Source organism: Sphingomonas sp. 28-62-20 (genome assembly GCF_002281505.1).
Genome location: NZ_NCGH01000009.1, coordinates 1 through 57,671 on the forward strand (window position 1 = coordinate 1; position 57,671 = coordinate 57,671).

Genomic DNA, 57,671 nt, shown 5'->3' on the forward strand with positions numbered 1-57,671 from the left:
ATGATCTGCTCATCGCTGAACCTCGATCGCTTCACTGCCTGTCTCCCTCTTGAGGAACAGGATAACCTCAATCCGAGGACTCTTCAGGGGAGCAGGTCACTGCCCACGGCCATCGTGAAGGCCATGAACGATGCAGGCTTCGATCGCTTTACCATGGACAGCCATACGAGGTTGTGGAAGCGCCTCGGCGCGAAAGAACCCGCCAAGGGCTACGGGGCCATTGCTGTAGGTAATCAATGGTGCTGGTACGATACTTGGCTCAATCGCGTGCGTGAGGAATGCGAGCAGCAGCGCGAACTGTATGCTTAAGGGCGCGGGTAATGTTCGCTACCGCCGGATTGCCCGTCAGTTCAACTTCCGATTTGTTGGACGCCTCAGACCATTTTTACGATTGGAATTGGACGTTCGAGTAAAGCATCGTAGTCGTGCTCTTAGTAGGGTGGCCGAAACAACGCATGGGTAGTCAGCGCGAATTATTGACCAATCTACGTCAGCGATCATAGCGCTATAAGGTAGAAATTATGTCTGATTACGATTTCGGCCAACTCAGCCCGCACGATTTCGAAATCATGTGCCGCGATCTGCTCCAGGCAGAGTTCGGACTATTGCTCGAGTCATTCAAATCAGGAAAGGATGGTGGCATTGACTTCCGCTACGCCAATGCCGGCAAACAGATCATTGTTCAGTGCAAGCGGTTTGTAGCAACGGGGTACGACGGGTTGCTTCGCGAGCTCCGTAAGGAGGCCGAGAAGGTCAAGAAGCTGAAGCCGGGCCGCTATATTCTGATGACCGCAGCTTCTCTATCCGATGCTAACAAGACGCGGATCATCGAGGTGATCGGCGAGCAATATCTCAGCACGAGCGATATAATCGGGCGCGACGATCTCAACAATCTGCTCGGCACGCATCCGAAAGTCGAGCGGTCGCACTATAAGCTGTGGCTCGCCAGCACCAACGTGCTGGAAATGGTTTTGCACAACGACATCATCACCCAGAGTGACTTTCACGTCGAGAAGATCCACGGCGAGATTAAGCGCTACGTACAAGGAAATGCCTATCCGCGCGCGATTGCGGCACTAAAGGCCGACCATGTCGTGATACTGTCGGGGTTGCCGGGGGTGGGCAAAACGACCCTCGCCAATATGTTGCTCTACGAGCATCTAGCCAATGGGTTCGAACCGATAGTGCTCCGGCAGGATTTTGCCGAAGGCAAGGCAATGTACCGCAAGGGAAGGCCCCAGGTCTTCTACTTCGACGATTTCATGGGAACGACGTTCCTCGGCGACAAAGGTTCGAACGACCAGCAGCGCGAATATCGCGCTATCATCGAATTCGTAGAGATGGTCAGCGTTTCGAAGGACAAAAGATTGATCCTGACTACTCGAGAACAGATGCTGGGCCAAGCCTGGGGAGCCTCCGAGCAGATCCGTAACGCGGGACTTACCGACCGCAAGGTCGTCATCCAGATGGGTGATTACACATCGCGGCAGCGTGCCGAAATCCTCTATAACCACCTCTTCTTCAGCGACTTGCCTCCGGAGTATCGCGACGAGCTTCTGAAAGGCGAGTTTTACTTCAAAATCGTTAACCACGATAAGTTCAACCCACGGTTGATAGAGTGGCTTTCGACCTATCGGCGCCTGAAGACCGTCCAAGTCGAGGACTATCAGGCCTTTGTGACCAGACTGCTGCATGATCCTGCCGAAATCTGGCGACACGCTTATGAGCAGCAAATCAGCGATGCCGGGCGCAGCCTCTTACTCACGATGTTCAGCTTCGGCGGCAAGGTCGGTGACGAACTGCTTCGCGAGGGCTTCGCCGCGCTGCATGCGCACCGCGCGCAGAAATACCAGCTGCCACGTAAACCGAACGATTTCACGACTGCGCGCGCCGAGCTCCATGGCTCTTTTGTCCGCCCAAGTGGCACCAATGCGATCGAGTTCATCAACCCTTCGGTTCAGGATTGGCTGAACCGGGCCATGCGCACCGAACCAGATAATGCCATCGACATCATGGTCGGCGCGGTTCGATTTACTCAGATCGCCAAGGTCTGGAATTTCGTAGAGTCGGCAGTCGGCGGCACGACGCGTGATGTAATTCGCAGCAATTTCGAGCAGATCGCCCCGAGCATCACAGCGCTGGCGAAGGCAGAGCGCGCCGTTCCGCATCGCGAGGGTTTATTGTACAATGCCATGACCTATGAAGATCGGCTCACGGTACTGATCCGCATGGCCGACGCGCTCCGTGCACCGGCGCTCCTGCCGGCGGTCGAAGGCGTGATCGAGAAGGTGGAGCTGGAGCGGTCCGATCGGCCTGTCGATATCGACAATACAATCCGAGCCATCAAGGCGTACGAGAGTGCCGGATGGGAGGAATTGCAGGCGTTCGAGCCCTTCTTCGAGAACTGTGCCGTCGAGCTCATTGCGAGCGCCGAAAATAGCTGCGGGTCGAGCGAATTGCGCGCGCTCCTTTGGCAGTATGAAAATTCGTTGGCGATCAGCCATCCGCTCAAAGCTTCGTTGAAGAAGGCTTTTGACAAATTCCTGAACCGCTATCTTTCCGATGAGATCGGCAACTGCCAGTCGAACCTGGATTATCAAGAGCTGATCGACAGCCTCGAATATTTTGGTCAAACGTTTGGGGTCAGTACCGAGTCTGAAATCGGCACGGTGCGCGAAGCGCTTGACGAATACCTCAACTACGAGGAACAGCGCGCCGATCAGGCGATGGATGAGTATCGCGATAACAACTACATAGAGCGTGCCAACGACGACGGCATCCGAGAAATGTTCGGGTCGCTGCGTTCGGAAAGCTGATCTATATCAGTCCCATTGATTTCTCTGCCAACCCGCACGTCCGAAAATTCGAGTGAAAACTGTTGGTCGATTGGCGGTTCCGTCAGGCGAATAGCTGGCTAGCCAAGGCGTGGAGCGCACCGCTGTCGAGCCCGGCTGACGGGCCGTCCTCGGTCACGATCAAGCGGCCCAATGGATTCTCTGCGCTCCATATGGTGAGGCCTTCGGCGACATAGCCGGCTTTCTTGCGTTCCCAACGCTCGCAATAGGCTTGCTGGTCCAGCATGCCGCAGTGTTCCCAGTACCAAATGTTGGAACCGGCCTCGATCGTGAAGTCCGGCCAGCGGAGTGTGCCGCCGAGCATCTTGGGCTTCTCGTACGTGTAGCGCAGCAGCCCCTCCTGCTCTAGTTCGTGCAGGATGTCGGCGATCACGATTTCGGATTTGGAACTGACGAGATCGCCACGTCGCGTCGCGTGGATGAGTTTGTCTTCTAGGAAGGTGCGGCGGGCGGCAGCTGGCTCGCCAGGCGGCGGAGTAATCTCGACGAGTTTTGGGGTTACGAACAGGTTGGTGACCCGTCGAGCGGTCTCGGAATGGAAATCCGAGCGGAAGCGCAGGAAGGACGCGACCGGCCCCTGGTGCAAAATCCACAGGCGATCGCGCTGGCGGGTAAGCGCAGTGTAGAGAAGTTCGCGGGATAGCAGCCTGCTGCTCGCCGGAAGGACGAGGAAGGTCGTCGTAAACTCGGAGCCCTGGGCCTTGTGGATCGTTACGGCATAGCCGAGTTCGAGCGGCGGCGACGTGTGGTCAGAAAAGTCGCCCTTGCCGAACCCAAACGTCTCTCCGGGTTGGGTCGCGAACTCCACATTGGTGAAGACCGGCTTTTCGCCTGTCTGCCCGACCACGATCCCCACCTCGCCGTTCGCGAGATAGCCGGCGCGCTTCTTCTCTGCGTGGCTGTAGCGATAGCGCGGGTGATTGCGCAGGCAGATGACCTTGTCACCATAGGTGATTTCATCGGGACCGCGCGGTTCGATCATCCTCCAACCCCAGCCGCGCTTGCGCGCGGCGAGGAGGCGGTTCGCGCGCGCGACCCGTTTTACGTGGCGATTAAGGTCGGCCGAGCCACCGCGCATATCGCGATGGGGTGTGAGGATTTGCCAGTTCTCCGCGAATTTCCCGGCGCCGACGTTGAAGAACGGTCGGTCGTCCTGGGTGCTGCCCAACGACAGCTCGATACTGCGTTCGAGATCCTGCAGCGAGCAGTCAAACTCCGCGGCCAGCGTCTCGGCGAGCTTCTCCCGGAGGCGCTCGGTCGTGTCCCACTCAACAAGGCGAAGACGCCCTGAAGCATCGCCGTCTTGGGCAAGACCGGCTATTTCGTCTTCGCCGGGACCGGCGGAGGTACCGGCAAATAGCGAAGCGAGTTGGACGTCGGGGAGCGTGTCGGCGCTGACTTCTCCGCCGACAGTTTGGCGACGACTAATATGCAGGCGCGCGACGCTGCCGGTGTGCGCTTCGGCTTCCAGATGAGCGATGAGGTCAACGAACGGCCGCCCCGCACCGATCGGCGGGAGCTGCCGCGGGTCGCCGACTAGTACAAGACGCGCCGTCGCTGGAAGCGTGCTCAGGAGCGCGGCAAGTTGTTCCTCGGTGAGCATCGAGGCCTCATCGACGATGCATGTCGTGACCGGCGCTGTCGGTCCGGCGCGAGGAAAGCTATACGCGCCCGTCTCGGGGTCCCATTTTTCGTACTGCAGGAGGAATTGGGCGAGTGTACGCGCGCTCGATGTCCGACCGGTCTGCGCGCCCAAACGGACGCGCGCCTTTCCGGTTGGCGCGAGCAACGCGATGTCGTTGCCCACCACCTCGTCATGGTCGAGCAAGACCTTCAGGAGGGTCGTTTTGCCCGATCCGGCAGGGCCGAGCAGGACAGCAATGCGGCTAGACGCGAGTTGGGCCAGCGCAATCGCCTTTTCTTTCCGGGCCGCCTGCTCAAGCGGGTCAGCCGCGGCCCGCTGCTTGGCGGTCGCGTCGGCCTTGGCGTCGAGTTCCGCGTCGAGCGCGGAACGCCAGTCGATCAGATGATCTTGCGGGTCGACACCGAGCCGGGCCTTCATTGCGCGGCGGATGACTTCGCCGGTTTCGATGAACCGATCGAGCTGCCCGAACCAGCCGTTATCGTTTTCGGTCACATCGACTTCGGGATTAAAATCGTCGGCGACCAGTTCGAGCGTAATGGCGTCGATCGGAACCGGCGGCGCAAGCGGCAAATCGGCAGCGAGCGTGCTGACAGCATCCGCGCTGAGGAGCGTGTGGCCGTCGGCGGCGGCCTCCTCCAGAATTTGGATCGTGGCAGCGAGCAAGCGGCGAGTGTCGTCCGGCTCGTCCGTGTTGACGATGCAAATCATAGGCAACGGCCACGCTCCCTTGATTGATCCCCCATTGTAGAGACCGCGGTCGATTGTACCCAAACCGATAGGCTGCGCGGTGATCCGTGACTGCTGGAACATCTCGTAGGGGTTGCGGACGAAGGCTTTGGCCTGGTCGGTTTCGAACGCGGCCAGTGCCTGCTCCTTCGTTACTTCGAAGCGCGACAGCATCTGCATGAGCTCGAACTGGTCGGGCTGCTTGGTGCGCAGATGGTCAAAGCGCTTTCGCTGCAGGCCGGTCAGTTGCGGTGCACCGATCGGGACTGGTCGCGTGCCTGCAAAGATCTCGCTGACCTTAGGCCAGGGATTTTCATTGTCGCCAAGTGAAGGAGCGAGCGCATGCGCGAAGAGCGTGCCGTTGAAGGCTCCGGGCTGGAGGCAGCTGAGGGCGCTACCCAGTCCCGGCGCAGGACCGCGAAGGCGCCATAGTTCATTGATCCGCGCATCGATCCACTCGATGGCGTCTGCCCAGCGGCCAGGCACAAGCGTGCCGATCCGTTCTATTGACGTTCGAACGGCTTGCAGCGTGGCGATGGCGCTGCCGTGATCGACATGTTCGCTGCCATAAAGGAACTGGTCACGCGCTTCCTCGGGTGCAAATGCCAGATAATCGCCGGGCTCGATGGACAAGTCGGTTTCGGCGAGCGTGAGTATCTCCTGATAGGGAAGCACGACGCCCCCGGTCCAGCCTTCCTCGGTCCTGCGCAGGGAATGCTGAAATGGCCGTTCCCAGACCATTGACTGGACCCGGCCGCCGGACGCGCCGCCCTTGTAAGGATACTCGTCGACCTTACCCTTATGTTCGAGCAGAGCCACCGCAACAATCGGGTTGGCGGCACCGTCAGACAAGGGGGTACGACGGGCGTAGAAGAAGATGAGCGAGGTTCGCGGTTCGAGAGGCTTGGCAAAGGCCTCCAGCATTGCCCGCTGATTCTCGACCTCCTGAAGCCAAGCAGTATGGACCATGAAGTCCGGCAGGGGCGGTTGCGGTTCGCGCTCGAGATTAAGATCAATGTCGATGTCACGCGCGAGGAGCTGGGCCGGCTCGCGCAGCATCCACCGATACGGGACCATAACCCCGCCATAGGCGGGAAGCTGAACGGTGGTCGGAAGGATATGTTCGTGATGCTGGCTCCAGGTCGAATAAGGCATCACGACGGGAAGCGAAATCGGTCGTCCTGCAAGGAAGGCGCCGCGCTCTCGGACGCACGGGGGAAGCACACCCCCGGCAAGATCCTCCAGCTTCTGGCCGGCATGGTCTTGCTCGAACGGGTCATCGCGCAGCTCGGCGATCAGGCTGACCGCCAGGCAGGAGGTGTTGGTCTTTGGGTTCTGGCAGATCGTTCCGTCCCAGCCGTGGTCATGCCACGGGACTCGGATCGATAGATGTCGAGTTAATCCATTCGGCACGCCAACTCCCCCTTTACGAGCGATGCTAACGACTGGATCGCTCAGGGTCTATGTACTGCAAGTTCTTTAGCGCCGCATCGGTGGGGATCGGAATGATGCCGCCGTCCGGACGGAGAAGTCGGCCCGGATGGGCGAGGGCTTGAAATAGTTCGAGCCCTCGCTTCCTCGATCGAAAAGAGCCTCGCAAGGCCTAGACTAACACAATGCACCGATCGGACACCTGTCGGACCCGAGAAGGCGCGATCCAACCTGTCGTTCGCTAACCGATTGAAATGATGGTGGACGCACTTGGGCTCGAACCAAGGACCCGCTGATTAAGAGTACAAGTAAGCGGGTTTGCCATAGTATCCGGGGCTTTCCTTTTCCGCATTTTTATGCCATAACTCTTTCAGTTTAGCCATTTAATTGTAGTGTGGCGGGCCATAGCGTAGCACGGCTTTCTTACTCTCGATGTGGCATTCACCGGCCTAAAACCGGCCTAGAGAGATTGAGGGTAGTCATGGCGGACTTGCGCGTTTCACTCAATGAGAAGGCCGTTGCCCGACTGCCGCTCGCGACCGATGGGCAGTATAAGGTTCGGGATACCGACCTGAAGGGCTTTTATCTCCTGATCGGCAAGCGTCGTCGGACGTATATGATCCAGGGCGATTTGCGGCAGCAGGGTAAGCGCGCCGCTTCGATCAAGGTGTCGGTTGGCGATGCCGAGCAAATGTCAGCGCGCGATGCGAGAACAACCGCCAAGACTTATCTGGTTGAGATTAGCCGAGGCCGCCATCCAAAGGCGCCAGAAGAAGCGGCCCCACTGCCTCTTGGCGCCGAGGTCACGCTCCGTGTTGCATGGGCGCGCTACCTTGAAGGGCACATGATCCGAAAGGGGCGGAGCGAGAACACGATCCGCAACTACCGAACGCATGTCGAAAAGAATTTTGAAGAATGGCTGGATCTGCCCGTTGCCGAACTCGCCAACGATCCAGCGCGTGTCGCCGACATGCACGAAAAGATCAGCAAGGAGAACGGACCCTACCAGGCCAACACGAGCATGAGGACGCTGCGGGCCATCTACAACTACATCAGGAAGAAGCATCGTGCGCTGCCCGTCTACAATCCGGTCGATGGGGTGGACTGGAACAAGGAGGAGCGGCGTAACACCGGTATGGGCCTTGCCGATATCGTGGGCTGGCTTGAGCAGTTGGCCGCGTTCGAAAACCCGATCCGTCGAGAATTCCATTTACTGACGTTGCTCTCGGGCTGTCGCCCTGCGGCACTAAAGGAGGCAAAGCCCGAGCATATCGATTTCCGTCGGCGCGTTTTGCATATCGCGACGCCGAAAGGGGGCGCGAAGCGTGCTTTCGATATCCCCCTCTCGCGAGAGATGATGGGGTGCCTGGTGCGTGCACTGCGCTATTCGCGGGTGCTGTATCCACGTCTTTCCCGGGAATGGGTGTTTCCCGCTGAGAGCAGTTCCGGGCACATGAGTGAGCAGCGCGAAGAGCGGTCCGAACTTTCAAAATGGGGCAATGATTTACGGCAAAGCTACCGGACGTTGGCCACGGCCGCAGGTTTATCGGAAATCGACGCAAAATTGCTGATGAACCACGCGATCCCCGGCGTGAATTCCGGTTACATCACCCGACACAAGCTGTTGGAGAATCATTTGCGGGCTCAGCAGCAGGCCATTTCCAGTGTGATCTTCGCGACCGTCACTCCGCAAATCTCGAAGAGTGAGGTCCTTTCAGGCTGGTTGGGGGTAGGGGTCGCACGCCGCGTGACGGCAGCGCCGACACCTCAATCTCATGTGTAGGCCCAAGCCGGCATTGATGAAGGTTTCGGCATAGGTGTAGCAGCACGTCGCGACCCGCTTCGTATGCCGGAAGCATCACCCTTGAATTTTCTGATTCAATACCGTATCTGATGTCGGAATCGTCGTATTTTGGCAGAAGCAATGTTGACCTTGGCAGATCAGATTCTGGAGCGTTTCCCGGGAAGCGGGATTGTCGACCGCGCAAACCTCGCGCTCAGCGCCAACTATGATTCTGTTGGCCGCGCCCTCGGACAACTGGTCAAAGAGCGCAAGCTCGTGCGTGTCGGTCGCGGACAATACAAAAAGGCCAGCGGTCGCGCGCCCGTATCGGCAGGCTCGATCGCCGAGCTGATAGAGCGCAAGGTTGCGCGGTCGAGGCGCAACGTGTTCCTGCGCGGGGATTTCGTCGGCCTCGGCAGCTATGATGCGGTGGGCCGCGCCTTGCGGCAGATGATCCAGTCCGGACGCTTGGTGCAAATTGGCTATGGCCTCTATGCCAAGGCCGAACGCTCTCCCTTTTCCGGGAAGGCGACTCCGCTTGTCGGCATCAAGCGCCTTGCCACCGAGGCGCTGGCCCGGCTTGGCAAGACGGTCGTGTCATCGAGTTTCGATACCGCCTACAACAGCGGCCGCTCGACGCAAGTACCGACTGGACGGACGCTGGCCGTCCGGGACCGCGTGCGCCGCCGTATCGGTTATGACGGTAATTATGTCGTCCTCGAGCGCGCCTGACACGTTCACTCTCGGTCGTGTCGCTGGTGCGCTCGCGGTTGACGAATCCTTCGTGGAGAAGGATTGGTATGTCGTTCAGGCAATCAATGCGCTGATCGAACTGGCGACACCAGATATCACGCCGGTCTTTTCTGGCGGCACGTCCCTGCTCAAAGGGCATCAGCTGATCAAACGGTTTTCCGAGGATATCGACTTCAAGCTATCGCTGTCAGCCGATTTTCTGGCCAAGACGGGTGGTCAGCAACGATCGGCCCTCAGCGCTTTCAAGAAAAGTCTGGAGGCGGGATGGGAGGCTGCCGGTTTCGCAGTCACCAATGTTGAGGCGGGCAGCGGCAACGCGTTCATCAAGATCGAGATGGACTATCCCACCATCCTTGAAGGCCATGACGCGCTGCGGCCTCATATCCTGGCTGAACTATCCGCCAAACCGCCCCGCTTGCCGACGATAGGGCGTCCTCTGTCTTCGTTCATTGCGCAATACCGGCGAGGTGATCCAGAGATTCCGGTCATACAATGCGTGGATCCGGTGGAAACCGCAGCGGACAAATTAAGCGCGTTTGCCTGGCGCGCTATTGTTCGAGATCGCGGCAGCGACAAGGATGATCCGACGATCGTGCGCCATCTGCATGATCTCGCGATGCTCGAGCCGACAATCGGTGCGAGTAGCAATTTTGCCGCCTTGCTCACTGAGACATTGGTCGCAGATAGCGGTCGCGGCGGCGGTGGGGTAGCCTCGTTGCCTCCGGCCGAGCGATTGAGCACGATGCTCGCTATCCTCGATGCAGATGAACATTACGAGGCAGAATACACCCGGTTCGTGGAGGGCATGGCTTTCGCTGGCGATGCCGAAATACCGAATTTCAGGGCGGCAACCGAAGCTGTTCGCCGCCTGAGCGCCGCTGTCGGCCAGGGTACATAACTGGCTACGGCGCTGGTTAGGCGGGGCAAACCTTCCCCTGAATTGGAATCCGCTTCGCCGTTCCTGGCCGACCCTCCCGCAGAACTTCGCCCCGCAAAGCCTCCGCGCGCTCCCAACGATACGGCCGTTCCCGCATACATTCAGGATCAACTGACGCTGTTTCAGGGATAGATGGAGCAGGCTGATGTGTTCCCTTTTCCGCGTGCGCGTCAGCGATCCGGCGCCCTTCAAGGCGCAGCTCCATCGGATTGTGGAGACCGCCTATCGTGCGCGCGCTAAGCCTGTCTTGCATTCAAATTAAAATTGAATATATTCATTCACGTGTTGAATGAAGGATGATTCGCGTGGGCATTGAAACCGGAACGATCTTGGCTGAGCTGCGGAGTGCGTCTGGACTGACGCAACGCCAAGTTGCCGAACGGATGAGCGCAAACCAAACGCGCGTTTCTCGGATCGAGGCCGGTGATGGTGATGAAGTCGACGTCGCCGCTTATCTTGCGGCGGTGGGCACGCCCGAGGCGGACACATTTAGCGAGCTTTTGGAACAAAAATGGGCCCATCTGCCCAAGCCGTCGCTCCGCCATCCTGATCTTGAAGCGCTTGTGGCAGTAGAAAGCGGCTTGAGCCGGGTGCGCGCATTTCTGGACGATGGTCAGGTTCCTACCGTACTTGCAGGGCAAGCGCAGCTGCTTGATCGTCGGCTTGAGGATGCGGGCCGCTATCTGCTCTCGCTCGATCACGAAGTGGTTTATGTGGGCGAAATCGGCGTCGGCAAGACCACGGCCGCTTGTCGGCAGGCAGGATTGGTCATTGATGAAGCGACCGCCGCCGATCTCAAGGGTATGCTGCTCGATACCGGCGGTGGCCGCACCACTCTGTGCGATGTCCGCGTCGAGACGGGCGAGCGGTTTGCGCTGACAGTCGAGCCGGTCAACGACGAAGAAATATACAAGCTCGTCGCCGAGGTCTGCAAAGGCGTCTACGAAAGGTTGTCGGGTGATACCTCGCCAAGCGTGGTTGAGTTCAAACCGGCCGAGGAAGTCGAGCGTGCGCTGCGCAACATGGCGGGCCTGCCCCGACCGGCGCGCGCGCGTAAGGGGGCGACGGTCGCGCCCGATCCGGCGGCAGATTTGGCAAAGACCTTCGGGTCGCTGGATGCATTCACCGCAGAATTCGCGGCGCGCCTCAGCTTGTGGCGGCGCAGCCGAAGGACGATTGAGTTCGAGGGCATCGATGCAAAGGATGGCCGTCAATGGTTGCGCTCAACGTTCACTGGCATCAACAATGGCAGACACGAGGATTTCTCACTGCCCGGTCGCATCACCGTCATTGTGCCGTTTGCGCTGGTCCCGGATGCACGGCTTTCGATCGCTGTCATCGACACCCGTGGCGTCGATGGCAGTGCGGTGCGACCCGACATCCTGTCGCATTTGAAAGATCCGCGAGCGGTCACGTTGCTTTGCTCGAAATGGGGCAGTGCGCCGGACCCGAGCGCGCAGAGTCTTCTCACCCACATTAATGAGACCGATGCGGATCCGGCATTGCTCGACCGCGTCGCAATCGTGGCATTAGCGCGCCTCGGTGACGCCTTGTCGATGCGGCATGACTCAGGCGATGCAGCCGGTGATGTGATTGAAGGCTACGATATCAAACTCGGCCAAGTCGAGGATGCGTTGCAGAAAATTGGCCTCGCCGGAATCGAGACTTTCGCTTTCGATGCCAGCGCCGACGATCCTGGCAAACTCACCACCTTCGTAATCGAGCGGATCGCAGCCGTGCGCAAGGCACAGGCGGATGCTGCGCAAGCCACGATCGCCGCCATTGACCAAATGATTGGCAACCGCGCGCAGGCCGAAGCAATGGCAGCACTCGCGACGGTGAGCAGCAACCTTGACCGTTTCGCCGACCGACAGGCCGGTTTGCGGGGCGCACGTCGCCCGGCCTACGAGCGCCTTCTTGGCGCGGTCATGACCTTGCATGCGCGTACTGTCTGGGCCGCGACCCGTCGGGCCGGACGATTCTGGAACTTCGATGCCTTCCAACATCTCGGCGACGGCGCCGCAGCCGAAGCGAAAATCCGGTCTGGTGAAGTCGTTGCCGGGCTAACGGCAATCATCGAATCCGATCTGGACAATGGCGAGCTCGCCAGTGCCAAAGGATTCCTGATGCAGGTCCATGCCAATATCGCGCAGTGGGAGTCCGATTTCGTGAACGCAGCGCGGCATCATGCTACCGCCGTCTATCTGCAGCCACTCAGTCGTGCGCAGGGACTCTGGGACGCTTGCGAAAGCGAATATGGACTGGGCATGGGCGGCTACCGCGAGGGCGTCGTCGGCCGTCTACGGACATGGTTCGAGGATAATGTCGAATTGCGCGAGGAGCTGGAGCGGCGGGTCGCACGGGCGTGGGAGACGAGCTTCATCGCACCGCTTAAGCGGGCGGCGGGCCAAGGCGAGTCGCACCAGGTGATTGGTGATCCCGAACCGGACAGCGCTGCCCCGTCTCGGCTGGAGGCTTAGGTCATGCTCGGCTACAGCAACTTTCATCGGCTTGATCTGGCGGCGCGCGACGTCGCGCTTGAGCTGGAAGCGCAGGCTGACGGCCAGTCGAATCCTTTCATGTCATTCGTATTCCGTTGGATGGCATTCAATGGCTGGATGGCGGCGGTCACCGAAGAGGATAATGATCGGAAGATGATCGATGCGTTAGCGGAGGCACCGCGCGTCATCGCCGCGTTTGACGCGAAGCTGGCGGAGGACTTGGCGTTCCGCGAACTGGTGCAGACCTTCGCAGCGATGTGGCCGGTGCTCAGCGTGCATGATGTCCGCAAGAAGCTCGGCTTTGATGCCTTTCACCGATTAGAACGACCATTGCTCTTAGCCGAATGTGCAGCTGAAAACGTCAAGCAGCGACCGGCAGATTGGGTGCCGGGATCGGTGCCGGACTGGGCGCAAGTGCTACGCACCGTCTACCAGGTCCGTTGCAACCTGTTCCACGGCGAGAAATCGCCGCAGAATGGGCGGGACTATAATCTCGTTGTCACGTCCGACCGATTGCTGCGGGCGTTCGTCGTCGATAGCGGTTGTTTTGGTTGGTACGGCGAATGAGCGCCGTAATGCTCTGGACTATGGACAAGACGGTCGCACTGACCGGCGAACGCCGCCATCGGCACAAGGGCGGGGCGGTAGCGCCGCTGTTCATAGCTCCCGAGCTGGCACCACAGATCCAGTTCGGCCCAACCGCTCTCGCTGCCGCGATCGCGCGCACCGCGACCTTGCGTCACGCGCCGCCCGAGTTGTTGGCGCATCTGGCGGCGAGCGCACTCAGTGAAGCGCAGGTCCTGCTGGCCGATGGGCCGGGCTTTGCGCTTTCGTCACTAATCGGCGCGCTGGGAGACACCGAGCAAACGCACTTCGCATCGCGGATGGGCGCCGGAATTACCGATCTCTACATGAATGCGCTCGACTATAGCTGGCGCGACAATGCGGCCTGTCTTTCGGGCAAGCTCGATCCCCATGCAGACTTCCTCTACTCAGGCGGCAGTGCTCTCGGTCATGGCGTCGTTCTCGCCGAAGCACGCGGATCGTTCGCCGCAACGGTCAGCGACGCGAAGATGGCGCGGGAGGCTGAGCGCAAATATCTGCGCCAGGTGCGTCCCTATATCGGTGCCACTTCGCCCCACGGACAGGTGATCCACGGCTATTCGATCGCATTTGGCTCGCGGCCCGGCACCTCCGATGCTGTCCTGCGATTATCGCAGACCCGGCGCCCCCAGCCCAAGCCGAACAAGTCTGTCCCGTCTGTTCCATCCTCTCCGTCGTTCGACCAGGTGCCGACGACGATGGCGCTCGCCACCCATCGTTCGAACTTCATTTTGATGGACGCACTCCCTGTCGCTGACTGGATCGACTGGGTCCAAGGCACCCGCGACATCCCTGAAGATCACGCGCCGGTCTCGTTCCTCCAGTTCAACTATGCCGGGCGATCGTTTCTCGCTTCGGCCGACGCATTGATGCCCTACAGAATGCCGCATCTGTGGTTCGACGAGCTTCATGACTATCCGTTCTGGCGACATCGCTGGGAGCCGCGCTGGGCGAGCGGAGTGCCCTCACTCCATTCGTTCGTGATGGAGGAGAAGGCAGCAACCGCCTTCCTGGGTGCGCTAACCGCCATGATCCGCTTTGGTCCACGCGAGCGACCGGTGATGCTGGAATTGCCGACGAACGACATAGCCGGTTTCGCAAGCGGCAGTGCCGAGATTGGCATTCGTAGCGCGCGCGAAGACTATGACTATGCACTCTTCCGCGATGGCCTTGCTTTGCTGGCGGGGCCACCATCACGAAGGTTGACCGGCATCCGGACCTGGCATCCGAAAGAAGGTCTGACATGAGCATGCCGCGCGAAGATGATCCACCTCAGGTACTTGATCCCCGTCAGCTGGTTCGTATCCAGTCAGTCCACAAGGGCTTCCTCTACCAGCACCTATACGCTGCGGCATGCCTGCTCCAATGCGGCAATAACTGGGTCCAAAGGTTAGTCGTCGAAGCCGACGAAGACATCGAACTTCATGGTCAGGATCGCATCACCTACATTCAGGTGAAGACACGCGCTGCTGCCCTTTCCTTCGGAGATATCGAGGAAACGCTGCTGCGGTTCGAGCAGATCAGATTGGCGCATGAAAGTGCTGCGCGTGCAGGACAGGCGAACTTCGCGATCGTTTCCAATGCACCGCCCAACGGACCACTGGCCAAGCGCCTTACAAATGACTGGCCAGTCGATGTCGAACTGCTTTGGCCGGGCGGACCTGTCCCGGGTGACCCTGCCATTCTTGAGCCACCCTACGATGTGGCCAATGCCTTCACGGCCTGTCGGGATCGCGCCGCCGTCTTGTCCTTTTCCATGCTCGTTCCTGAAACCCTGGTCTGGAAACTGGCGGGACAGGTGATGCTTGCCGCTTCAGGTTCACCGCCGCGAACTGCGCACAGTTTTGCTGTCGCAGAACTGCCCGAACTGTTCGAGCAATTGGTTGTTCAGCTTCAGGATTTTCCTGCTCCTCCGCCCGTCTACAGGCCGCAATCCGATGAACCCTCACTGCAGAGCGCGGATCGGCGCTTGCAGATCGTCGCTGGATATTCCGGTGCTGGGAAAACGGCGTGGGCAGGTGCTGCGGCTGCGCAGACCGTTGGCCAGATCGCCTATTTCGATATCGGCGATACCCCAGGTCCGGCTCTCGCAACCGGACTCGCGCGTGAACTTGCCGCCCGGCTGTTCTCGCAGCCCGGCGGTCGATTGGGCGAGCTGCTGCTTCCTGGCGTATCCGGCTATGACCTCCTGCAGGCGATCGACCGTCGCCTGGAAGCGGACGGCGAGAACCTCACGCTTGTGCTGGATAATGGACACCGCCTCCCGCCCTCCGATCTCCACGCCCTTATCCAGCGCATCCCCCAGATTGATGTCGTAATCCTGTGCCAGCCTGGCGCCGCCATGCGGGAACTCGAAGTCCTGACTGGTATCGATGCGGAGCTGTTAAGAGGTTGGGACCCCGACACCATTGCCGTCGAAGCAGATGGCAGGCAGTGCCGCGCCGATTTCGCGACATGTTCCCGCTTGGCCGGGATAACGGGCGCGCTGCCCTTTTATATCCAGAATGCGCTTGGCATCGCGCGGGCCGAATATGGTGGTGACGTTGCGGCCTTCTGTGCTGAAATCGAAGCGCAGACCCATATTGTCGAGACAGCGCAGGAGATTATCCTCGCGCGCACTTTCAACGCCATTGATCCGTCATTGCAGGATGCACTCGCCGCCCTGTCGATCGCAGACGTACCGCTCACATCGGACGAGGCACGCGCCTTGCTAGCCGGCGCTTTAGGCATTCAGGGTCCGATCGTGGCCCGTCATCTGCGTGCACTTCCCGCGACCGGCGCAATGGAAGTCTTCGGAGGCGGTCGGATCAAGGTCCATGATGCCATGCGCCTCATAGCACTGGCACACTTGTCGAGCGCCGGGGATGAACGTCAGACCGAGGTGCGTCGCCTGCTGGCAGCGATTATCGCGGCCAGCATCCAAACGGATTGGAGTCTTGCCAAATTGTCATTGCTGATCCGGTTGTTTGGCCAGACCGGACAGTCGGACGTGCTGGTCGAGTTTGCGACCGATGAGCTTTTCCATGAGATGGGCGTATGGCCGGAGATAGAGCCTTTCCTTGAGTTTATTGCAGACGATGCAGAGCGTCCGCCTGCCGAACGGTGCAAGGCCTTGGACGGCCTCGTGTTCAACGACCTGCGCAGCGACAATGCCGCGCAGGTCATTGATCGCCTCGCCAGAATGGAAGCGTTAATTACCGAGCATGACCTCGACGACGAACGCTGGCTGAGCTGGGCGATGAAGCGCATGCTGGCATTATCGAAAGATGGTAATAGCTCAGCGGTTAGGGCTGCAATTAATGAGATGCGTCCGCGTGTTCCAGCACGGGCCGACTATAGCCGGGTATTCCGCTATAACGTCGCACACGCCTATTTTCAGTTAGGAGACTATGCTCTAGCCGAAGCGGAAACCGAGCGTCTCATTCCGGAATATTATGACCTCCTTGGGCTGAGTCCGGAGCAGGTGATGGGGCGCAACGCTGATGCGCTACGCCCGCTGCTTGCGAAAACATCGACGCAAACGGACGACCTGAAACATTTGGCGGATACGCTCGATCTTCATGCCCAGGTGGTGATTGCCCAAGGCAATCTCGCACCCTTTGCAAGAATCCATGCGTTGAAATTCTACGATCTGGCCCGGGCACCGGATTCGATGATCCGGGTGGGGCAAGATCTGGTTGATGAATTTTGCATGCGGCAGGATTTCGAGGGTGCCCGCGAGCTTATCGAGACAAACCTGCTGCCGATCATCCGAAACCTCAAGCTCGCCGGGCGCGTGGTGCCGCTAAGGAGCCAATACGCAGTGGTTCTTGCCTATTGCGGTGATTTTACAGGGGCTGACGCTGAGATGGCGCGGCTCTCTCCTTATCTGGCCGGGATGGATGAGCGCGGACGGGGCGAACTCCTCAATCAAAAACAGCTAGTTGCGCAGCTGAAGCGCTTCGGTTCGCCGCCCTCGCGCCGAGCCACGCCTCCTCTGCCTTTCTCATTCGAGCGGCGCGCATCGGTAGGCGTTCCAAAAGTAGGGCGGAATGAACCGTGCCCGTGTGGCTCGACCCGCAAATTCAAAAAGTGTCATGGTGCGTAGCGTGATGTGTCATCCAGTTCGATATCCGAGCATCGCAGGCCACCAAGCAAGAAGCGCGCACTGCGGCACGCTGCCGGGAGAGGTGTAGGTCCGTTGCTGACAATCCTGCATCCAGAGTTGATCCCGGCGATACGGTCGTTTGCAGGTGGCCTGCTGACTTTCCGTCATGTTGAAACGGGCAGGATTTCTTTGGTGGTGAAAGGCCAGAAGGAAGCGATTCTCGCGGCGAAAGTGAATGGTGGCTTCGCCTTCTATCTCGCGCCGATGATGTCGACATCTGGCCTGACAGTCGCCCTGACGACGGCCTTCTTCGATGATGGGGATGAACCGCTGACCATTGCTTCCTTACTGTTCGCTGACGATCAGCACACCGGCGACCTACTCGAAATGCTCACATATGACGAGCTGGACGTCTATTTCTTCGACGATCGGAGCCGGGAATGGATGAGCTATCGCGCCGCCGTTGAAGATCGTGGAAGCTGTCTCATCGACGGGACCGAATTCGGCTTGCTGACATATCATCCGGAAACCGCGAAGGGCTTGTTCGCAGCACTGTCGGACTGGTTCGGAATCAGAACGAGCACGGACGACGAGGCGGCAATCCAGATCGTGTTCAAGGAGGCGCTAGCCCCCGATGATATCTTCGTCCTGGATGCGACCGTTGCGGGAAATGATTATCGCGGGAGCGCCGACTTCAGCTACGACAGCCTCACGCGCACCAATCCCGGCTACTTCCAGGAGCGCGATATCGTCGCCGGTTTGAGACGGTCGTTCGCCGCCGACCAGGTCGTCCTTAATCCCCGGCGTCGTGATACCAACAAGGAGATCCTTGATGTTATGGTCGTCACCTGCAGTCACGTACTGCTGATACAGGCGAAGGACAGTCCGAATACGGAGTCTGGCTTGAACCGAACCCTTGATCGCAAACGACGCGCATCGCGCAGCCAGCATGCTGACGCGCTCACCCAGATTCGAGGAGGTCTTCGCTATCTATTGCGACAGCCGATCGCCGAGATCGTTGTCGGCGGTGAGAATTGGGACTTCGCGGTTGGTGACCGCAAGCTAATCGGCATCGCGATTATCAAGGAATTGTTCGACGACGAAGGTGCCGCTTATGCGAAGGCGTGCGACAGCCTGGACGATCTGGGCGGCGCAGCAATCGTCATGGACTATCCGTCATTTCATGCATTTGCTCATTACTTCCGCGCGGAAAGCAGTTTCAACGCGGGGCTTGAGCAGCTGATCGGACGGATCCGCGACACGAATGAATGGGTGCGCCCCAAGGACTTCGCTATGGAGTATATTCTCGCTCAGCTCGACGAGGCCAAAGGTGTGACGGAGTTGAAGAATTCGAGCAAAGGCATCCGGCCCACGCCCTCTTAGATGTAGAATTTGAATGGCTGGCGCTCAGAGCCTGCCGCACTACCCATGACAAGCACCTCGCCGACCTTGTCGGCAAAGCGGATCGTCACCGGCACTGCGTCGCTGAAGTTGCAGGCATTATAGTTGATCTTGGTGAGCCCCATGATGTCGGTCAGTACGCTCGTCAATGCGGGCATTTCCCCGGTCGATCGCAATGTCGTGATGTAGAGCGGGTTGGGCGTCTCGGGGCCAAGATAGGTATCGATGCGGGGGACATATCCAGCGGTCCACAAATAGGCGTCGCGATCACCGAGTAGAAGGGCCGTGCCCCTGAGGCACGGATAGTCTCCGTCCCGGTAGAGCTTGGTCTCGCCATAGGTGGATTTGATGCGCACGCCGACCACGTTCGTACCGGGAGGTGCCGCCTCGGCGAATGCCTGCCATTCCTCGTCCGAGAAGTTGGTGCGACCATGAATGAAGAGTTCGGCAGGATATGTTGAAAAGCGTGTTTTGTAGGTTTCAAGGACCATGGATAGCAATGCTTTGGCCTTGTCTTTCGGCAAGTGGAACTCCCGATCGTCGGTCTTCCACGGGCCATTTGCGCCACGAAAAACGACACCGTCGCCTTCGCTCAGAAACATCTGCGCAGCACAACAAGCGTGGTTTTGCGGGTGGTTTGGCAGCAGCTTGAAGACAAGGCCCACATAGCAGACGCCGGGCCGCATGCCGGCGATCCGCCATGGAGGATCGCCCTGTGTTTTATAGAACAGACCCGTGGCCAGGTTCCAGGCAACCGTGGCGGCGGCTTGGGTGCCACGAATTGGATAGCCCGCTTTGTTGACAAATTCGTGAGGCGCCAACGTTGTCTCGCGAACCAGTTGCGATGGCTGATTGGTCTTCAACAGGCGGGCCTTCACCTGCCTATGAAAATCAGGGACGTCATCAAACACCGCTTCCAGAGATTGATCCAGAATCCCCGCAAGCAAAGGGAGGTCGGAGCGCGAGCCTTGACGCTTCGCAAGTTCGCCGGTGCTGAGTTCACCCTTGCGCCGACCACCCATCTGGGGGCGGCACGTCTCGAAAACGATTTCGGGCACGACGATCACCCAGACGTCAATCGGTCGCTCTTCCTCATTTACATGACGGGTGATGGGGGCGAGAAAAAGGTCAACCGTCCGGGAGACAGCCTCATGATGGTTCTGCACATTGACTGCGGCGCGCACCGCACTGTCTTCGATCGCGTAGGCGGTGAGCTTGTCGGGATCGACGCGCAGGCCGAACCCTTCCTCGATTCCGGGAAAATCAGACAGGTGTAGCCTGTGAGGCTTATCGCGTTTGCCGCGCGGCGGAATTGGAATGGCGGCCTGGATGGCACCGAGCCATTTCTTGAGCAGCGCGATTCCGGCAGCGGTTCCTACCACCCCAATCGAAATGTCCGCTCTCTCGGGAGGAGAGGCGGGCCCATACAGGTACAGGCCATCCTTGGGGTGGTCACACGACTGGCCATGGCCGAAGCCGAGCATCGGTTCATCGATGAAGACGGTTTGCAGGGAGACTTCGTCAAACCTCATGCTGCTTCGTCCTCATCCTGACGTTGGCCGGTTATTGTCGATTCATCGGTCTCTTCGGCATCCTCGTCCTGCCTGAATTGTTGTTGAGCCGTGACAGGCGACGTCGTCTGAATCGGCATCGCGTCCAGCGTGATACTGCCGCCTGAGCCGACGGCCAGATCGATGTAGGGGCTTTCGCCAGCGAGCAGCTCCATGAAAGCCATAATCCGACCATGCCAGGCCTTGTTTCGCCAGCCAGAACACACTGATCGGCGCAATCTATGTTGAGTGCGTTTGTCGGCTATGATTACTGTGCTGTCTTTCTCTCCGATATCGGAGAACAGAACCCTGCCTTTCAGCTTCAGGTGGGGAAATGGAAAGAGGCTCGGCACGACGCTGACCCCATATTCCCAGACTTTTCCTTTCGCTTTGTTGCGCAGCATGGAGTTTCGTCGTTGTCCCTGCGTACCCCATGCGACGCGCTTGCCAATCCCCAGCATTGTCTCGTCAACGTGGAAGGAGACGCCGCTTGAATATTCTCTCATAAATAGGCCGCGACTTTTGCAATGGTTCTCCCACGCCTGACGAAGCAGGTTGTTCATGATGCTTTTGGCTTCGCGCGGCTTGATCGAGAGCGCCTCGACGCCATCGGCAAGAAAGGTCGCGACGTCGATCGCGGCGTCTTCGACCAAAGCGCCGATTCTCTCGAAATGCTCCTCGAGTTCTAGGGGTGAAGCGAACGTCAGCAGTCCGCGACCAAATGGCACCATCGGCAGGGCGCAAGATCGCGCAAGCTTTGCCAGCTTTCGCTCGTCGCACGTATTTCGAGGCACCAGGAGCGACATTTCATCTGGTATGCCCAGCACGCGGAGCCAGTTCGTCGTGAGGATTTCGGGCGAGCGTTGAACCATGATGGCCATGCGCCGTTGATACTGAGCCCATGCTGGCTGAATTATCCCGTCGCCGGCCTGCGGCACGGACTGCTTCTCCAGGGTCGTGAGCAACGCGGTCAAGCCTCTCGCCCAACCTTCGGAAAAATCCACATACTGAAGCCCGGCTACACCAAAGATGGCATCGAAAGGTTCCAGCTTTAGCGGGATAATGAAGTTGGGTATTTTGAGCTTACCGGCAAGCGATTCTGCGATCGAAATCTCTTCCTTGACGCCGCGCCGAGCCAAAGTCTTGTCGCTACAGCAAAGGAGCATTCGAACAGCATCGTCACGCAATGCGGCTGTCAGCTTGCCGCGCCATTCGTCGCCGCCCTCAAGGCGCATAATGTCAGCAAAAACACGGTAGCCCGCGGCTTCCAGTCGAGGCGCGAGCCATAGCACGAAGTCATCGTCTCCGGGCGTCGCCTTGGAGATGAAGATCGTTTCGCGAGTTTGGGGTTCGTCAGTCATATTTCACGCGGAACTCATGCATTGCGCTGAAACGACAGATTCAAAGTGGCCGAATACTGGCATATTCTGACACCCATCTTTCCGAATTTGGCAGCGCTGTTGATCGTTCAGTATCATACGCGTGGCGTAATCCGCGCGGCGGTTCTTATATCCGCGATGGTCGTTCCCAACGCCTGGAGATTCTGTCGCATATCGTTGAAAACGGGTTTCTCGCCATCAGGATCGCTGATCGTTACGATAGCGGTGAATGGCACGCCTTCTTCGGGCATGACTTCGCCAGCTCTTGTCAAATATTCCACGAACAGCCGCCAGTTGGATGATGGCCCAACACCCTGCTTGAAGGTTTTGGCGTGGACCTTGACCGGGCTCCATTTCAGATCGTGTTCGATTCGCTCCGCTTCAACTAAAGGAGCCTCCCTCTTGGATGGCAGATAGAGCGGTTCAAGTCGGTTCTTCCAACCCTTTGTCTGCTCTTGCTGCAACGTGGCGTTGATGTTTACGCGAACAAATTCAGATCCAAATCTCGCATCAAGCGGCGGCGTCGAAACGAGTGTCAGTTTCGCCCGTCCGCGACATTTTCCGCCAGGACCGACGAGTGATGCGGGCCAGGGGAAGCGGAAATTGATTTGCTGTCCGTGAGTGATACGCGATGCGAAAACGAGCGTTATCGAATGGTCGCCTGTTTCCAGTATCTGATCTGCCGACGGCGGCATCCCAAAGCCGACCAGATGCCGCGCGACCGGCGCTAGAATTTTCGATTGCAGCGGTTCAGGAATTTCGGCGTGGTGAACCAGCAGAGCAATCAGGCTTTCGCGTGAAATTTCCCCTTCAATAGCATGATCGAGAACCGCGGCTGTCTTTGCGACAAGGGGCGAAGCATAGCTTGTTCCGCAGCCATCGATGATCGAACCGTCAGGCAAAATGGAAAACAGGCCGTGCCCCAGCGTCGGGTGCTGGGTTCCCGATCCGCCGACATGCGCAAGATCGGGCTTTACATTTGCTCTCATGCCCGGCCCGCGCCGGCTAAAACGTGTGGGAGCGAAGGGAATGCACCCATCAAGGCCTGGCGGATTGAGCGCAGCGACGGCGACATTCCTGGCGCTCTCCGCCGGGGTGTGCAGCGCATCGTTACGGGCATTTGCGAGGTTAGTAAGGGCTGCGGTTGCATCGGCGGGCCATTCAGCCCGAAGATCCTGCGGCGCAATGTTTCCTGCTGAAATGAAAATAACCGCGTTGTTGGATTCGGCAATCCGGTCCAGCCGCGCAGCATGGGGGCTGTAGCGATCCGGAGCTGCCGGCTGGAGAATGTTGAGGCTCATGTTGAACACGCGCACACCGTGCCGCGCTCGCGCGTCGGAAATTGCCGTTTCCATCTCGTCAAAAAACTGGGGAAGCCCCTCGGGGTAATAGGATGCGAATGCCCCGGCTTTCCGCTCGTTAGGGAAAACCGCAACATCGACGAGTTCGGTGCCATCGGCTTCGGGGCAGATATGAGGTCCGTTAAGCGCGTTGCCGATCGTCGCTAATCCGCCAATGAACGTGCCATGTGAGAGATCAGCGTCCTCGTCGGCAAGAATATCCCAACGATCAATGACCCAGTCTGCCAATGCTGGACTGATCCCGCCGTCGATCACGCCAAGGCGGGGATGTGTCCTCCGGCTATCGCGCACAGGCACAATCGCCTGGGTTGGACGCGCGATTGCGATCGGGCTGGCGGGAAGCGCTGACCGGACAACAATGCCGGGAAGTTCAATTCGTCGGACAAGGGGGTGTTTGTCGAGAAACGCCAAAAGCCGCGCATGACGTTCAAGATCAGGATTGAACACCGCGATGTCCCGGCGGCGCTCACCTGACGATGGCTCGCCCAGGCGAAGAACTGGCTGATCGGTAGATTGGTCCAGCCGCACGGAAAGCAAGGGCTGCTTGGGGCGGTGATTGGGCAACCGCTCCACTGTAACGCCATATTCGAGGCTGTTGAATCCCGCGACAAAACTCTCGACCAGCCGGCGGTGGCCATTGTCGAGCCGATCCCATTCCGAACGAGCGGGAAGGGGCTCGAAGAGTTCGACTTGATAGCCGCTCCCGGTCATCGGATTGGAGAGCCAGGCGACCGCGTCCTCCAGCGAAAAATTGCGCCGGTCAGTCGGCCCGTATATCTCGATACGGTCGATTGCTCCCGCCTCGCTCTTTTGCGAAGAAGGGTGGGGGACTTCCTTTTCCCTGTTAGGATCAAAGCGCATTTCAGTATGTGCTTCGGCTTTCGCGATCTCCGCCGCGACCTGACGCATTGTGCTTGGTCGCGCTTCGATGATCATGACGCCCAAATCATCCCCACCGACAATTGGCGTCCGGTCATTTCTGAACAGCGTCGCCATCGGACGATGGCTTTTTGCCCATGCCTCCCGGCGAAGAACGACTTTCACGAAGCCCACGTCACCCTGCGATTGGGCGCTCAGTACCCCGGAAATGGTTTCCAGCTGTCCGATAAGCGCGGTCTGGTGTGCACGAAATTCCCGGTCACGGTGCGCGAAGAAATCCTTCCGCCCACCACCGCCATTTGTGACCCGCGCTTCTTCATAGTTTTCCGGGTTGAGAACGATTTGTACCGGACTAGCCATTTGGCACCTCACCTTCACTCAAGGCAGCGGCTTGCTTCCCAAGCTGGCGACTGACCGTGGATTTGTCCTTGCCCGAAATTTCTCCGATATCGGCCATTGAGAAGTTCAGAATGGGATCGTCACGCATCGCCCGGAACAGGCTGGTGGAGTCCTCAAAGAGCAGTGCCCGGCGCTCGCTCTGAACACGGGCAGCGTTCAAGGTCGCAAACTGGCGCAGCGTGTCCAAAAGGCCGCGCTTATCCTCTTCACGAACGGTTGTGGCCTTCTTGTATGTCCGAACGAGAGATTCGATTTCGGCGCCGGTGGCCCCTTCCGTAAACCACGAAATCAGGCGCAAGTGGCTGTCGGGTGCCTTGACCGGCGGCATGAAATGCGCGGCAATTACCTTCCGCATCTCGAAATCGGGTTTTGGGATTTCAAGTTGAACTTCAAAACGTCTCCAAACTGCTGGGTCTAACAATTTGGGATGATTGGTGATTCCGACAGTGAACCCGACGTCCCGGCGGATATCGAGATTTTGTAGCAACGCATTGACCACGCGTTTGATCTCGCCGACCTCCTGCGGATCGTCGCGCACCTTGGCGATCGCATCGAACTCGTCGAGCAAGAGCACGCAGCGATAGCGATTGGCAAAAGTGAAAAGATTTCCGATGTTGCGCGCGGTTGTTCCCAGAAACGATGAAACAAGGCCGTCGAGCTTTACGAGGACAACCGGCAAATCCAGCTCGCGCGCGATCCAGAGGGCCAGGCGTGTCTTGCCGGTGCCCGGTGCGCCATAGATCAGGCACGTCTTCGACGGCCTGATATCAATCTCTGCCAACGCATCGAAATGCTCCCATTCCTCGACAATCGTCCCGATCGCTTGCCGAACGGTGGCGTTGAACAAAGGCGCCGAGGATTCGATATCGGTGGGGAATATGATTTCGGCCAAAGCGGCTGACGTTTCCCGATCTACGGGCACAGGTGTATTGCGGCCCAGAATCTCGCCCACAAGCGGTGCCTTCGACCGTTCAATACGACTTGGCGCAAGCTCTTTGGTGCGGTCAGCGGTGGTCAGGATGCTTGTCAGGGCGCTTGATTGCTTGGCCTCGCCATCTTTTGCCAATGCGTCTCTCAGTCGTTCAACTTGCTTGCGCAGGGCAGGCGAGGCGTCCGCCATTGCGGCGCGACAGAGCGCCTGAACGATTGAAAAGTGTTCCATGACCGAATCCCGTTGTGGCGTTGCGTTTTTTGCCATGATGATGCGCATAGCGGCCCGACAGGTGCATTGCAATCACCATATGTTGCGTAAATTCGTTAAATGATGCTAAATTCCACGGCGATGTTGCATGATCCAGGCTTTGCGTTGCGGTTTAGCCGTCGATTTCGACATCCACGCCATGTGCGTGCAAATAGATTCGCGATATTCCGGTTCTTCAGAAGGGGAAGGCCTTCCCCTGCTGACCAACCCGCTGCGCGGTTTTGTCAGACCCCTTCTGCGGGAGTGCCCGCAACGCCCCAAATGATGAGCGGGACTGTTGTCACACTCTGCCGATTGGAAATCGGACAGGGTGCGATGGCTTGATCGCGGCCCCGCACGCACTCTGAACCGGCATCGGCCGGGTCAGCGCAGGATTACCAGAACGACTATCCCCGCCCTGGAAATCCTGCACAGACCCTCTTGCCAACGCCTCCTTTCAGGGTGCGGTTTTTGCTGATGTCATATCGCTGGTCGCTCTCGCCATCATTGGCATGAGCAGGGTGCCTGCGGACGGCGCGGATGCGCCGACGTTTTTGTGGCCGATCCCGGAGAAGCGGGATGGGCGGCGCTTCCGGCTAGGCGAACCGCCAGCAGGCGCAACCCGGCCCTTCGACAAGCTCAGGACTCGGGTCTTTCACTGTGTTGCAGCCCTTCGGGTGCGCCTGCTGGCGGCCCGCCTCTCTGGTCGCATTTTGCCGCCCACCCCGCCTCTCCGGGGTCGGTGTGGTTTTTAAGCAAGGAGGCGGCGATGGCGGATCAGGGCAGGGCACAGCGGAGCAGCGGCAAGGGCGGTGCTGGCAAAGCAAAGGCGAAGGGCAGGACAAAGCAGGATGCGCGCGCACGGCATGGTGCCCAAGCTGGCGACAGCGCAGGCGGAAGCGCGGCTTCGCGCGTGTCGCTGTATGACGAGGTAACGGCCAAGATCATCGCCCAGCTTGAAGCCGGTTGCTTCCCGTGGGCGCAGCCTTGGAGTTCGGCGGCGGCGGTGCCGGGATTACCCCGCAACGCCGTTTCGGGCCGAGCCTATTCGGGCGTGAACGTGCTTATCCTGTGGGGCGCGGTCATTGAAGGCTGTTACCCGTCGCAGGATTGGTTGACCTTCCGGCAGGCTTTGGCCGCTGGCGGGTGCGTCCGCAAAGGTGAGCGCGGGCATACGGTGTTTTATGCCGACCGCTTCACCCCCGAAGATGGGCGCGAGCAGGGAGAAGAAGCGGAGGGCGAACCTCGCTCCATTCCGTTCCTCAAACGCTTTGTTGTGTTCAATGCCGCGCAGTGTGACGGACTGCCCGCACGGCTGACAGCCGACCCCACGCCGCTACCGCCCCGCGAACAGCATGAACGCGCGGAAGGCTTGATTGCCGCCACGGGTGCGGATTTCCGCATTGGCGGCGCACGCGCCTTTTATGATCTGGGCGGCGATTATGTGCAGGTGCCGCCGCAACCGGCATTCACCCACCAGATCGACTTTTACCGGACGGCCCTGCACGAGCTAGGCCATTGGGCGGGGAGCAAGGAACGGCTGGCGCGTGAGCAGTCAGGATGGTTCGGTTCGGCGCTTTATGCCCGCGAGGAACTTTGCGCCGAATTGGCGTCAGCCTATCTTTGTGCTGCGCTTGGGATCGTCCCCACCGTTCGCCACGCCGATTATCTCGGTTCGTGGCTGGCCGTGTTGCGCGCCGATAATCGCGCCATTTTCAAGGCGGCGTCCCAAGCCAGCAAGGCGGCGGATTTCCTCTTGGCCTTCGTTCGGGACAGCGAATGCACCTTGGCGCGCGCGGCATGAGCGCCGCGCTCCCCGCCCAAGACCGGCTTGCGTCCGAGCAAACGCCGTTCGGTGAGCAGACGCTTGTTTATGGGGTTGTGCCGATCACTCCCCGCGACCGGCTCGCCATCCGCGCCAATGCGCCGCTGGAGCCGCGCAAGCCCCAGCGTCCCGCCGATCACGGCCTGTTCGATACCAACGCCCGCAACCAGATCGAGATGTTTTGAAAGGAGCGGTCCCATGCTTTTGCTGACCCAAGACTTACGCGCGCGCCTGATCGCCAATGCCGCTGCCCATCACGAAGCAATGCAGCGCGGTTTGCGCGAACCTGACCCCGCACCCGTGGTCAAATTCTTCAACCCTTGCGGTGCTGCGACGTGGCTGTTTTCCGAACTCGACGCCGACGGTGACACGCTGTTCGGGCTATGTGATTTGGGCTTCGGCTGCCCCGAACTGGGTTCGGCGAGCCTGACCGAGATCGCGGCGGTGACGCTGCCGCTGGGCCTCACCATCGAGCGCGACCTGTGTTTTGAAGGCCGCTTCCCGCTGACCGTTTACGCCGATGCGGCCCGATTGATCGGGCGCATCACCGAGAAGGAAGCGCGGCTTGAGGCCGCAGCCGCCGCCCGCGCCAACGAGCTTCCGTCGCCTTGATCTCCCCCGAGAGATTCAAGGTTGCGGCAGACCCCGCGCGGGATCGTCCCGCACGGAAAACCGGCCCCATCCTCACTGCCCCCCAAGATGCCCCGAGGATGGGGCCACCCACAAGCGAAGGAGTAAGTGACATGCACATCGACCATATCCCGCTCGACCGGCTATCGGTTTCCAAAGCCAATATGCGCAGCGGCAAGAAGCCGCCCGACATTACCGACATCTTGCCATCTGTCATCAAGCGCGGCGTGATTTCGCCGCTGTTCGTGCGGCCCAATTGCAACCCCGGCCATTTCGAGATCATCGCGGGCAAGCGCCGCTATTTCGCCAGTCTTGAAGCCGCGCGGCAGGGCAAGGATGACGTGACGCTCCCTTGCATCACCCTGGGTGAAGGCGACGATGCCGAGGCGCTGGAAGTGTCGATGATCGAGAATATGCTGCGGCAAGCCCCCGATCAGGTCACGCAATGGGAAAGCTACACGCGGCTTGTGAAGGAAGGCCGCAGCGTCGAGGATATTGCCGCGACCTTTGCGCTCACGCAATTGCAGGTGAAGCGCATTCTGGCGCTCGGCAATCTTTTGCCGCGTATCCGCGAAGCCTTCCGTGCCGAAGAAATTGACGCGGCCACCGTCAAGCACCTTACGCTTGCGACCAAGGCGCAGCAAAAGGCGTGGCTGGCGCTATTTGAGGATGCAGACGGCTATGCCCCGCGCGGAGCGCAGCTGAAAGCATGGTTGTTTGGCGGTGCCTCAATCTCAACCAGTGTGGCGCTGTTCGACCTCGGCAGTTTTGACGGCCCCATCGTCAAAGATATGTTCGAGGATGATGGCTATTTCGCCGATGCCGATCAGTTCTGGGCAGCGCAGTCCGCCGAGATCGAGCGGCGCAAAGCCGCCTATCTCGAAGACGGGTGGAGTGCGGTCGAGATCGTCCCTGCCGGTGTCTATTTCCAGTCGTATGAATATGAAAAGACGCCCAAACGCAAAGGCGGTCGCATCTATATCGACGTGAACGGCAAGGGCGAAGTGACGTTCCACGAGGGCTATCTGACCCGCAAGGAAGCGCGCAAGCGCGAAGACGGCGGCAGTGACGGGGCCAAGCAGTCCGCACCCGCGCGGCCCGAAATCACCTCCGCCATGACCGGCTATATCGACCTGCACCGCCATGCGGCGGTGCGGTCGGCATTGGCGGCGCAGCCGTCGCTGGCGCTTCGCGTCATGGTCGCTCACGCGATTTGTGGTTCGCCGCTGTGGCGGGTGGAGGTGCAGAGCCAGCGGTCACGCAATGAGGCCGTGACCGAAAGCGTTGAGGCCTGCGTTGCCGAAGCCCGCTTCGACGAGCGCCGCCGCGCAGTGCTGTCGGTGCTGGGGTTCGATCCTGAATCGCCCGAAGTCACGAAGGGCCATGAACCGATCGAGGGCATCACCGGCCTGTTCGCGCGGCTTCTGGAAATCCCCGATTGCACAGTCATGGAGATATTGGGCGTTGTCATGGCGGAGACGCTGGCGAGCGGGTCGTGCCTGATCGAAAGCGTCGGTCTGCATATCGGCATCGACATGGCGGACTATTGGCTGGCGGATGCGGCCTTTCTTGACCTTATCCGCGACCGCGAGGTGCTGACCGCAATCTTGCGCGAAGTCGGCGGCGATACCGTGGCGCAGGCGCATGTCGCGGAGAAGGGCAAGACGATCAAGGGCGTCATCAATGACTTCCTGACCGGCGAGAATGGCCGCGCCAAGCGCGATCATTGGGTGCCGCGCTGGATGGCGTTCCCGCCCACCGCTTACACCGAGCGGGGCGGGGTGGCGACGGTGGCCGCTGCCAACCGCGTCAAGTGGCAGGCGGAGGCCGACGAACAGACCGATCCCGATCCAGAGGCTGCCGCCTTCTTGCCGGAACCCGGCAACGATGCGGATGAGACAGCCGAGGTGCTGGACGCGGACGAGGCCGAGGTCGAACCCGAGCGGCAGGCGGCGTGACGAGCGGAGGCGGCGGGAAACCGCCGCCTCTTGCTTTGCTTTATTAGCGCGCTTGCGCGCGCGTCATATGGGAGAATTGGTCATGGCTGACCGTGTATCTGCGAGCATCGTGATTGGTGGTGCGGTATCGTGCGATCAGTATCAGGCGCTCTGCGCCTTGATCCGGGATGAAACCCAATGCACTGAATGGGACGGCGACCCGTTCAGCCCGGACGCGCACGTCGAGGGGGAACCGCTGTCCCTCTATGCCCATGAGGTGTCATGGGGCTCCTTCAATGCGCTGGAGCAATTTTGCGGCACCAACGGCATTGCCTATCACCGCTGGTCAGGCTCATGCCCCGGCAGCTTTGGCGCTGAACGCATTATCTTTGACGGCAAGCATGGGCCATTCAACTATTCGGTCGATGAGGACGATCATGTCGTTTTGCACGAACAGACCATCACGCAGCTTGGATCGATCCGCGCCATCCACGCCTATCTCAAACCGGCATCGTTCGCGGTGCCGCCCTTGGTCATTGCCGATTGAGATACCGTGCCGCTTGGAGCAATAATGATAGGACATGTTGCGCTGTGGTGGTGGTGGAGAGCGCGTCCAGTGGGTGAGAACCCTGCAAGGAGGGCGCATATGCTCGTTGGATTTGCCCTGATCGCCGTAGCCGTGCTGCTATGCTGCGCCTTACTCGTCACCCTTTCGATTTATGCGCTGCCGCTCTTTTGCGGAATTACAGTCGGCATCTGGGCCTTTGACAGCGGCGCGGGCTTGATTGCCGCGCTGGTGGCAGGCTTCGGCATTGCGGTTGTAACACTGGCAACCGCGCATATCCTGATCGCCACGATCAAATCGCCGGTGCTGCGCGCACTGATCGCGCTCACCTTCGCTGCCCCTGCGGCCTTTGCCGGATACCATGCCGTGCATGGTATTGCGGCGGCCGCCATGCCGCCGACCGCGTGGCAGCAGATCCTGTCCTGCGCGGGAGCGGCGCTGATCGGCGCGATGGCCTGGAGCCGTGTTGCGGCGACCCCGCCGCGTTCGCCGAACCCATCAATCAGGTAAGCTGACCCAAAGCCCCGCCCGGCAGAACCGGACGGGGTATGATTGCTTGTCATCGGACCCGCCCGGACGGTGCGAGGCGGCGCATCAGCGGATGGAGCAGCCGCTTCATCACCGAACAGGTTGGCGAAGAGCGGTGCGAGTTTTGGGATTACCTCGTTGCCGACATCAGGATCGGCCTTCGGGCTTTGACGGGTGGTGCCCTTCCGATTGCGGCGCGGCCGAAGCGGAGGTGTATGGCGCTCCCACTGTCTCGCGCATCTACTAAGAACAACGATGCGCCCCTGATTCTGCGTATATCATCGGCAGCGATCTCGCGTGGGGTTTACGCAAACAGCGCGAATGACCGAACGGATTTGCCAGAATTCCTTGCCCGGATGCAGCGATGCCCACCCCATACGGCCTCTTCGAATGGCTTTGGTTGCAGGGGTCGGCTGCGCCTCTTGCCCCCTTGCTGCAACGGTTAGCCCCAAGTTTCTTCCCCTGCGGTGGCCACCCCATCGCTAACGCGACGGGAACCCCGACCACGCGCATTCCTCGCGAGACAAGAAACATGTGTCCGCACCGTCCTCCGCTGCGCTGCGGCCTTTCAGGTGCAGCAGGTGCAAGCCCCTGCCTGTCACCAGCCATCGAGGCCGCGATGGGCGCGGGCTCGAAGCATCGAAGGAAAATATCATGGCAAATATCGGTTCATTCACGAAGACTGGCGAAACGTACAAGGGCGAGATCGTCACAATGAGCGTTCAGACCAAGAACGTCCGCATCGTTCCCGAAGACGCCCGCGACAATGAAAACGCGCCCACCCACCGGGTCTTTGTCGGTCGCGCCGAAATCGGAGCCGCCTGGGCCAAAACCTCGAACGAAGGCCGCGCCTATCTGTCGGTCAAGCTCGACGATCCCAGCTTCACCGCACCGCTCTTCGCCAACCTGTTCGATGATGAAGATGGCAAGACTTTCAACCTCATCTGGTCGCGCGCACGCAGGTCAAACGGCGACTGATCGAACGCATCATACCCCGCCCGGCTCTGCCGGGCGGGGCTTTGCGCTGTCGGCGGCGCGCAAAATTTAAATCGCCGCTGAGTATCGCAATTCGACGAATACCTAATATACTGGGTGGCAATATACTAGGGAGACCGGCGACCTCCCGCGCATGAAACTCCGGGAGATCGTCGCCAGAAATTTACGCCAGTTGCGCAATGCCAAAGGCTTGTCGCAAGAGGAACTCGCCGACCGTGCCGACATCAATCGCAACTATGTCGGGCTGCTGGAGCGTGAACAACACGCAGCCACGGTTGATATGCTGGAGAAGCTCGCCGCAGTTCTGGAGGTCGATCCGATCGATCTTCTGCGCAGCAAGGATTGATCGGCAGGCACGCAAAAGGCTGTATTCTTGCCATAATCGGCTTGCCCCTTTCGCGGGGGAAGCTTCCCCTTCCCCAAAGCTATGCAAGTCGCTCCAATTTGGTGGGATTCATGCTATACTCCTAATCATTCCGAAGGGAATGAATGCGAGAATGAAGGCATGACGATTCCTGCCTTTCAGGACGAGCCGCCGCAGACACTGCGGGTCAATAGCTATGACGAACGTCATTTTGCGACCTATCTGCGATTGCTCGATGCAGCGGCTGAAAATGCCGACTGGCGCGAGGTGGTGCGCATCATTTTCGGCCTCGATCCTGAAAAGGAGCCCGAGCGGGCGAAGACCGTCCATGATAGCCATCTTGCCCGCGCATTGTGGATGTCGAACACCGGCTACCGGCACCTGCTCGAACCGCGTTTGCAATAGCGTGTTCTTGAAAGTCAGGTAAAAATACCCGCCTATTCATACAGATATTCTTCCCAACGCCACATAGCTGCACGAATGTTTGGGGGCTTCTCTCGGATTCCCCTGCGGCAATGATTCGCCGCCTTGGTCTGAACAGGGCCGTGGGTGGAGTGAGCGTATGCGCAACCAGTCCGATTGGCGGTCTCCGGCGACCCAGGAACAATTTGCAGATTTCGACTATGCCGATTGCGCGCAGGAATTTGTCCGCCGCAGCCCTGACTATCGCCAGGACTATGAACTGACCAGGACGCTCATTGCGGCGGGCGGCATCGACGAACGACATGAATGGGAGGTGCTGGCCCGGCGGTGGGGCATGATCTTTCCCATGTGCTCCCGATGTCACGGCAAAGGATGCACCCGTACTTTGGGAACCGGTCTTGTCACCGACGACCATCATCCTTGATGCAGCACCCCCGGATTTCGCCGAACCGGGTGAAATCGACGTTGGAGCGCTTGGTACCATAGTCGCCGACCATGAAGCGGCAGATGGTCGCCACATGGTCATCACGGCTGCGGCCGGAACGTACCGCTTATGGCTGCGCGACCCGCGTCCGGGTGTATCGCTTGCCGTGACCATTCCAGTAGATCGGGTCTTTGGCTTGCGGATCGCCGCGATCACCCGGTTTGAACAAGGGCTGCGCGGCCTGGCCTGCGGCCGACCGCCGCGAGATTATCTGCCGACCGCATTTCAACGCGGCCGCCTCTTTCTACTCCTCAATCTGCTGGATGCCGAAAGGGCGGGTGCAAGCCGACGCGAGATGGCATCCGCGTTGCTCTATCGCAATGGCGCGTCGATGGGCCGTGCGGAGTGGAAGGGCTCGTCGCAGCGCCGCCGCACCCACCGCATGATCGACGAAGCCAAGCATATGATGACGGGCGGATACCGCGATCTGCTGCTTGGCCGCTGATGTTCGGCCTTCGGCCAAGGGGGTGACATTTTCGACCCCTTCACTTTAACCACCCCTCCTACCTGCCCATTATCCGCCAGAAGCGCCTCCGACGCAGACCAACCGGCCCATTCTTGCCGGTTCATCACCGGAGGATCATCATGGACGCCATCCCTCATGCAACGACGCCGCGCTTCCTGAAAACGCCCGATGCGGCGATCCATATCGGTCTGTCAGCACGCACGCTTGAAAAGCACCGCTGCTATGGAACCGGACCGGTTTTCCGCAAACTTGGCGGGCGGATCGTTTATGCCATCGTCGATCTTGATGCCTGGGCCGACCTTGGAACCCGCCGTTCCACCTCGGATAAAGGTATCGGCACTGTCCATCCCGCCAAGCGGTTTCCCATCGATGCCGTGCGGCGCTGAGCGCGATCATGCACGCGCCGCGATCTTTGCACATCAACACGGATGCCCGCGTGCAGCTCGATCTGTTCCGCACGATCCCGGGTGATTTTGCGCCGCGCGATGCACAGGATCTGATGAGCTGGCCCTTCTTCAGCCTGGCCAAATCAAAGCGCGTGAAGCCGATTGATTTCGAGATGGGCACCGTCCGCGTCAACGTCGAAGCCACCCCCGAACACGGAATGGCGACAATCTGGGATGCCGACATTTTGATCTGGGCTGCCAGCCAGATCGTCGAAGCGCGTGACAATGGCCGCGAAACATCGCGGTTGATGGCAACGACGCCCCACGAGGTTCTGACGTTCACGGGGCGCGGTACTGCGGGGCATAATTATGAACGGTTAAAAGCCGCGCTCGACCGGCTCCAGTCGACCACCATTGCCACCTCAATCCGTCAGCCCTCGCAGCGCCGCCGTCATCGCTTTTCATGGATCAACGAATGGAAAGAGCGGCTCGATGGTGCCGGACGGCCACTGGGTATCGAGCTAATCCTGCCCGATTGGTTCTACAGCGCCGTCATCGATTCCGCGCTCGTGCTGACCATCGACCGCGCTTATTTTGACCTTACCGGCGGGCTTGAGCGCTGGCTTTACCGATTGGTGCGCAAGCATGGCGGCCATCAGACCGGCGGTTGGAGCTTCGATGTATCGCATCTTTATCTGAAGTCCGGCGTGCTGTCGCCGCGCAAACAATTTGCATTCGATCTGCGCCGGATCGTGCTGCGGCAGCCGCTTCCCGGTTACACTCTACGCCTCGAAACGACGCTGGGCCGTGAGCGGCTAAACTTCACTGCGCTCCCCGTTGATGCACTGGAAAAGGCCGCCCGAATTTTCGGGCTGGCGCCTGTGGATAAGCCATGACCCGGGTCGGCCTATCATTGACCGGTGAGCTCGGCCTTTCGTTGACCGCAGAGTCGGCCTATCGGAAACCGAAATGGGCCTTAACTCCCTGCAGATGCTGCGAAATTCTGCCCCTTAACTATGCTAACATAGAATCCTACGGATTCTTTCTAACGCAAAGTCGGGCAAGGCGATTTGTCGGTGTTCCGAGTTTCGCGGACTCGTTCCATGATTCGCGAACTGGTTTCCGAAATCGCGGACTCAACTCACAAACTTTGCACCCAGGGGGCTGTCACTCCCTTGGAAGTGCGGCCGCTCCTTCTGGGCAGCCCCATGTTGATGGCCCGGAATGCAAACCATCGCCATGTGACCATTTCACCCATGTCGAGCTATTCTGGCAGGAAGGCGTCCGGGAACATTGGCTGCGCTTCGGCAGGCAGGCAGGCGACCGGATCATAGATCGCCGCCGCCGTGTCGTCACCTTTGCGCCGGGCGCGATCTTCGCGTTCATCCGGTGGGCGGCGAACGACTATGGCACGGTCAGCTCAAACATCGACATCGTGCGCGCGGTGTCGCGCGGCGAGGCGTTTTCAACGCTGCCGCATGTCGATCCGGGCGGCGAGATCCTGTTGCACCTGCATGGCTGGCCGAAGGTCGTGCAGGTGCTGCGCGCCATCGACGCCATCGAGGCGCTCGGTATCGCGCCCGAAGACGTTGCTCCGGATCACTGGCGACACATCCACAACCGGCTCGCAGCAGGACTGCCGCCGCGCAGCTATTCGCTCGCCCGCCATCAAGCCTGGCTTTTGCGTGAAGGAATGACCTCATGAATACGCGGTTCGCGCTCATCGCCTTGGTCGTCATCACGACCACATCGGTGACCGCATTCTTCCCGCCGATCCCCCGTCTAGTCTGGAATGCCAGCCCCAGCGTTCCGGTTGGCCTTTATGTCATCAGACCCGCCAAGCATTATCAGCGCGGCGACTTGATCGCGGCCAATCCGCCCTCCTGGCTGGCCAAAACGCTCAGCAACCGCGGCTATTTGCCGCGCGGCGTGCCGCTCATGAAATTCATTGCCGCCACCATGCGCCAGCGGGTTTGCCGGTTTGGAAATCGCATCACGATTGACGGCAAGACGGCCGGGTTCGCGCGCGATCTCGACAGCTTGGGGCGTCCGCTCAGGACGTGGAAGGGCTGTCACACGCTGGGCGAAGGCGAGGTGTTTCTGATGAACTTCAATGTCAACGATAGCCTCGACGGGCGCTATTTCCAGACGTTCCCATCCACCTACATCGTTGGTCATGCCATGCCGGTCTGGACCGATGAAGCAGGTGACGGCCGCCATGTCTGGTTCGCCGACCCGCACCAGAAATCCCCCACATCTCACCCTGAAGGAGACTGACATGACCCAGATTGGCCTTTTTGAATCCATGCCCAACGGCTTTGCCGGACGCATTCAATGCCTCACAATCGATGCCGAATTGCGGATCGTTGAAACCGATCCCGGCGACGCCGAGAACGCGCCGGATTACCGGATCATGCTTGGCGATGATGACGATGCTGTCGAAGTCGGTGCAGGCTGGAAACGTGTCGGGGAGAAGGCGGGGAATTATCTCTCGCTGCTGATCGACGATCCGACATTGATCCAGCCAATCTACGCCAACCTGTTCCAGTCCGGCAGCGACCCCACGGCGCACATTCTGCTGTGGAACCGTCCGACGAAACGCAAGGGGCAGGGTTGAGCCATGCGTATCGCCCACACCAAGATGCTCGGGGTCTGCGTCGTCGCTGTTGCGTCCGCAACGCTCGTCGCCGAACCGGCATCCGCGGAGCAAGCATCCGTCGCGATATCACCCGACACCAATTGCGCTGCAACGGCTGTATCAGATGCCGCGCTGCGCTTTGGCATTCCCGAGCAGTGGATCTACGCTGTGATGCGCGCCGAAAGTGCGGGCCGCGTGAACGCGACCTCGCCTGTCGGGGCGATGGGATTGATGCAGATCATGCCCGCCACCTGGGCCGTATTGAGCACGCGTTACGGCCTTGGTGCCGATCCTTATGACCGCCGTGCCAACATCATGGCGGGTGCAGCCTATATCCGCGAGATGCACGACCGCTACGGCGCACCGGGATTTCTGGCTGCCTATAATGCGGGGCCGGGACGCTATGAAGCCTATCTCAATTCGGGCCGCGCGCTGCCCGCCGAAACCCGCAATTATGTAGCAAAGATCGCGCCAGCTCTTGATGGATCGCAGCGTCCGGTGAACATTTCCGTCGCACTCGATCCCTATGCCTGGACGCGCGCGGCGATCTTTGCACCGCGCGCGTCCAGCATCCCAACTGATGCTGTATCTGCGCCTCCCGCCCGTGTTCCGGTCGCTCCGCACACCTCCCTTGGCGGGCTGTTTGTCGTTCTTTCTGGTCATTCTTCGCAATGAATCTGCTCATGCAAGCCTGTCGCACTCTGGCGTGGAATGGCGCTTTGTCGGTGGGGTCTCAGGTTTTGGAGGTGGAGGGGAAGGGACGATGGCAAGATAAAAGAACGCACATTGCATGGTGTTTCTGGGGCGGTCGGCTCCTTGTTTTCCAAGGAGTTTGGGGATCACGGCGCAATGTGTGGCAAGGCAGCGCACATTGCGGCTTTCGCAGAAATGGCAGTTTTGCGCTGCCTTGCCACACATTGCGGCACGCTTAGCTGTGGACCGCGACAATGATTTGCGTATCCGGCCTGGGCGTATCCGATCCACCCGCGTTCAGCGCACCCGCCCGATTATCAACCAGGTGCTCGCTGCGACGCGCAAGGCTGGCGGCCATGTCACACGCAAGGGCACAATCTCATCGAGTAGCAATTCGCGCTTTGGTCGCGGCAAGGTGGCGAGTGTCGTTGCCATGCGCGGGGTATCCCATCGCTCGCGCAATGTGATCATCAAGGCGCGCGTGGTTCGGCAAGGGCGCACCCGGGGCGCCCTCGCAGCGCATGTCAATTATCTCCAGCGGGACGGCGTTACCCGAGATGGTGAGAAAGGCCGTCTGTTCGGCGCAGAGGGTGAAGAAATTGACCGCGATGTGTTCGCCGATCGCTGCGCCGATGATCGCCATCATTTCCGTTTCATCGTCTCGCCCGAGGACGCGATCGAGATGGTGGACCTCAAGGATTTCACCCGTGACCTCATGGTGCAGATGCAAAAGGATCTCGGCACCCATCTGGATTGGGTCGCTGTCGAGCATTGGAACACCGGCCAGCCCCATATCCATATTATCGTGCGCGGCATCGGAGATGATGCACGCGATCTCGTTATCGCCCGAGATTATATCGGTGAGGGAATGCGCGCTCAGGCTCGCAATCTTGTCACCCAGGAATTGGGCCTGCGCACAGACCTCGACATATCGCGCGCGCTCGAACGCCAGATCGACGTTGAACGCTGGACCAATCTTGATCGCAGCCTCACGCGAACGCTTGAGCGCGATGGCATGATCGACTTGGGCATCCCCGTTGATGGTCGGCCCGATGATTTCCATGTCCATAAAATGGGAAGGCTACACAAACTCGAACGCTTGGGGCTCGCTTCTGAAATCGACCCTGGAGTGTGGGTGCTGCACGACGATGCCGAAGCGAGTTTACGCGAGATGGGAACGCGCGGCGATATTATCAAACGAATGCACCGAGCACTTGGCGAGCGCGGAATCGAACGCGAGGTGTCTGCCTTTGAGCTTGAGCCCGATATTGCCCATCACAAGATCATTGGGCGCATGGTTGATCGCGGCCTTCATGATGAGCTGAATGGCACCGCTTACGCGATCATCGACGGTATCGATGGCCGAACCCATCATGTCGTTCTGCCTGACCTCGATGCGACCGGCGATGCGCATCCCGGCTCCATCGTGGAATTGCGTCAGTTTGAAGACCGGAAGGGGAAGCAGAGGGTAGCGCTGGCTGTGCGCTCGGAGATGGATTTGTCCGCGCAGATTGATGCCCCCGGCGTCACTTGGCTCGATCGACGTAACCTCGCCAGTGACGGTCATGATCTTGGCGGCGGGTTTGGCCGGGAGGTGGAGGCGGCGATGGAAGCGCGCGCCGAACATCTGATCGAAGAAGGATTGGCGCGCAGGCACGGGCAACGCATTGTCTTCGCCCGCGATCTTCTCGCCACGCTCGAACGCGGTGACATTGATAGGCAAGTGGAAAAGCTGGCCCGAGAAATTGGCCTGCCTCACCGCCGATCTCAACCCGGCGAATATGTGATGGGAACGGTGCGTGAGAGGATTACCCTTGCATCTGGGCGTTATGCCATGATCGACGATGGACTTGGATTCAGCCTCGTTCCCTGGACGCCATCGCTCGACAATCAACTCGGCAAACATATATCCGGCGTGATGCGCGATGACGGTGGGGTTGATTGGAGCTTTGGTCGCAAGCGTGAGCTGGGGGTGTGAATTGATGAATTCTGGCCGTTAACCGCCCGGAAACTCTGAGGTAACCGAAGAAGAGGCACTTCCTTTCGGCCATCTATCATCACAGTGCCGATCTGGGACCGTAACGCTTTGCTGACCTGGTCCACGCTCGTCGCCCTCGTTAAGATGTTTGACAAGGGCTCGGGCCTTATCTGGTGTGAACGATCGATCGCGGGGTTTATGAGAGCGATCCAGCACCCGATCCCGGGGTGACCGTCTTACGGGCCAGCGGGTAAGGGAATAGGAAGATTGGGCCAAGAATGAATTGCTGTATTTATTGCCACGAAGTGATGCTGGCTGAAGGCGAGGCGGGCGACCGCAAGCTCCGCCCCTCGCGCGAACATATAATTCCAGCTGCGCTAGGTGGACCGGATGCCCTGTGCACATTCGACGTTTGCGAAAGTTGCAACAGCACACTTGGCGAGACGACCGATGGCGACCTAATGCGCGAGCAGATTATCTCGATTGAGCGCCAGAAATTTGGACTTCCCGGCTATAGTGGCAGGATACCCGATGTAGTCATGAAGGCGAGGTCGATGCAGACGGGCACGGCATATGAGATGCGGATCCCGCCGGTCGGCGATGTGTCTTATGACACGCGACCTATTGTCGACAGAGCGGTCAATCCAGATGGATCTGAATGCGTGGAAGTGTCGGGAAGTCGCGAACAGGTCACCGGCATCGTTAAGGGAATACACGCCAAGGTAGCACGCACCGGCCGGAAGATGCTTAATCCTGACGGCAGCGAGGTAACGTCGGTCGAAGACAGCGTCGCCACCGCGCAAGCGCAGCATACGTCGGAGTTTAAGACCCGATTCGAGTTCAACGAGACGGTGGTCAGGCGCGGCATCATCAAGATCGCCTTCGGGTTCGCACATCTAGTGCTCGGTCCGCGTTGGACGTTCAGCCCCGAAGCCAAACCGCTTCGCAATGCGGCCTGGGGACAGGGCGACAATGAAAGTGTCGCCGCGCTCGTCACCGGGCTTAAAGTGCAGTTCCGGGACGTTCTTTTGCAATCGGAAGCGAATCGCGAATCGCGTCACGTCATTGCGCTCATCCCGACAGGCGAGGCGAAATTGATTGCAGTGTCGCTTTTCGGTGAGCCATTGTTGACGATGGCGGTTCGCCTGCCAGTAACAGCTGACCAGTGTGAACAGGGCGTCGTTTCGTCGAACCGAATGATGGTATCGACGCTTGCTGCCGGCGGCGACATCCAGTGGCTTGATCTCGCGGATTTCACCCGGCGTCTGATGGCGGCAGGCGGCACGACTATCGGAGAATAGTCCACGCGGCCTTCGGGTTACCACCAGCGCGTGCAGATGACCAATATGAGGCGCGAAGCAGTCGGTCCGCAGCCATCGAACGCAATCAATTCGCGCTCTCTACCCTACCACCTGTCTTTCTGCGCCATGCTACGATCCCGTCGTTTGTCCCTTGAATTCCCGCGATTACAAGCCTGACATTGGCCTTTTGTCAGGAGGCGACGGCCGTGACTGCAAGCAAAATTCTATGGGGGCAGGTATTAGCGGTATTTCTGATTGTGCTCCTGAGCATCTGGAGTGCAACCCAGTGGACGGCGGCATCGCTTGGGTATCAGGCAGAGCTTGGCACACCATGGTTCACCGCGCTTGGCCACCGGGTCTATTCGCCGCCATCCTTCTTTTGGTGGTGGTTCAGCTTCGACGCTTATGCCCCGCACATCTTCCAAAAAGGTGCCTATATCGCTGCCTCCGGCAGTTTCATTTCGATTGTGGTTGCCGTCGCAATGTCGGTCTGGCGCGGGCGGGAAGCCAGAAAGGCTGAAACCTATGGCTCGGCGCGTTGGGCACACCGGGGCGAAGTGCGCGCAGCGGGATTGCTCGGTGACGACGGCGTGGTGCTTGGCAAGCTCGGCAACCAATATCTGCGCCATGATGGCCCTGAACATGTGCTGTGTTTTGCCCCGACTCGCTCGGGCAAGGGTGTGGGGCTCGTGGTGCCTTCGCTTCTGACCTGGGCGGGATCGGCGATTGTCCATGACGTGAAGGGCGAAAACTGGAATGTGACGGCGGGGTTTCGGGGCAGCTTTGGCCGGGTGCTGCTGTTCGATCCCACCAATATGGAATCGGCAGCGTATAATCCCTTGCTCGAAGTGCGCCGGGGGCAATGGGAAGTGCGCGACGTCCAGAATGTCGCCGACATCCTCGTTGATCCCGAAGGTTCGCTCGAACGCCGGTCGCACTGGGAGAAGACGAGCCATAGCCTGCTGGTCGGTGCGATCCTCCATGTGCTTTACGCCGAAGTCGACAAGACATTGGCGGGCGTTGGCGCCTTCCTGTCTGATCCCAAGCGGCCCATCGAAACTGTCTTGGTTGTTATGATGACAACGCGCCATCTGGGCGACGCCGGGCCGCATCCGGTCGTGGCGTCGGCTGCGCGCGAACTTCTCAATAAATCTGACAATGAACGATCGGGCGTGCTTTCGACCGCCATGTCCTATCTTGGGCTCTACCGAGATCCGGTTGTGGCGGCCGTCACAAGGCGCTGCGATTGGCGGATTGCCGATCTGGTTGAAGGTGCGGCTCCGGCAACACTGTATCTGGTCGTTCCGCCTTCTGACATCAGCCGCACCAAGCCGCTGATCCGTTTGATCCTCAACCAGATCGGGCGGCGGTTGACCGAAGATCTGGACGCGAAGGACAGCCGTCACCGGATGCTGTTCATGCTCGATGAGTTTCCAGCGCTTGGACGGCTCGACTTTTTCGAGACCACGCTCGCCTTTATGGCCGGTTACGGGATCAAAGCCTTTCTGATCGCGCAGTCGCTCAATCAAATCGAGAAAGCCTACGGCCCCAACAATGCGATTCTCGACAACTGCCATGTTCGGGTGAGCTTTGCCACCAATGACGAGCGCACCGCCAAACGTGTGTCCGATGCACTGGGAACAGCCACCGAGATGCGCGCGATGAAGAACTATGCCGGCCACCGCTTGTCGCCCTGGCTCGGACATTTGATGGTGTCGCGTTCGGAAACCGCACGCCCGCTGCTGACACCGGGTGAAATCATGCAATTGCCGCCAAGCGATGAGATCGTCATGGCGGCAGGGATTCATCCGGTCCGGGCAAAGAAGGCGCGCTATTACGAGGATGCGAGGCTGAACGAACGTTTGCTGCCAGTTCCAAAAACGGATGCGTCCTGCCAGGAACCGAGCCCAGATGACTGGAGCAACCTGCCGTTACCGCTGCCGATCATCATACGCGCCGACAAGAAAAAGCCTGACGAAGCCGCAAAGCCGGAGACAGCACCGCCATCGCCACCTGCGCCACTGCCAGAAGGAGATGTTGGGGACGAAGAGGAAGATGGCGGGGATGAGGATGATAATTCGGGTGTGCGGCGTGAACCCGAGCTCGACCGGCATATGGATATTGCGCCCGAGCCAATACGCGGAAACGAGTTTGAACCCGATGCGCCTGTGCTCGATCCTGACAGCGAGAAGGCCAATCTCCTGCTGCGCAATTTACGCGACGTCGCGCGTCAGCGCGACATGGACATCGGATTCTAGGCCGTGAGAAAGCAATGCCAGTCGGTCTATCTTGAGCCCAAGATGATGGCCGCGCTCGCGGCCTATGCCGCGCGGCGCGGACAGTCACGTTCGCTTATTGTCGAAGCCGCGCTTGCCTCATTTCTGTCGCCTGACGATGACGAACGCCGCGAGGCGGTGCAGGCTAAGCGCATGGACGCGGTTGACCGCCGCTTGTCCCGGGTCGAGCGGGACGTTGGCATCAATGTCGAGATGATGGCCTTGTTCATCCGATTCTGGCTGTCGAACACGCCCACCCTTTCGGAGGGCGAGCGCGCCGCGCGCCAGAAACTCGGCGGGGACCGCTATGATGGGTTCGTTGCGGCTTTGGGGCGCAGACTCGCCAAGGGGCCGAAGGTCTATCAAGAGCTGTCGGAGGACGTTCCGGCGCAAACGGGCTAGGCACAAAACCGCCGTTTCCCTGTCTTTCTGCGCTACACTACGCCGAACACAAATAGCTGTTGCAGTTCGCAATTTCCTGCGTCTCTTACTCAGCCTCGTTGCGCAGGCCTCATTTGGCCGAGCCAAACATGAGGCTGAATATGAGCGTTGTCCCTATCAGGTCCGAAGCAGCATCGCGCGGTGCGCGGATGCTGCGCACGGCCCTTGGGCCGGCGATTGCTACCTGGCTGGAAGACCCCGCGATCATCGAGGTGATGCTCAATCCAGACGGACGGCTTTGGATCGACCGGCTGGGAGAAGGCTTGGCCGATACCGGCGACATGATGTCCGCCGCCGACGGCGAGCGCATCATCCGGCTCGTTGCCCATCATGTCGGCACCGAGATCCATTCCGCGTCTCCGCGCGTGTCCGCAGAATTGCCGGAAACAGGAGAGCGGTTTGAGGGGCTGATCCCGCCCGTCGTTGCGGCCCCGAGCTTTGCGATCCGCAAGCCCGCCGTCGCGGTGTTCACGCTGGCTGATTATGTCCGCGCGGGGATCATGTCGGAGGGCCAGGCCGACATATTGCGCACGGCTGTTGCCACCCGCCAGAACATTCTGGTCGCAGGCGGCACGTCGACCGGCAAGACCACGTTGACCAATGCGCTCTTGGCCGAGATCGCCAAAACCAGCGACCGTGTTGTGCTGATCGAAGATACGCGCGAGCTGCAATGCACCTCGCCCAATCTGGTGGCGCTGCGCACCAAAGACGGCGTTGCGACGCTGTCCGATCTTGTCCGCTCGGCACTCCGTTTGCGTCCCGACCGCATTCCGATCGGCGAGGTTCGGGGCGCCGAAGCGCTCGATCTGTTGAAAGCCTGGGGCACCGGGCATCCGGGCGGCGTCGGCACGATCCATGCGGGCTCTGCGATCGGCACGCTGCGGCGGATGGAGCAGCTCATTCAGGAAGCGGTCGTCACCGTGCCGCGTGCGCTGATCGCCGAGACCATCAACATCATCGCCGTGCTGGTGCGCGACGGCAACGGCCGCCGCCTGGCCGAACTCGCCCGCGTCGAAGGGCTCGGGATCAGCGGCGATTACCAGATCACGCCGATCATTTCTGACAATTCATCCCCCTCAACTGGAGACCTTGCATGATCCACCAACTTACCCGTGCACGCCGTCATATCGGCACGCTCTGCCTGTCAGGCATCGTTGCGCTGACGCTGGCGTCCCCTGCCTATGCCGCAGGTTCCTCCATGCCGTGGGAAGCGCCGCTGCAAGCGATTCTTGAATCCATTCAAGGCCCGGTCGCCAAGATCATGGCGGTGATCATCATCATCGTGACCGGCCTGACCCTGGCGTTCGGCGACACGAGTGGTGGCGGCAAGCGGATGATCCAGATCGTCTTTGGTCTGTCGATCGCCTTTGCCGCTAGCTCCTTCTTCCTGTCCTTCTTCTCGTTCGGCGGCGGGGCGCTCATCTGATGAGCGCCGCCCATGATCCAGCTACTGCCATCGCGGGCTATTATGTGCCCGTTCACCGCGCGCTGACCGAGCAGATATTGCTCGGCGGTGCGCCGCGCGGCCTCGCCATCGCCAATGGCACGCTGGCCGGCGCGGTCGGGCTGGGATTGCGGCTGTGGCTCGTAGGTCTGGTGATCTGGGGCATCGGCCATGTTCTCGCGGTTTGGGCCGCCAAGCGCGATCCGCAGTTCGTCGATGTCGCCAGGCGGCATCTCCGCTTCCCCAGCTTCATGCGCGTTTGAGAGGCTAGCCCCATGTTTTCCTTACGCGAATACCGCAACCGCACCGCAGGCTTGGCCGACTTCCTGCCCTGGGCAGCGCTGATCGGCGAAGGCGTGATCCTGAACAAGGATGGCTCGTTCCAGCGAACCGCGCGTTTTCGCGGACCTGATCTGGATTCTGCAACGCCCGCCGAACTGGTCGCCACGACCTCGCGGCTCAATAACGCGCTGCGCCGCCTGGGATCAGGCTGGGCGATCTTTGTCGAAGCGGTGCGCCGACCCGCGCAGGATTACCCCGCAAGCAATTTCCCCGATGCAGCGTCGGCATTGGTCGATCTGGAACGCGCCGAACAATTTGCCGAGGAAGGCGCGCATTTTGAAAGCGCCTATTTTCTGACCCTGCTCTGGATTCCGCCCGCCGAAGATGCGGCGCGCGCGGAGAACTGGCTCTACGAGGGCCGCGCGCAAACCGGCGTTGATGCAGGAGCGCAGGTCGCGAGCTTCATCGACCGCAGCGACCGCGTGCTGCAGCTGGTGGAAGGCTTTGTCCCCGAGGTTGCCTGGCTGGATGACAGCGAAACGCTGACATATCTGCACAGCACCATCTCGACCAAGATCCAGCGCGTCCGCGTTCCCGAAACCCCGATGCACCTGGATGCCCTGCTTGCCGATGAACCACTGACCGGCGGGCTTGAACCTCGGCTTGGTAATCAACATTTGCGCACGCTCACGGTCATCGGTTTCCCGAGCCAGACCCATCCGGGCCTGCTCGACGAGATGAACCGGCTGGCTTTCCCGTACCGCTGGTCAACCCGCGCGATCATGCTCGACAAGAGCGACGCAACCAAGTTGCTCAGCAAAATCCGGCGGCAATGGTTTGCCAAGCGCAAGTCGGTTGCAGGCATCCTCAAAGAAGTGATGACCAACGAAGCATCGGTGATGCTCGACAGCGATGCGTCGAACAAGGCCGCCGATGCGGACATGGCGCTCCAGGAGCTTGGTTCCGACAATGTTGGCCAGGCCTATGTGACGGCGACGGTAACGGTGTGGGACGTCGATCCCAATATTGCAGCGGAGAAGTTGCGGCTCGTTGAGAAGGTGATCCAGGGCCGCGACTTCACCGTGATCGGCGAGGGCATGAACGCGATCGAGGCATGGCTCGGGAGCTTGCCTGGCCATGTTTACGCCAATGTCCGTCAGCCGCCGATCTCGACGCTCAATCTTGCCCATATGATCCCCTTGTCCGCGCTTTGGGCTGGGCCGGAAGGAGATGCGCATTTTGGCGCGGCACCGCTTTTCTATGCCAAGACAGAAGGATCTACCCCGTTCCGCTTTTCGCTTCATGTCGGCGATGTCGGTCACACGCTGATCGTCGGGCCGACGGGGGCGGGTAAATCGGTATTACTCGCGCTGATGGCGATGCAGTTTCGCCGTTACGCCGATGCGCAGGTCTTTGCCTTCGACTTCGGCGGCTCGATCCGCGCCGCCGCCATCGCGATGGGCGGCGACTGGCAGGATCTTGGCACGAGCTTGTATGACGGCGCTGCGGGATCGGTATTTCTGCAACCTTTGGCGCGGATTGACGAGCCAGCGGAGCGCAACTGGGCTGCGGAATGGCTGGCAGCGATCCTGACGGGTGAAGGCGTTACGGTCGATCCGCAGGTCAAAGATCATCTCTGGTCGGCATTGTCATCGCTTGCCAGCGCCCCGGTGCAGGAACGCACACTCACTGGGCTGGCCGTATTGTTGCAGGCCCATGAGCTCAAGCAAGCGATCGCGCCGTACTGTGTCGGCGGGCCATATGGCCAGTTGCTCGATGCGGAATCCGAGCGGCTCGGGGAAGCCCGCATTCAGGCGTTCGAGACCGAAGGCCTCACCGGATCGGGTGCCGCTCCTGCTGTTCTCTCCTATCTGTTCCACCGGATCGAAGGGCGGCTCGACGGATCGCCGACACTGATCATCATCGACGAAGGCTGGCTGGTGCTCGACAGTCCGGCGTTCGCGGCCCAGCTGCGCGAATGGCTCAAAACGCTGCGCAAGAAGAACGCCAGCGTCATCTTTGCGACCCAGAGCCTAGCGGACATCGAGATCAGCAGCATCGCACCAGCCATTATCGAAAGCTGCCCGACGCGGATATTCCTGCCCAATGAGCGCGCCATCGAACCGCAGATACTGGCGATCTACCGCCGCTTTGGGCTGAATGACCGCCAGATCGAGATTCTGGCCCGCGCGACCCCCAAGCGCGATTATTATTGCCAGTGCGCTGATGGCAACCGGCTGTTCGAACTCGGCCTCGGCGATGTCGCGCTCGCGTTTACCGCGACGTCTTCCAAAACCGACCAGCTTCGCATTGCTGAACTTGTCGCCACACACGGTGCCGCCGGCTTCGCCGACGCATGGCTGCGGCACCGAGGTGCCGCGTGGGCGGCTGATATGTTGCCGTCCCCCCATCCTATTCCCCCAGCCCAAATGGGCCAACCTAAGGAGTAACTGCCATGAAGTTTTCCCGTTTCCGTGATGCGCTTGCAGCCGGTGCCGCCGTGCTGTCGATGACCGCAACCGTGCTGGTTCCGGCACCCGCCTATGCCCAGTTCGGCGGGATCGTCTACGACCCCAGCAACTATTCGCAGAACATCCTGACCGCCGCGCGGACACTCGAGCAGATCAACAATCAGATCAAATCGCTCCAGAACGAAGCGACATCGCTGATAAATCAGGCCAAGAATCTGACGACCTTGCCGCTGACCGTGCTGGCGCCGCTGCAAGCGCAGATCCGCCAGACCCAGCAGCTTTTGGCCCAGGCCCAGCGGATGGCCTATGACGTGCAGCAGATCCAGACCCAGTTTGCAGCCCAATACAAGAATATCGACCTGACCGCCCCGCAAAAGGCACTTGTGGCAGGCGCAGAAGATCGCTGGAAAACCAGCGTCGGTGCGTTTGAAGATGCGCTGAAGGTGCAAGCCGGTGTCGTCGGCAATATCGAAGGCGCGCGCACGTCGATGAACGAGCTGGTGACAGCCAGTCAATCGGCGACCGGCGCGCTTCAGGCGGCCCAGGCCGGTAATCAGCTCCTCGCCCTTCAATCGCAGCAGCTCTCCGACTTGACCGCGATGATGGCCTCGATCGGGCGGGCGCAGTCTTTGGACGCGGCGCAGCGCGCAGCGGCGCAGGAACAGGGCCGCGAGCAGCTCCGCCGCTTCCTGACGCCGGGCACGGGTTACAAACCCGGCAACGCCTCGATGTTCCGCAACTAGGAGGCGGGTTCCAGTGGAAAGCAAAACCATCGCGCGCATCGGCGCAGCCGCCTTTGTCGGTGTCGTCATCACGATGACGGCGCTGCAGATGCGGGATGCGCCAGCACCATCACCCGAGACCGAGATCGTCACGCTGGACGAGGAAGGTGTCGACCCGCTGCCCGCTGAACTGCGCCGCTGCCAATCCATTGGTGCGGCGGGCGCGAATGATGCGGCGTGCCTGCGCGCATGGGCGGAGAACCGTAGCCGGTTCTTCATGTCGAATCTGCCGGACGATCCACAGGCGGCGAATGGTCTGGAGGCGGTCCCGTTTGGCAATGACTCAGGTGTCAGCGCAGGCAACACCGATGCGGCCGCCACATCCTCTGTAGCACCACAGCCGGACGGGATCCGCTGACATGGGCGGCACCGGCGTCATCGACCGCTTCCTGGAGGTCTTCACCCGCTATATCGATAGCGGCTTTGGCCTGCTGCAAGGCGAGGTTGCCTTCATCGCGACCACGCTCATCGTGATCGATGTGACGCTGGCAGCGCTCTTCTGGAGCATGGGTGAAGGCGATGACATTATCGCGCGGCTCATCAAGAAGACTCTGTTCGTCGGTGCCTTCGCCTATATCATCGGTAACTGGAATGGTCTCGCCCGGATCATTTTCGAGAGCTTTGCAGGGCTTGGCCTCAAGGCCAGCGGCACTGGTTTTACCACCGCCGAACTGCTCCAACCGGGCCGCGTCGCCCAGGTCGGATTGGACGCGGGACGGCCGATCCTCGACTCTATCGCGGGGTTGATGGGTTACGTCAGTTTCTTCGAGAATTTCATCCAGATCGTCGTTCTGCTGTTTGCATGGGTTGTGGTCCTGCTCGCCTTCTTCGTGCTGGCGATCCAGCTGTTCATCACGCTGATCGAGTTCAAGCTAACGACGCTCTGCGGGTTCGTGCTGATCCCGTTCGGCCTGTTCGGCAAAACCGCGTTCATGGCAGAGCGGGTGCTCGGCAATGTCGTATCATCCGGCATCAAGGTGCTGGTGCTCGCCGTCATCATCGGCATTGGCTCGACGCTGTTTGCTGAATTTACCGCCGCGATCGGCAGTGCGGAACCCACCATCGAAGACGCGATGACGATCGTGCTCGCCGCGCTCGCTATGCTTGGCCTTGGTATTTTCGGACCCGGCATCGCGAACGGCATTGTCTCCGGTGGACCGCAATTGGGCGCAGGTGCTGCGGCCGGAACAGCGCTGGCCGCTGGAGGTCTCGCGGCAGGCGGCATCGCCGGCGCTCGCCTTGCCGCAGGCGCTGCGACCAGTGCCGCGTCTGGCATCGCCCAAGGCGGTGCCAAAGCCGCAGGCGGCGGGGCGATGGCGTATAGCCTTGGCTCAGCCGGAAAGAGCGGAGCGTCTGGTGTGGCATCGGGCATCGGTGCGGTTGGACAGGCCGCAGCGGGCGCGGCGACTTCGCCCTTACGCAAAGCCGCTTCCGCCGTGAAGTCGAGCTTCAGGGACGGCGCACGCGGCGCGGTCACGGCAACTGGCGGCACGATAACAGGCGGCGCGCCTGAGCCTTCCGAACCTGAAGCAAAATCCGGCGGGGCGCAGCCCGCCTGGGCCAAAGCCATGAAAAACCGCCAGACCATTTCCCACGGCGCGACCATCGCTGCCCACACTCTGCGCTCCGGCGACGGTGGCGGCGCTGGTTCGTCCGTCGATGTTACCGAAAAGGAATAGCCCCCATGTTTAGCCGATCATCCATCCGTTACGGGCGCACGCCTGAACCCGAAACGCCCTATCAACGCGCGGCCCAGGCCTGGGATGACCGCATTGGTTCGGCGCGGGTGCAGGCCCGAAATTGGCGGCTCGCCTTCTTTGGCACGCTCGCACTGTCGAGCGGTCTGACTGCCGGCCTCATCTGGCAAGGCGCGCGCGGTACGATTGTGCCCTGGGTGGTGCAGGTCGACAAGTTCGGCGAGGCCCAGGCCGTCGCACCTGCCGATGCAGGCTTTAATCCGACCGATCCGCAGATCGCCTTCCACCTTGCCCGCTTCATCGAGCAGGTGCGCAGCATTCCGGCTGACCCGATCATCGTGCGCGAGAATTGGCTGCGGGCTTATGACTTCACCACCGACAAAGGTGCGCTGGCGCTCAGCGACTATGCCCGTGCCAATGATCCATTTGCCAAAATCGGTAAGGAACAGGTCGCGGTCGATGTCGCGAGTGTCATCCGTGCGTCTGCGGACAGCTTCCGCGTGGCCTGGACCGAGCGCCATTATCAGGATGGCAGCCTGGCCGAAACCACACGCTGGTCGGCGATCCTGACCATCGCCGTCCAGACACCCCGAACACCTGATGCGCTGCGCAAAAATCCGCTCGGTCTGTTCATCAACGCCATCAACTGGTCAAAGGAACTTGGATCATGACATTATCAAACAGTCGAGCTTTTCGTCGTAATACACTGCGAAGCCTATTGATTATATCAACCGTAATGAGCGGTAGCACCGCCTTTGCCAAAAGACCCCCACGCGTCAATCTGGAAAATGCCGTGCAGGCGCAAAGCTTGCCTGAAGCGCCAAAGCCGGTCGAGGTCGTGACGATCCCGGTTCCGCTGCCGCTTCCCGGACAACTCAAACCTGTTTCGCGGCGCGTCTCCCCCCGCTCCCCCGCGCGCGCTGCGGGCCGCTCCCACCTGGCCAGCCCCCGCGCCAGAGTGGGAGCGGCAAATGAGGCCGCGCGTGTCGAGCCAGAACGGGGCGGGTTTATCAACGCGATCCAGCAATATGCCTATGCTGACGGCGCTCTCTATCAGGTTTACGCGGCGCCCGGCCAAGTGACCGACATTGCGCTTCAGGATGGCGAGCAATTGGTGGGTGCGGGACCGGTGGCGGCAGGCGATACCGTGCGCTGGATCATTGGCGACACGACCAGTGGCAGCGGTGCCAATGCCCGTGTGCATATTCTCGTCAAGCCAACGCGCGCCGATCTTGTCACCAACCTCGTCATCAACACTGACAGGCGCACCTACCATCTCGAAATGCGCGGGAGCCCTTCCACCTATATGGCATCGGTGTCCTGGATCTATCCGCAAGACCAGCTGATCGCGCTGCGCGGCTCCAATGCGGCAGCGGTAAGTAGCACGCCGGTTGCAACCGGCATTGACGTCGCTGCGCTGAACTTCAGCTACCGGATCGATGGCGATAATCCGCCGTGGCGACCTCTGCGCGCCTTTGATGATGGCCGCCAGGTCTTTATCGAGTTCCCCGACACCATCGCCCAGGGCGAAATGCCGCCATTCTTCGTGATCGGCGCGGGAGGTGCTGGCGAACTCGTCAACTACCGCGTCTCGGGCCATCATCTGATTGTTGACCGACTCTTTGCCGCCGCTGAACTGCGGCTTGGCGACAAGCATTCGGTGCAAAAAGTACGGATCATTCGCTCGGGCGCAAAGGTGCGGCGATGAGCGAGGCACCAGCAGCACTGGGTAGCTCTGAGCGGTCAGAACCAACCCCACAGGCCGCACCCGTCAAATTGCGCCTCGATCCGCCGCGCGTGATGCAACTCTCGCGCAAGGCCGTAACTATTGGCAGTGGCGTCGTGCTGACTTTGGTTGGCGGGGCATTCGCCTATGCGCTTCACACAACGAACAGCGGCCCGCCAAAAGAGCTGTTGAATGTGCAAAGCCGTGCCACCGCCGATAGTCTGGCAGGGGCACCCAAGGATTATAGCCAAATTCCCAAACTCGGCCCGCCGCTTCCCGGCGATCTGGGCGGCCCTATCCTGAGCGCGCAGCAAAAGGGCGAGATCGTCCCGCTGCCGCCGGTGGGCGGTGCAGCCAGTGGGCAGCCGAGCGCAGCCGATGCCGCGCGCCAGCTTGCGGCGCAGGAGCGGGATGCGGCGCGGATCAGCCGATTGTTCCTCGGCGGGACCAGTGGTGCGAGCGCTGCGCCGTCACCTGATCTGTCGCCGGCATCAGCTGGCCCAGCTGCGACATCTGGTGCGGCGGCCGCAGCTGATAGCGACGGGACGACAAGCGGCCAATCTGGCAAGCGTGCCTTTCTTGCCGCTTCTGCTGATCGGCGCACCACTTCCAGTGACCGGCTGTCTGCACCCGTCGATCCCAATGTCGTACAAGCGGGCAGCATCATCTCCGCCGCGCTCATCACTGGTATTCGCTCGGATATTCCGGGGCAGATTACCGCCCAGGTGACTCAGAATGTCTTTGATAGCCCGACCGGGCATATCTTGCTCATCCCGCAAGGTGCGCGGCTGATCGGCGAATATGCTTCCGAAATATCGTTCGGCCAGAACCGCGTGTTGCTCGCTTGGAACCGGCTAATTCTGCCCGACGGCCGATCGATCCTGCTCGACCGCCAGCCCGGTGCCGACGGAGCAGGCTTTGCCGGGCTTCAGGATGGCGTCAATTATCATTGGGGCAGTCTGGCGAAGGCAGCGATGATTTCGACGGTATTGGGTGTCGGTGCCGAGCTGGGTTCGGGCAGCGACGATGCGCTCACCCGTGCGCTGCGCACTGGAACGCAGGATACCATCAATCAATCCGGCCAGCAGATCGTGCGCAGGCAACTCAATGTAACGCCGACACTCACCATCCGGCCTGGCTTTCCTGTGCTGGTGATTGTGACCAAGGATCTGATCCTGGCCCCGATTGGAGACAGGCGGTGACCAAGCTCAAACTTACTGATCTTGCGGAGGACAAACCGGTCAGGCTTACCATCGAGCTTCCCGCCGTCATCCACCGCCATCTCGTTGCTTATGCGGCGGTGCTTGGCGCGGGGCAGGGTGCTATCTCACCCGATAAGTTGATCGCGCCGATGATTGCGAGGTTCATGGCCACTGACCGTGCGTTTCTGAAAGCCAGGCGTGGAGTTCAGCTGCCGCCACCCGCGGGATAGCGTTCGTCAATCAGCTTGAAGAAGCGTTTGAGCGACGGGTTTTCATTGTCTGCTCGCCAAAATGCAGAATAATCAAGGCGGGCGAGACCGTTGGGTTCGTTGATTTCGCGGAATACGAGACCGGGGCGAGTTATACCAAGCGCACTTTCGCCAACGATCGATATGAATTTTCCCAGGGTGACCATGCCCAGGATATTTTCCTGAGCAGTTTCCTGCAGCAAGATGCCGGCTTTGTATCCATGTGCGGCAAGCCTGTTCGAGAGTAGATTAGCAATGACCGGCCCGCCGCATTGGCTGGGGAGTACGAACACTTCGCGCCGCAAGTCGGTCCAGTGGATGGTTTCGGCATCGATGAGTGTGTGGGCTTCGGGCAAGGCCAGCATCAATCGTTCAGACCATAGGGCGCGCTTCGAGACACCAACATCGGTGAGGTCGCCAGCATGGATAGCGACATCGATGATCCGCGTCTGGAGACCGCCCAGCATTCGCTCAGCGTTTGTCTCTACACCGTCGAGTTGAACGTCAGGGAACCGATCGAGAAAATCGCCGAGCGCCATTTTCAGGTTACCGGCAGACAAAGAAGTCGAAAACCCGATCACGATTTTGCCATTCTCGCCATATTCGACAGCTCTTGCGGTCGTTTTGAGATTGTCGATCTCGGTCAAAATGCGGCGGGCGATTTCCAAGAATGTCTTACCCGATTCCAGAGGAATGGCTCCGCGCGTTGAACGCTCGAATAGCTTTACGCCGAGTTGCACTTCCAAAGTAGCGATGCGTTTGCTGAGGGTTGATTGCTTGACATTGAGTGCAGTCGCCGCACGCGAGAAGCTCATTGTGTCGGCGGTAGCAACGGCAAAGCGCAATTGTCGGACTTCGATCGGCAACGCGAACTACTCCTAAATGCTCAACTCATGCGCCTGCATCATTAGCTCGGGCCGGCCTTCGGTCGAGACGTGCAAGCAGGGATTGCGCCTGTTTGAGGTGTGGCGCGTCGATCATTTTACCGTCCAGTTGGAGGGCGCCGGCTGTCGGCTGTGCGGCAAACGCGGCAAGGATCTTATGTGCATGCTCGATCTGCGTGGGCGTTGGGGTGAATGCGGTGTTGATGACCGGCACCTGCGAGGGATGGATTGCCATCATACCCGTAAAACCGTCACGCGCAGCTTCAGCCGCATAAATTGCAAGTCCCGCATTATCGGAGATCTTGGGATAAACCGTCTCGATTGCCGGGACATCCGCAGCATGAGCCGCGAACAGTGTAAGACTCCGGATCATTTCATAGGGCGGGAGCAGCTTGTTGGCTTCATCGCGGCTCGTTGTCGCTCCAATAGCCGCAGGCAGATCCTCTGCGCCCCAAGTCAGGCCACACAAGCGGCTGTGGACCTGAGCATAACTGCCCAGCGCGAACACTGACTTGGCGGTTTCTGTGGCAATCGGCAGGATCGGCGGCAGATCGCCTGCCAACGCATCGAGCACTGCGATGCTTGCCTCCCCTTCCGCTTTGGGCAGTACCAGCGCATCGGGCCGCGCGCGCATCACCAGCGCCAAATCAGCAGCGATAAACGGGCTGTCCAATTGATTGATCCGCACCAGCAAGGTCACGCCGTGATCGCGCGGGGCGGCAAGTACTTCCGCGATGGCGGTGCGGGCCTCATCTTTGCGGGCGGGCGTCACCGCGTCTTCGAGATCTAGGATCAGCGCATCGGCCTCTAGCGACAGGGCTTTGGCCATGCGATCAGGCCGGTCGCCGGGAACGAAGAGGAGCGAGCGCAATCTCACGCGGGGCTCCGATGCAGCAAAGCGGTGCGCAGGCATTGACATACGATTTCGTCGCGCTGGTTGAGCAGTTCGTGCCGAAATGTGACGATGCCTGCGCCGGGACGCTTGGAATCCTTCAGTTCCACGACCTCGGTTCGGGCACGAAGCGTGTCGCCGAGAAAGACAGGTTTCGGCATCACGAGCTTGTCATAGCCGAGGTTTGCGATCAGCGTTCCGAGCGTGGTGTCGCCGACGGACAGCCCAACCATCAGCGCGAAGGTGAAAGTGCCATTGACGAGGATTTGTCCGAACTCGCTCTTTGCCGCATAGTCGGCGTCGATGTGCAGCGGCTGGGGATTGTGCGTCATCGTCGAAAACAGCAGATTGTCAGTCTCCGTCACCGTTCGCCGGATCTCATGGTCAAGCCGATCGCCGACCTGCCACTGGTCATAATAGAGTCCCGCCATCAGCTTGCCTTCTCCGCTTCCTTTTCGATCCGCGCCAGCACCGTACCTTCGGCCACCTGACCGCCAGCCACGGCGGACAATTCCGCGACGGTGCCGTCAAACGGGGCGAGCAGAGCCTGTTCCATTTTCATCGCTTCGAGCACCAGCAAGCGCTGCCCTGCGACCACAGCCTCGCCCGCGGTCACGTCGACCGAAACAATCCGGCCCGGCATGGGGGCAAGAATGGCGCCGTCGGATTGACCGCTCCCGCCCGCGACATGGTCCGCCACTGGCAGGCCAAAGGGCCAGACTTCGCCGCTCAGGAACAGCAGTGTCTCCCCCTTCACGGATTCGACGACGCCTGATGCCGGCGCGCCGGTCAGCGCTACCAGATGCACATGCCCGGCAATGTCCACGGCAACGCGGCGATCCGGCTCGCTTGCGGACCGGAAGCCGGGAAGCGCGGTCCATGGGTCGCTGGAGCCAGCCGGCAGCAGAGCCGCCGCGGCGCCTTGCAGCACCTCGTTTGATGGGTGACCGCCGGGGACGAGCCGCTCGAGATGCCGTTCGATAAAGCCGGTATCGATATCCCCCGCGACGAAGGCTGGATCGGCGGCGGCGCGCGCGAGGAAGGCGGCGTTGGTCTTGACCGGCCAGACCTGCAGCGTATTGCATACCGCCGCGAGCTTTGCGGCCGCCGCTTCGCGCGTCGGCCCGTGAACGATCAGCTTGGCGATCATCGGGTCATAATGCGGTGTGACCTCACCACCTTCCTCGACGCCGCTATCAATGCGAACGCCGGATGGAAAACGCAGGCGGTCGAGCGGCCCGGTTGAAGGCAAGAAGCCCGTCACGGGATTTTCGGCATAAAGCCGCGCTTCCATCGCCCAGCCCTCGATGGTCAGCTGGTCCTGACGAAGGGGCAAGGGCTCTCCGCTGGCGACCCGCAGCTGCCACTCGACGAGATCCAGACCCGTGATCGTTTCTGTCACGGGATGCTCGACCTGGAGCCGCGTGTTCATCTCCATGAACCAGATCCGGTCGGCGCGCAGGCCTTCGCTGGCGTCGGCAATGAATTCGATGGTCCCGGCGCCGACATAATCGACGGCTTTCGCCGCTTTCACCGCAGCATCACAGATCGCGGCGCGCGTGGCCAGATCCATGCCCGGGGCGGGGGCTTCCTCGATGACTTTTTGGTGGCGGCGCTGCAGCGAGCAGTCGCGTTCGAACAGATGGACCACATTGCCTTGGCTATCGCCAAAAATCTGAACCTCGATATGACGGGGGCCGAGGACATATTTCTCTATCAGCACCTGATCATTGCCGAATGCCGCCGCTGCCTCGCGTTGGCACGAAGCAAGGGCATCGATGAAGGCTGCGTCGCCATCGACCCGCCGCATGCCCTTGCCGCCGCCGCCCGCCACCGCCTTGATCAACACGGGATAGCCAATTTCCCGTGCTTGCGCGTGCAGATGATCGGCGTCCTGATCCTCCCCCATATATCCGGGCGTCACCGGCACGCCCGCCGCGATCATCAGCGCCTTGGCGGCATCCTTCAGACCCATGGCGCGGATGGCTGCGGGCGGTGCGCCGACCCAAACCAGCCCAGCTGCCTGCACGGCCTCGGCGAATTCAGCATTTTCTGAAAGAAAACCATAGCCTGGATGGATAGCTGCCGCACCGGTCTGTTTCGCTGCGGCGAGAATTTTCTCCGGGACGAGATAGCTCTCGCGAGCAGCAGCCGGTCCGATGCATACGGCCTCGTCGGCCTCGCGTACGAAAGGCATATTTGCGTCCACGTCGCTGTGGACCGCAATCGTGCGCACGCCCAGGCGTCTGGCGGTTCGGATGATCCGGCGGGCGATCTCGCCCCGGTTGGCGATGAGGAGGGACTCGATCATCATCACATCCTGAACAGGCCGAAGCGCGCGCGCTCCGGGATCGGGGCGTTGAGCGTCGCGGCGAAGGCAAGGCCCAGGACGTCGCGGGTCTGGGCCGGGTCGATGATCCCGTCGTCCCAAAGCCGCGCGGTGGCGTAGTAAGGGTTGCCCTCGTCCTCATATTTCTGACGGATCGGCGCTTTGAAGGCTTCGGCTTCCTGTGGTGTCCATTTGTCCGCGTCGCGGTGGACGGTGGCTAGCACCGAGGCTGCCTGCTCGCCGCCCATGACGCTGATGCGGGCATTGGGCCAGGTGAACAGGAATCGCGGCTGATAGGCGCGTCCGCACATGC

At 60.2% G+C, this 57,671-nt stretch carries 53 protein-coding genes and 1 pseudogene (1 of these 54 running past the window's edge); 44 read left to right on the forward strand and 10 right to left on the reverse strand.

Annotation, left to right across the window (positions count from 1 at the left end):
- Together B7Y43_RS08950 and B7Y43_RS08955 are read left to right on the forward strand one after the other, a co-directional pair.
- A partial coding sequence (locus B7Y43_RS08950) for a hypothetical protein (RefSeq protein ID WP_374131299.1) occupies positions 1-309 on the forward strand: 309 nt, incomplete at its 5' end.
- Between the two features lie 212 nt (positions 310-521).
- On the forward strand, positions 522-2,816 hold the full coding sequence (locus tag B7Y43_RS08955; RefSeq protein WP_374131300.1) for a restriction endonuclease: 2,295 nt from the start codon (positions 522-524) through the stop codon (positions 2,814-2,816).
- Between the two features lie 82 nt (positions 2,817-2,898).
- On the opposite strand, the gene B7Y43_RS08960 is transcribed toward B7Y43_RS08955, so the two are convergent.
- Positions 2,899-6,639, reverse strand: coding sequence for an ATP-dependent RecD-like DNA helicase (locus B7Y43_RS08960; RefSeq protein WP_374131301.1), 3,741 nt, complete (start codon positions 6,637-6,639; stop codon positions 2,899-2,901).
- Positions 6,640-7,138: 499 nt separating this feature from the next.
- On the opposite strand from B7Y43_RS08960, the gene B7Y43_RS08965 reads away from it, so the two are divergent.
- From B7Y43_RS08965 to B7Y43_RS09000, 8 genes are all read left to right on the forward strand, one after another.
- Positions 7,139-8,440, forward strand: a complete 1,302-nt coding sequence (locus tag B7Y43_RS08965; protein ID WP_374131302.1) for a tyrosine-type recombinase/integrase — start codon at positions 7,139-7,141, stop codon at positions 8,438-8,440.
- Positions 8,441-8,581: 141 nt separating this feature from the next.
- Positions 8,582-9,172, forward strand: a complete 591-nt coding sequence (locus B7Y43_RS08970; RefSeq protein ID WP_374131303.1) for a hypothetical protein — start codon at positions 8,582-8,584, stop codon at positions 9,170-9,172.
- Complete coding sequence (locus tag B7Y43_RS08975) at positions 9,150-10,091, forward strand: nucleotidyl transferase AbiEii/AbiGii toxin family protein (protein ID WP_374131304.1); 942 nt, start codon at positions 9,150-9,152, stop codon at positions 10,089-10,091. Before B7Y43_RS08970 ends, B7Y43_RS08975 begins: the two co-directional genes overlap by 23 nt.
- Before the next feature lie 344 nt (positions 10,092-10,435).
- Positions 10,436-12,610: a helix-turn-helix domain-containing protein gene (locus B7Y43_RS08980; RefSeq protein ID WP_374131305.1), complete on the forward strand. Its 2,175-nt coding sequence runs from the start codon at positions 10,436-10,438 to the stop codon at positions 12,608-12,610.
- A gap of 3 nt (positions 12,611-12,613) precedes the next feature.
- Positions 12,614-13,198 carry a hypothetical protein gene (locus B7Y43_RS08985; protein ID WP_374131306.1) on the forward strand — a complete coding sequence of 195 codons (585 nt, stop codon included), beginning with the start codon at positions 12,614-12,616 and terminating at the stop codon, positions 13,196-13,198.
- Between the two features lie 8 nt (positions 13,199-13,206).
- Positions 13,207-14,481, forward strand: coding sequence for a hypothetical protein (locus tag B7Y43_RS08990; RefSeq protein WP_374131307.1), 1,275 nt, complete (start codon positions 13,207-13,209; stop codon positions 14,479-14,481).
- Entirely contained in the window at positions 14,478-17,321 is a 2,844-nt protein-coding gene (locus B7Y43_RS08995) for a YecA family protein (protein ID WP_374131308.1), read from the forward strand. Before B7Y43_RS08990 ends, B7Y43_RS08995 begins: the two co-directional genes overlap by 4 nt.
- Before the next feature lie 93 nt (positions 17,322-17,414).
- Positions 17,415-18,704, forward strand: coding sequence for a hypothetical protein (locus B7Y43_RS09000; RefSeq protein WP_374131309.1), 1,290 nt, complete (start codon positions 17,415-17,417; stop codon positions 18,702-18,704).
- Here the strand turns inward: B7Y43_RS09000 and B7Y43_RS09005 are convergent.
- The 3 genes from B7Y43_RS09005 to B7Y43_RS09015 form a co-directional block, all read right to left on the reverse strand.
- Positions 18,701-20,254, reverse strand: coding sequence for a hypothetical protein (locus B7Y43_RS09005; protein ID WP_374131310.1), 1,554 nt, complete (start codon positions 20,252-20,254; stop codon positions 18,701-18,703). The two genes, B7Y43_RS09000 and B7Y43_RS09005, sit on opposite strands and share 4 nt — an antisense overlap.
- Complete coding sequence (locus B7Y43_RS09010) at positions 20,251-21,633, reverse strand: toll/interleukin-1 receptor domain-containing protein (RefSeq protein WP_374131311.1); 1,383 nt, start codon at positions 21,631-21,633, stop codon at positions 20,251-20,253. Before B7Y43_RS09010 ends, B7Y43_RS09005 begins: the two co-directional genes overlap by 4 nt.
- Before the next feature lie 113 nt (positions 21,634-21,746).
- A complete protein-coding gene (locus B7Y43_RS09015) occupies positions 21,747-23,303 on the reverse strand; it encodes a S8 family peptidase (protein ID WP_374131312.1) in 1,557 nt (518 codons plus the stop codon).
- 222 nt (positions 23,304-23,525) lie between these two features.
- Here B7Y43_RS09015 and B7Y43_RS09020 point away from each other — a divergent pair, with 222 nt between their 5' ends.
- Positions 23,526-24,305 (forward strand): hypothetical protein, encoded by a 780-nt coding sequence (locus tag B7Y43_RS09020; protein ID WP_374131313.1) that lies wholly within the window; start codon positions 23,526-23,528, stop codon positions 24,303-24,305.
- Here B7Y43_RS09020 and B7Y43_RS09025 read toward each other — a convergent pair.
- Positions 24,244-25,500: an AAA family ATPase gene (locus B7Y43_RS09025; protein WP_374131314.1), complete on the reverse strand. Its 1,257-nt coding sequence runs from the start codon at positions 25,498-25,500 to the stop codon at positions 24,244-24,246. The genes B7Y43_RS09020 and B7Y43_RS09025 overlap by 62 nt on opposite strands.
- A 739-nt stretch (positions 25,501-26,239) precedes the next feature.
- Here B7Y43_RS09025 and B7Y43_RS09030 point away from each other — a divergent pair.
- The 33 genes and pseudogenes from B7Y43_RS09030 to B7Y43_RS09190 all read left to right on the forward strand — a co-directional run bounded on the left by B7Y43_RS09030 (position 26,240) and on the right by B7Y43_RS09190 (position 53,235).
- Positions 26,240-27,274 (forward strand): ArdC family protein, encoded by a 1,035-nt coding sequence (locus B7Y43_RS09030; protein ID WP_374131315.1) that lies wholly within the window; start codon positions 26,240-26,242, stop codon positions 27,272-27,274.
- Entirely contained in the window at positions 27,271-27,480 is a 210-nt protein-coding gene (locus B7Y43_RS09035) for a hypothetical protein (RefSeq protein WP_374131316.1), read from the forward strand. Before B7Y43_RS09030 ends, B7Y43_RS09035 begins: the two co-directional genes overlap by 4 nt.
- Before the next feature lie 13 nt (positions 27,481-27,493).
- The gene (locus tag B7Y43_RS09040; RefSeq protein ID WP_374131317.1) at positions 27,494-27,907 is read left to right on the forward strand and encodes a DUF2958 domain-containing protein; all 414 of its coding nucleotides are present in this window, start codon (positions 27,494-27,496) and stop codon (positions 27,905-27,907) included.
- 131 nt (positions 27,908-28,038) lie between these two features.
- Complete coding sequence (locus tag B7Y43_RS09045; protein WP_374131318.1) at positions 28,039-29,883, forward strand: ParB/RepB/Spo0J family partition protein; 1,845 nt, start codon at positions 28,039-28,041, stop codon at positions 29,881-29,883.
- A gap of 82 nt (positions 29,884-29,965) precedes the next feature.
- The gene (locus tag B7Y43_RS09050) at positions 29,966-30,409 is read left to right on the forward strand and encodes a hypothetical protein (protein WP_374131319.1); all 444 of its coding nucleotides are present in this window, start codon (positions 29,966-29,968) and stop codon (positions 30,407-30,409) included.
- 99 nt (positions 30,410-30,508) lie between these two features.
- The gene (locus B7Y43_RS09055; protein WP_374131320.1) at positions 30,509-30,937 is read left to right on the forward strand and encodes a hypothetical protein; all 429 of its coding nucleotides are present in this window, start codon (positions 30,509-30,511) and stop codon (positions 30,935-30,937) included.
- Between the two features lie 672 nt (positions 30,938-31,609).
- Positions 31,610-31,933, forward strand: a complete 324-nt coding sequence (locus B7Y43_RS09060) for a DUF736 domain-containing protein (RefSeq protein ID WP_374131321.1) — start codon at positions 31,610-31,612, stop codon at positions 31,931-31,933.
- A 151-nt stretch (positions 31,934-32,084) separates the two neighbouring features.
- Positions 32,085-32,297: a helix-turn-helix domain-containing protein gene (locus B7Y43_RS09065; protein WP_374131322.1), complete on the forward strand. Its 213-nt coding sequence runs from the start codon at positions 32,085-32,087 to the stop codon at positions 32,295-32,297.
- A gap of 159 nt (positions 32,298-32,456) precedes the next feature.
- Complete coding sequence (locus B7Y43_RS09070; protein ID WP_374131323.1) at positions 32,457-32,720, forward strand: DNA -binding domain-containing protein; 264 nt, start codon at positions 32,457-32,459, stop codon at positions 32,718-32,720.
- A 157-nt stretch (positions 32,721-32,877) separates the two neighbouring features.
- Positions 32,878-33,162 carry a transcriptional regulator domain-containing protein gene (locus B7Y43_RS09075; RefSeq protein ID WP_374131324.1) on the forward strand — a complete coding sequence of 95 codons (285 nt, stop codon included), beginning with the start codon at positions 32,878-32,880 and terminating at the stop codon, positions 33,160-33,162.
- A complete protein-coding gene (locus tag B7Y43_RS09080; RefSeq protein ID WP_374131325.1) occupies positions 33,137-33,667 on the forward strand; it encodes a DUF2285 domain-containing protein in 531 nt (176 codons plus the stop codon). The genes B7Y43_RS09075 and B7Y43_RS09080 overlap by 26 nt, the downstream gene beginning before the upstream one ends.
- Positions 33,668-33,807: 140 nt before the next feature.
- Positions 33,808-34,074, forward strand: a complete 267-nt coding sequence (locus tag B7Y43_RS09085; protein ID WP_374131326.1) for an AlpA family transcriptional regulator — start codon at positions 33,808-33,810, stop codon at positions 34,072-34,074.
- Positions 34,075-34,082: 8 nt separating this feature from the next.
- Positions 34,083-34,970, forward strand: coding sequence for a replication initiator protein A (locus B7Y43_RS09090; protein WP_374131327.1), 888 nt, complete (start codon positions 34,083-34,085; stop codon positions 34,968-34,970).
- A gap of 254 nt (positions 34,971-35,224) precedes the next feature.
- Complete coding sequence (locus tag B7Y43_RS09095) at positions 35,225-35,779, forward strand: DUF2840 domain-containing protein (protein ID WP_374131387.1); 555 nt, start codon at positions 35,225-35,227, stop codon at positions 35,777-35,779.
- A complete protein-coding gene (locus tag B7Y43_RS09100) occupies positions 35,776-36,351 on the forward strand; it encodes a S26 family signal peptidase (protein WP_374131328.1) in 576 nt (191 codons plus the stop codon). The genes B7Y43_RS09095 and B7Y43_RS09100 overlap by 4 nt, the downstream gene beginning before the upstream one ends.
- Position 36,352: 1 nt before the next feature.
- The gene (locus tag B7Y43_RS09105) at positions 36,353-36,691 is read left to right on the forward strand and encodes a DUF736 domain-containing protein (protein WP_374131329.1); all 339 of its coding nucleotides are present in this window, start codon (positions 36,353-36,355) and stop codon (positions 36,689-36,691) included.
- A 3-nt stretch (positions 36,692-36,694) separates the two neighbouring features.
- Positions 36,695-37,387: a lytic transglycosylase domain-containing protein gene (locus B7Y43_RS09110; protein ID WP_374131330.1), complete on the forward strand. Its 693-nt coding sequence runs from the start codon at positions 36,695-36,697 to the stop codon at positions 37,385-37,387.
- 259 nt (positions 37,388-37,646) lie between these two features.
- Positions 37,647-39,383, forward strand: coding sequence for a relaxase/mobilization nuclease domain-containing protein (locus B7Y43_RS09115; protein WP_374131331.1), 1,737 nt, complete (start codon positions 37,647-37,649; stop codon positions 39,381-39,383).
- 308 nt (positions 39,384-39,691) lie between these two features.
- Positions 39,692-39,838, forward strand: a pseudogene (locus tag B7Y43_RS09120) (HNH endonuclease); the annotation flags it as partial.
- 6 nt (positions 39,839-39,844) lie between these two features.
- Entirely contained in the window at positions 39,845-40,684 is an 840-nt protein-coding gene (locus B7Y43_RS09125; RefSeq protein WP_374131392.1) for a hypothetical protein, read from the forward strand.
- A gap of 206 nt (positions 40,685-40,890) precedes the next feature.
- Entirely contained in the window at positions 40,891-42,942 is a 2,052-nt protein-coding gene (locus tag B7Y43_RS09130) for a conjugal transfer protein TraG (protein ID WP_374131332.1), read from the forward strand.
- Between the two features lie 42 nt (positions 42,943-42,984).
- A complete protein-coding gene (locus B7Y43_RS09135) occupies positions 42,985-43,362 on the forward strand; it encodes a CopG family transcriptional regulator (protein ID WP_374131388.1) in 378 nt (125 codons plus the stop codon).
- A 140-nt stretch (positions 43,363-43,502) separates the two neighbouring features.
- Entirely contained in the window at positions 43,503-44,498 is a 996-nt protein-coding gene (gene trbB, locus B7Y43_RS09140; protein WP_374131333.1) for a P-type conjugative transfer ATPase TrbB, read from the forward strand.
- Positions 44,495-44,827 (forward strand): TrbC/VirB2 family protein, encoded by a 333-nt coding sequence (locus B7Y43_RS09145; protein WP_374131334.1) that lies wholly within the window; start codon positions 44,495-44,497, stop codon positions 44,825-44,827. The genes trbB and B7Y43_RS09145 overlap by 4 nt, the downstream gene beginning before the upstream one ends.
- Positions 44,827-45,108: a VirB3 family type IV secretion system protein gene (locus B7Y43_RS09150; protein WP_374131335.1), complete on the forward strand. Its 282-nt coding sequence runs from the start codon at positions 44,827-44,829 to the stop codon at positions 45,106-45,108. The genes B7Y43_RS09145 and B7Y43_RS09150 overlap by 1 nt, the downstream gene beginning before the upstream one ends.
- Before the next feature lie 12 nt (positions 45,109-45,120).
- A complete protein-coding gene (gene trbE / locus B7Y43_RS09155; RefSeq protein ID WP_374131336.1) occupies positions 45,121-47,577 on the forward strand; it encodes a conjugal transfer protein TrbE in 2,457 nt (818 codons plus the stop codon).
- Positions 47,578-47,582: 5 nt separating this feature from the next.
- A complete protein-coding gene (trbJ, locus tag B7Y43_RS09160) occupies positions 47,583-48,341 on the forward strand; it encodes a conjugal transfer protein TrbJ (protein WP_374131337.1) in 759 nt (252 codons plus the stop codon).
- A gap of 13 nt (positions 48,342-48,354) precedes the next feature.
- Positions 48,355-48,738: a putative entry exclusion protein TrbK-alt gene (gene trbK-alt, locus B7Y43_RS09165; RefSeq protein WP_374131338.1), complete on the forward strand. Its 384-nt coding sequence runs from the start codon at positions 48,355-48,357 to the stop codon at positions 48,736-48,738.
- Between the two features lies 1 nt (position 48,739).
- On the forward strand, positions 48,740-50,059 hold the full coding sequence (gene trbL, locus B7Y43_RS09170) for a P-type conjugative transfer protein TrbL (RefSeq protein ID WP_374131339.1): 1,320 nt from the start codon (positions 48,740-48,742) through the stop codon (positions 50,057-50,059).
- Between the two features lie 5 nt (positions 50,060-50,064).
- Positions 50,065-50,748 carry a conjugal transfer protein TrbF gene (gene trbF / locus B7Y43_RS09175; RefSeq protein WP_374131340.1) on the forward strand — a complete coding sequence of 228 codons (684 nt, stop codon included), beginning with the start codon at positions 50,065-50,067 and terminating at the stop codon, positions 50,746-50,748.
- Positions 50,745-51,785, forward strand: a complete 1,041-nt coding sequence (gene trbG / locus B7Y43_RS09180) for a P-type conjugative transfer protein TrbG (protein ID WP_374131341.1) — start codon at positions 50,745-50,747, stop codon at positions 51,783-51,785. The genes trbF and trbG overlap by 4 nt, the downstream gene beginning before the upstream one ends.
- The gene (locus tag B7Y43_RS09185) at positions 51,782-53,005 is read left to right on the forward strand and encodes a TrbI/VirB10 family protein (RefSeq protein WP_374131342.1); all 1,224 of its coding nucleotides are present in this window, start codon (positions 51,782-51,784) and stop codon (positions 53,003-53,005) included. The genes trbG and B7Y43_RS09185 overlap by 4 nt, the downstream gene beginning before the upstream one ends.
- On the forward strand, positions 53,002-53,235 hold the full coding sequence (locus B7Y43_RS09190) for a DUF2274 domain-containing protein (RefSeq protein WP_374131343.1): 234 nt from the start codon (positions 53,002-53,004) through the stop codon (positions 53,233-53,235). The genes B7Y43_RS09185 and B7Y43_RS09190 overlap by 4 nt, the downstream gene beginning before the upstream one ends.
- Here the strand turns inward: B7Y43_RS09190 and B7Y43_RS09195 are convergent.
- The 5 genes in view from B7Y43_RS09195 to B7Y43_RS09215 are tightly spaced (at most 25 nt apart) and all read right to left on the reverse strand, a layout consistent with a single transcriptional unit that may run on beyond the window.
- The gene (locus B7Y43_RS09195) at positions 53,211-54,119 is read right to left on the reverse strand and encodes a LysR family transcriptional regulator (RefSeq protein ID WP_374131344.1); all 909 of its coding nucleotides are present in this window, start codon (positions 54,117-54,119) and stop codon (positions 53,211-53,213) included. The two genes, B7Y43_RS09190 and B7Y43_RS09195, sit on opposite strands and share 25 nt — an antisense overlap.
- Positions 54,120-54,144: 25 nt before the next feature.
- Positions 54,145-55,014: a CoA ester lyase gene (locus B7Y43_RS09200; protein ID WP_374131345.1), complete on the reverse strand. Its 870-nt coding sequence runs from the start codon at positions 55,012-55,014 to the stop codon at positions 54,145-54,147.
- On the reverse strand, positions 55,011-55,460 hold the full coding sequence (locus B7Y43_RS09205) for a MaoC family dehydratase (protein ID WP_374131346.1): 450 nt from the start codon (positions 55,458-55,460) through the stop codon (positions 55,011-55,013). The genes B7Y43_RS09200 and B7Y43_RS09205 overlap by 4 nt, the downstream gene beginning before the upstream one ends.
- Entirely contained in the window at positions 55,460-57,340 is a 1,881-nt protein-coding gene (locus tag B7Y43_RS09210; RefSeq protein WP_374131347.1) for a biotin carboxylase N-terminal domain-containing protein, read from the reverse strand. The genes B7Y43_RS09205 and B7Y43_RS09210 overlap by 1 nt, the downstream gene beginning before the upstream one ends.
- 2 nt (positions 57,341-57,342) lie before the next feature.
- Positions 57,343-57,671: the 3' portion of a carboxyl transferase domain-containing protein gene (locus B7Y43_RS09215; RefSeq protein WP_374131348.1), read on the reverse strand. The gene runs 1,282 nt beyond the window's last position; the window shows 329 of its 1,611 coding nt (coding positions 1,283-1,611); its start codon lies beyond the right edge, outside the window — the gene reads right to left on this strand; it ends in the stop codon at positions 57,343-57,345.

What these genes read in the sequence shown, in the direction of transcription:
- B7Y43_RS08955 (WP_374131300.1), top strand. Translation starts at nt 522, where the DNA reads ATGTCTGATTACGATTTCGGCCAACTCAGCCCGCACGATTTCGAAATC.
- B7Y43_RS08965 (WP_374131302.1), top strand. Translation starts at nt 7,139, where the DNA reads ATGGCGGACTTGCGCGTTTCACTCAATGAGAAGGCCGTTGCCCGACTG.
- B7Y43_RS08970 (WP_374131303.1), top strand. Translation starts at nt 8,582, where the DNA reads ATGTTGACCTTGGCAGATCAGATTCTGGAGCGTTTCCCGGGAAGCGGG.
- B7Y43_RS08975 (WP_374131304.1), top strand. Translation starts at nt 9,150, where the DNA reads ATGTCGTCCTCGAGCGCGCCTGACACGTTCACTCTCGGTCGTGTCGCT.
- B7Y43_RS08985 (WP_374131306.1), top strand. Translation starts at nt 12,614, where the DNA reads ATGCTCGGCTACAGCAACTTTCATCGGCTTGATCTGGCGGCGCGCGAC.
- B7Y43_RS08990 (WP_374131307.1), top strand. Translation starts at nt 13,207, where the DNA reads ATGCTCTGGACTATGGACAAGACGGTCGCACTGACCGGCGAACGCCGC.
- B7Y43_RS08995 (WP_374131308.1), top strand. Translation starts at nt 14,478, where the DNA reads ATGAGCATGCCGCGCGAAGATGATCCACCTCAGGTACTTGATCCCCGT.
- B7Y43_RS09005 (WP_374131310.1), bottom strand. Translation starts at nt 20,254, where the DNA reads ATGAGGTTTGACGAAGTCTCCCTGCAAACCGTCTTCATCGATGAACCG.
- B7Y43_RS09010 (WP_374131311.1), bottom strand. Translation starts at nt 21,633, where the DNA reads ATGACTGACGAACCCCAAACTCGCGAAACGATCTTCATCTCCAAGGCG.
- B7Y43_RS09025 (WP_374131314.1), bottom strand. Translation starts at nt 25,500, where the DNA reads ATGCGCATCATCATGGCAAAAAACGCAACGCCACAACGGGATTCGGTC.
- B7Y43_RS09030 (WP_374131315.1), top strand. Translation starts at nt 26,240, where the DNA reads ATGGCGGATCAGGGCAGGGCACAGCGGAGCAGCGGCAAGGGCGGTGCT.
- B7Y43_RS09035 (WP_374131316.1), top strand. Translation starts at nt 27,271, where the DNA reads ATGAGCGCCGCGCTCCCCGCCCAAGACCGGCTTGCGTCCGAGCAAACG.
- B7Y43_RS09040 (WP_374131317.1), top strand. Translation starts at nt 27,494, where the DNA reads ATGCTTTTGCTGACCCAAGACTTACGCGCGCGCCTGATCGCCAATGCC.
- B7Y43_RS09045 (WP_374131318.1), top strand. Translation starts at nt 28,039, where the DNA reads ATGCACATCGACCATATCCCGCTCGACCGGCTATCGGTTTCCAAAGCC.
- B7Y43_RS09050 (WP_374131319.1), top strand. Translation starts at nt 29,966, where the DNA reads ATGGCTGACCGTGTATCTGCGAGCATCGTGATTGGTGGTGCGGTATCG.
- B7Y43_RS09055 (WP_374131320.1), top strand. Translation starts at nt 30,509, where the DNA reads ATGCTCGTTGGATTTGCCCTGATCGCCGTAGCCGTGCTGCTATGCTGC.
- B7Y43_RS09060 (WP_374131321.1), top strand. Translation starts at nt 31,610, where the DNA reads ATGGCAAATATCGGTTCATTCACGAAGACTGGCGAAACGTACAAGGGC.
- B7Y43_RS09065 (WP_374131322.1), top strand. Translation starts at nt 32,085, where the DNA reads ATGAAACTCCGGGAGATCGTCGCCAGAAATTTACGCCAGTTGCGCAAT.
- B7Y43_RS09070 (WP_374131323.1), top strand. Translation starts at nt 32,457, where the DNA reads ATGACGATTCCTGCCTTTCAGGACGAGCCGCCGCAGACACTGCGGGTC.
- B7Y43_RS09075 (WP_374131324.1), top strand. Translation starts at nt 32,878, where the DNA reads ATGCGCAACCAGTCCGATTGGCGGTCTCCGGCGACCCAGGAACAATTT.
- B7Y43_RS09085 (WP_374131326.1), top strand. Translation starts at nt 33,808, where the DNA reads ATGGACGCCATCCCTCATGCAACGACGCCGCGCTTCCTGAAAACGCCC.
- B7Y43_RS09090 (WP_374131327.1), top strand. Translation starts at nt 34,083, where the DNA reads ATGCACGCGCCGCGATCTTTGCACATCAACACGGATGCCCGCGTGCAG.
- B7Y43_RS09100 (WP_374131328.1), top strand. Translation starts at nt 35,776, where the DNA reads ATGAATACGCGGTTCGCGCTCATCGCCTTGGTCGTCATCACGACCACA.
- B7Y43_RS09105 (WP_374131329.1), top strand. Translation starts at nt 36,353, where the DNA reads ATGACCCAGATTGGCCTTTTTGAATCCATGCCCAACGGCTTTGCCGGA.
- B7Y43_RS09110 (WP_374131330.1), top strand. Translation starts at nt 36,695, where the DNA reads ATGCGTATCGCCCACACCAAGATGCTCGGGGTCTGCGTCGTCGCTGTT.
- B7Y43_RS09125 (WP_374131392.1), top strand. Translation starts at nt 39,845, where the DNA reads ATGCGCGAGCAGATTATCTCGATTGAGCGCCAGAAATTTGGACTTCCC.
- B7Y43_RS09135 (WP_374131388.1), top strand. Translation starts at nt 42,985, where the DNA reads ATGATGGCCGCGCTCGCGGCCTATGCCGCGCGGCGCGGACAGTCACGT.
- trbB (WP_374131333.1), top strand. Translation starts at nt 43,503, where the DNA reads ATGAGCGTTGTCCCTATCAGGTCCGAAGCAGCATCGCGCGGTGCGCGG.
- B7Y43_RS09145 (WP_374131334.1), top strand. Translation starts at nt 44,495, where the DNA reads ATGATCCACCAACTTACCCGTGCACGCCGTCATATCGGCACGCTCTGC.
- B7Y43_RS09150 (WP_374131335.1), top strand. Translation starts at nt 44,827, where the DNA reads ATGAGCGCCGCCCATGATCCAGCTACTGCCATCGCGGGCTATTATGTG.
- trbE (WP_374131336.1), top strand. Translation starts at nt 45,121, where the DNA reads ATGTTTTCCTTACGCGAATACCGCAACCGCACCGCAGGCTTGGCCGAC.
- trbJ (WP_374131337.1), top strand. Translation starts at nt 47,583, where the DNA reads ATGAAGTTTTCCCGTTTCCGTGATGCGCTTGCAGCCGGTGCCGCCGTG.
- trbL (WP_374131339.1), top strand. Translation starts at nt 48,740, where the DNA reads ATGGGCGGCACCGGCGTCATCGACCGCTTCCTGGAGGTCTTCACCCGC.
- trbF (WP_374131340.1), top strand. Translation starts at nt 50,065, where the DNA reads ATGTTTAGCCGATCATCCATCCGTTACGGGCGCACGCCTGAACCCGAA.
- trbG (WP_374131341.1), top strand. Translation starts at nt 50,745, where the DNA reads ATGACATTATCAAACAGTCGAGCTTTTCGTCGTAATACACTGCGAAGC.
- B7Y43_RS09185 (WP_374131342.1), top strand. Translation starts at nt 51,782, where the DNA reads ATGAGCGAGGCACCAGCAGCACTGGGTAGCTCTGAGCGGTCAGAACCA.
- B7Y43_RS09205 (WP_374131346.1), bottom strand. Translation starts at nt 55,460, where the DNA reads ATGGCGGGACTCTATTATGACCAGTGGCAGGTCGGCGATCGGCTTGAC.
- B7Y43_RS09210 (WP_374131347.1), bottom strand. Translation starts at nt 57,340, where the DNA reads ATGATCGAGTCCCTCCTCATCGCCAACCGGGGCGAGATCGCCCGCCGG.